The organism is Diaphorobacter sp. MNS-0, assembly GCF_019602835.1.
Classification (GTDB): domain Bacteria; phylum Pseudomonadota; class Gammaproteobacteria; order Burkholderiales; family Burkholderiaceae_C; genus Diaphorobacter; species Diaphorobacter nitroreducens.
In genome coordinates this window covers 3,061,020-3,116,421 of sequence record NZ_CP080761.1, presented here as the reverse complement: position 1 = coordinate 3,116,421, position 55,402 = coordinate 3,061,020, and the positions used below count along the sequence as shown (strand labels likewise).

Sequence of the window (55,402 nt, the reverse complement as noted above, 5' to 3'; positions counted from 1 at the left end):
GCGGCAAGATGGACAAGTGCACCTTCTGTGCCGGTGGTCCCGAGGAGCACGGCAGCCAGGCCGAGTTCGAGAAGTACGGACGCAACCGTCTGGCCGAGGGCAAGCTGCCCGCCTGTGCCGAAATGTGCTCCACCAAGGCGCTGCTGGCCGGTGACGGCGACGTGGTCGCCGACATCTTCCGCACCCGCGTGGTCCAGCGCGGCAAGGGCGCCGAGGTCTGGGGCTGGGGCACGGCCTATGGTTCCAAGCAGGCCGGCCAGCCGCCGGCGGGAGCAAAGTCATGAAGACGCGTGCATGGCATGTTCTGGGCGCCCTGGGCGCAGCCGTGGCCCTGACGGCCTGCGGCGAAAAACCGCAGACCGGCGGCGGTGTGAAGTACGACGCACCGCCCTACGCGGGCACGGGCAGCAACTTCACTTCTCCCGACTGGAAGGCGGGCGATGCGGGCAGCTGGGAGCAAAAGCTCAAGACCCGCATGCAGTACGGCCAAAACGAATACAACCGCGTGCGGTGATGCGAGGTCTGCCATGAAACACCTCTTGTGTGCATTGCTGCTCGCCAGCGGTGCCGCGTGGGCGCAGGCCCCGGCGGCGCCCGCCAGCGACGCGGCAGCGCCCGCGGCGGCAGACGCTGCCCCTGTGCCGGCGGCGGTTGGTGCCGTCAAAAGCCAGAACATCTTCGACGTGAAGCCCGATGCCAGTGAGGAGCCGGGCTACGCCCAGCAGACCAACGGTGAGCGTGCCAAGGTTCAGCCGGGCAACAACGCGCCCATGTGGCGGCAGGTGCGAGATGGGGTGACGGGCTACAGCAGCCTGCCGGCGAGCCAGGCCCCTGAGGCCGGCAACCTGATCCAGCCGTTCGCGCAATACCCCGGCTCGCGCTACACCACGGCAGGCCAGGCGTGGCGCGAGGTGCGCAATAACTGGATCATTCCCTACGGCGCGGCCTTGCTGGGCATCACCGTGCTGGCGCTGGCCATCTTCTTTGTGACCAAGGGCACCCTGGGCCACGCGGATGCCGAGGCTGGCGGTCGCCGGATCGAGCGCTTCACGCCCTTCGAGCGCGCGGCGCACTGGTCCAATGCGATCGCCTTCGTCACGCTGGCCATCACGGGCATCCTGATGGCGTTCGGCAAGTTCTTCCTGCTGCCCGTGCTGGGTGCACAGCTCTTCGGCTGGTTGGCGTACGCGGCGAAGAACGTGCACAACTTCATGGGCCCGCTGTTCGCCGTGTCGCTCACGGTGATCATCATCACTTTCATCAAGGACAACATCGCCAACCGCGCGGACTTCGTCTGGCTGTCCAAGGCAGGTGGCATGTTCACCAACAAGGAAGTGCCGTCGCACCGCTTCAACGCAGGCGAGAAGGGCATGTTCTGGTGGGGCATCACTATTCCCGGTGTGTTCGTCGTGCTGTCGGGCCTGGTGCTCGACAAGTTGATCCCCGGCTGGGGCCTGCTGCGCGGAGAGATGCAGATCGCCCACATGGTGCACGCCACGCTGGCCCTCTGGATGATGGCGCTGCTGCTGGGTCACATCTACTTGGGCACGATCGGCATGCGCGGGGCCTACAAGGCCATGAAGACCGGTTACGTGAGCGAGGCCTGGGCGCGCGAGCACCATGAGCTGTGGGCCGATGATGTCCGCAGCGGCAAGATTCCCGCACAGCGCAGTGGTGCGGCTCCCGCCGCGCAAACCACGCCTTCCCACCCCGCCGTAGGAGGAACCTCATGATTTTTGCAGCAACTCTCGTGCGCCGCTGCACAGCGGGTCTGGCGCTGGCGTCGTTGGCCGGCGTGGCAGCCGCCAAGCTGCCGCCCCTGTCGCCCGAGGCACAGGCCAAGGCGGCAGAGACCGCCTCCAAGGCCGCATGGTCCGGCAAGGTGGACGCCTATAAGCTGTGTCAGGCACAAGACCGCGTGGTGGCGCACTACCGCCGCACCGCGCCGAACGCCGCGCCTGCGGTTTCTGCCCCCGCGTGCCTTGATCCGGGTCCTTTCAGCTACACGCCGCCGGAGGCCAAGCCGCTAGAGGCCGCGGGTGCTCACTCGCCTGCGGGCACTGCCACCAGCCCCCCCAACACGGCCGTGCCGGCCGCCGCCGCGTCGGCCCCCAAGAGCTGACCGAGCCGCCAGTCCGCGGTGCCTGGAGGCCCGTGGGCCGGTGACCGTGGCCTCTGTCCTGCACGCCCCGCCGCGCTCTGCGCGCCGGGGCGTCGTTACGTGTACGCTGCTCCCATGACGCCAACGTCCCAACCACAGACCCTCTCTCGCCATGCCAGTGTGCCGCGGCTCACGCAGGCGGTTGCGCCGCTCACCCATGCGGTGCAAGCCATCAATGAAAGAGGCGAGCGCGAAGAGCTGCACATTCCCGCCGAACGCCCGCTCACGGTGTACGTGGATCGGCGCGAGCTGGTCACGCTGATGACGCTGGGCGCACACCCTGAGCTGCTGGTGTTGGGATACCTGCGCAACCAGCGGTTGGTGGATTCCGTGGAGGAGATCGAGTCCATCACCGTGGACTGGGAGGTCAACGCCGCCGCCGTCGCCACGCGCCGCGGCATCGCACGCATCGAAGAGCGCACCGCGCGCAAGGTCGTCACCACCGGCTGTGGCCAGGGCAGCGTGTTCGGCGGCTTGATGGACGAGGTGGCCGGCATACACCTGCCTCCCGCGCAACTGACGCAGGCCGAGCTGTACGGTATCGTCAACGCCATCCGACTTCAGGAATCCACCTACAAGTCCGCTGGCTCGGTGCACGGCTGCGCCCTGTTCCAGGGGCCGCAGATGCTCGTCTTTGTGGAGGACGTGGGACGCCACAATGCCATTGACACCATTGCGGGCTGGATGTGGATGCAGCAGCCTGCCGAGGCCATGCAGGGCAGCGACAAAGTGTTCTACACCACGGGTCGCCTCACGAGCGAGATGGTCATCAAATCCGCCCAGATGGGGGTGCCCATCGTGGTGTCGCGCAGCGGCATGACACAAATGGGGCATGCGGTGGCCAGCCAGCTGGGGCTGTGCGCCATCGGACGTGCGACCAATCGGCGCTTTCTCTGCTACAGCGGGGCGGATCGGCTGGTGCTGCAGCCAGAGTTGGCACAGGCACCGCCTGTACCCGCTGCGTAGCGGCGCAAGGGGCCCTATGTGGCCAATGGCGGGCACTGAGGTACACATAGTGCGGTGGCATGATGCACGCCATGCCCGCATCCCCAGCCTCCGCATCTTCGCAAGACTCGGCAACCGGCCGCATCGCTGTGCCATGGGCTCGCCTGGGCTGGCGCACGCTCTGGCGTGATCTGCGCGCGGGCGAGTTGCGCCTGCTCATGGTCGCCGTGACGCTGGCCGTGGCAGCGCTCACCTCGGTGGGTTTCTTTGCGGATCGACTTCAGGGTGGCCTGGCGCGCGACGCACTGCAACTGCTGGGCGGCGACGCAGTGGTGGCCAGCGACAACCCCACGCCCGTCGCGTTTGTGGAGCAGGCACGGGCGCTGGGTTTGACGGGCGTGACCACCCTGAGCTTTCCCACCATGGGGCGCGCGCCCGACCTGCAGGGCGGCGCCAGCCGGCTGGTGGCGCTCAAGAGCGTGGAGCCGGGCTACCCGTTGCGCGGCCGCCTGCAGGTGGCGGACGCCCCTCAGCGCCCCGGCATTCCCACACAGAGCATTCCGGCGCAGGGCGAGGTCTGGGTGGACGCTCCGCTATTGGAGTCGTTGGCGCTCCAGTTGGGTGACTTCCTGCTGCTGGGGGACACGCAACTGCGCATCACGCGCATCATCACGGTGGAGCCCGACCGCGGGGCGGGCTTCATGAACTTTGCCCCGCGCGTGATGCTCAATGCGATGGATCTGCCCGCTACCGGGCTGGTGCAGCCCGCCAGCCGCATCACTTACCGCTTTGCGGTGGCCGGCACACCGGACGCCGTCAAGCGCTTCACCGCCTGGGCCAGTGCGGCGGCGGCCGAGCCGGGCATGCGCGGCGTGCGTGTGGAGTCGCTGGACAGCGGCAGGCCTGAGATGCGCCAGACGCTGGACCGCGCGCAGAAGTTCCTCAACCTCGTGGCGTTGCTGGCGGCGTTGCTCTCGGCCGTGGCCGTGGCGCTGGCCGCCCGCGGCTTCGCCAACGAGCATCTGGACGCCGCCGCGCTGCTGCGCGTGCTGGGCCAGAGCCAGCGCACGATCGCCGGCGCCTACGTGATGGAGTTTGCGCTGGTCGGCCTGTTCGCCAGCGCGCTGGGTGTGCTGCTGGGCTTTGCGGTGCACCATGTGTTCGTGCTGCTGCTTGCGGGGCTGGTGGAATCGGCACTGCCTGCGGCCAGCCTCTGGCCCGTGGCCTTCGGCGTGGGCGTGGGCCTCACGCTGATGTGCGCCTTCGGCCTGCCGCCGGTGCTGCAGCTGGCGCAGGTGCCGCCGCTGCGCGTGATCCGGCGTGACCTGGGGAATGTGCGGCCCACGTCCCTGGCTGTGCTGGGCCTGGGCGTGGCGGGGTTTGCGGCGCTGCTGCTGGTGGTCAGCCGCGACTGGAAGCTGGGCGCGATCGCCGTGGGTGGTTTTGCCGCAGCCGCGCTGCTGTTTGCCGCGCTGGCCTGGGCGGCCGTGGGGCTGCTGCGCAAGAGTGTGCGCGAGACCACGGCGCCGCGCTGGCTGGTGCTGGCCACGCGCCAGATCGCCGCGCGCCCCGCCTATGCCGTGGTGCAGGTCAGCAGTCTGGCGGTGGGGCTGCTGGCGCTGGTGCTGCTGGTGCTGCTGCGCACGGACCTCATCGCCAGCTGGCAGCGTGCCACGCCGGCCACGGCGCCCAACCGTTTCGTGATCAACATCCTGCCGGACCAGGCCGAGGCCTTTCGCCAGATGCTGCAGCGGGCGGGCGTGGCGCAGTACGACTGGTACCCCATGTTCCGCGGCCGGCTGGTGGCCATCAACGACCGCCCGGTGGGCATGGACGACTACGAGGACGACCGCGCCAAGCGCCTGGTGGACCGTGAGTTCAACCTCTCCAACGCCCACGACGCGCCGGAGCACAACCCCATCGTGGGCGGGCGCTGGACCCCTGACGAGCACGGCGCCGTGAGCGTGGAGGAGGGTATCGCCAAGACGCTGGGCCTCCAGCTGGGCGATCGACTGCGCTTTGACATCGCCGGCGTGCAGAGCGAGGCGCGCATCACCAGCCTGCGTCAGGTGGACTGGAGTTCCATGCGTGCCAATTTCTTCGTGATGTACCCGGTGGCGCAGATGCCCGACGTGCCCTACACCTACCTGGCCGCCTACCGCGCACCGCAGCAGCCGGGCTTTGACAACGCGCTGGTGCATGCCTTCCCCAACATCACCAACGTGGACATGAGCGCCACGCTGGCCCAGGTGCAAGGGGTGCTGGCGCAGGTGATCCGCGCAGTGGAGTTTCTGTTTGCCTTCACGCTGGCGGCAGGGCTGGTGGTGCTGTTCGCGGCCGTCACCGCCACGCGCGAGGAGCGCGCACGCGAATTCGCCATCATGCGTGCCGTGGGCGCGCGTGCCAGCCTGCTGCGACAGGTGCAGCGTGCCGAATTGGCCGGCGTGGGCCTGCTGGCGGGCTTCCTGGCCAGCTGTGTGGCCGTGGCCGTGGGCTGGGCGCTGGCGCGCTATGTGTTCGACTTCAGCTGGACGGCCCAGTTCTGGGTGCCGATCGCCGGTGCGCTGGCGGGTGCGCTGCTGGCGCTGGCGGCGGGTTGGTGGGGTTTGCGCGAGGTGCTGCGCCGCCCCGTGGTACAGACGTTGCGCAGCGCAGCGCAGGAGTGAGGAGGGCCATGCCGCAACACGACACGCCGCATTGGGAACCCGACTGGTCGCAGGCGCCCGAGGGCTGGGATTGGCTGGCGCAGGACGAAGACGGGCGCTGGTACTGGTACCGCACGCAGCCGCAGGTGGGCGTGGGCGGCGGCGTGTGGCGCTCCAACTCGCGCAACCAGCAGTACGCCGGCCAGGGCCTGCCCAACCCGGCCTGGGACGCCTCGCTGCGCCATCGTCAACAATGATTTTGATAGCTGCCAGCGCTTGCTGGTATTGCGCTGGAGGCCAATTTGCTTATTGACGCAGACGAGAGTGCCGATCTGGCTGCCGCGCTGTGTCGGGCCCTGGGCGTGGCCGAGGGGGGGCCGGTGGAGCATGTGCAGACGCACCTATCGCATCTGCTGCTGACCCCCACGCATGCCTACAAGCTCAAGAAGCCGCTGCACCTGCCCTTTGCCGATCTCCGCACGCTGCAGGCGCGGCGCCATTTCTGCGGCGAGGAACTGCGTCTTAACCAGCGCCTGGCGCCCATGCTCTACCGGGACATGCTGCCGGTGGTGGGCAGCGCCAAGGCGCCGCGCCTGGGGAGCGTGGAGGAAGCCGGCAACGCTATCGACTGGGTGCTGCGCATGCGCCGCTTTCCCGCGGGCAGCGAGGCCGACGCCCTGGTGCGCGCCGGCGCGTTGCTGCCCGCGCAGGTGGACGCGTTTGCCGCGCATCTCGCGCGCTTTCACGACGGCGCACCGGTGGCACCGCCGGATGGCGGCTGGGGCACGGCCGTGCAGGTGGAGCAGGCCATCACCGGCGTGCTGGACACGCTGGCGCCGTTGCTCGGCGAAGCCGAGAGCGCGCGGCTGGCGGCGCTGCGCATGTGGTTCAGCGAGCGCCAGCCCACGCTGGCCCAGTGCTGGGCCGTGCGCCACGCCACGGGCCATGTGCGCGAAGGCCATGGGGACCTGCACCTGGGCAACGTGGTGCTTTTGGAGGGTGCGCTCACCGCCTTCGACTGCATCGAGTTCAGCCCGCCGCTGCGCTGGATCGACACGCTGGCCGATGCGGGTTTCTTCAGCATGGACCTGCATGCCCATGGCCGGTCGGACCTGGCCTGGCGCTTCCTGGACGGCTACCTGGCGGTCACGGGCGACTATGCCGGCCTGGCCGTGCTGCGCCCCTACGAGGTCTACCGCGCGCTGGTGCGGGCCATGGCCGCGCGCCTGCGTGCTGCGCAGGGTCTGGCGGGGACATCGGGGCCGGACTATCTGGCTTGCGCTGAACGCCTGGCCGCGCCGCTGGCCCCCCGCATGCTGATCACCTACGGACTGTCGGGGTCTGGCAAGTCCACCGTCGCCGCCGCGCTGCTGGAGCAAGGCGCCGTGCGCCTGCGCTCGGATGTAGAGCGCAAGCGCCTGTATGGCCTGGCGGCGCTGGACAGCTCCGCCGCGCGGGGTGTGGACATCTATACCCCCGAGGCCTCGCGGCGCACCTTCGCGCACCTGCGCCAGCAGGCGCGCGCCGTGCTGCAGGCAGGCTACCCGGTGATCGTGGACGCGGCCTTCCTGCACCGGCGCGAGCGCGACGCCTTTCGCGCGCTGGCAAGCGAATTGGGCGTTCCGTTCACCATCCTGCATTGCCATGCGGACCCACAGCAACTGCGCGAGCGCGTGCTGCGCCGCAGCGCGGCCGGCACCGACCCGTCGGAGGCCAGCCTGGCCGTGCTCGCGCGCCAGCAGGACAGCGCCGAGCCACTGGCGCCCGACGAGCAGGCACAGGTGCTGGATGTGGCCACCGACCGGGCATGGGATGCGGTGGCGCTGTGCGGCCGTTGGCAGGCGGCGGGTCGTGGCGCGGAGGGCGGTGCTTGATGTGTGTCAACATGCCCCGTATCGCCAGTGGCATGCTGAAACCATGAACACCACCCCTCTCTCCGATTCCCAACGCGAACAGCTGCGCGGTGCGCTGGAGCAGCGCAAGCAGCAATTGCTGGCCGAACTGGGCGAGGCCCAGCGCGACACGCTGGCCGTGGCCACCAACCGCGCCGATGCCGAGCGGCTGGACGACCGCAAGGACCAGGCCGACCGCATGGCGCAAGCCACCGTGCGCGACGCCGAGGCCACGCGCGACCACGACGAACTGGTGGCGGTGCGCGCGGCCCTGGCACGCCTGGCCGACGGCAGCTATGGCGAGTGCACTGACTGCGGCCAGCCCGTGGGCGTGGCCCGCCTGCTGGCCCAGCCCGCGGCGGCGCGCTGCATTGCCTGCCAGTCCAAGGCCGAGGCGCGCGGCGAGCGTTGACAGCCCTGAGGAAGCGGCGCCGGCGCCGGCCCGCTTTCTACAATGGCGCGTATGTCAGCACCTGATCCCGCGCCGTCCGCCCCCACGCCTGCCACACCGTTCGAGCGGATCGGCGGCGAGCCGCGCATCCGCCAACTGGTGGACCGTTTCTACGACCTCATGGACCTGGAGCCCGGCTACGCCGAGCTGCGTGCCAGCCACGGCACTACGCTGGATGACGCGCGCGACAAGCTGTTCTGGTTCCTCTGCGGTTGGCTGGGCGGGCCCGACCATTACCAGAGCCGCTTCGGCCACCCGCGCCTGCGCGCGCGCCACATGCCGTTTTCCATCGGCATCCTGGAGCGGGACCAGTGGGTCGCCTGCATGGACCAGGCCATGGGGGAAGTGGACGTGCCCGACGATCTGCGCGCGCGCCTGAACGAGAGCTTCATGGGAACGGCCGACTGGATGCGCAACCGCGGCGGTTGAGATAGCTATTGATTCAATAGCTATTGGCGCTTGTGGCAAGCGCGGTGAAGACGGATGCGACATGTGGACCCGCGGCGTCACATGCCTGTCAAACCCGCCCTACAGACTCTGGCGTTTTATCCACCACCAGGGTCTTCCATGCAGGACACTTTCTTGCGCGGCCAGCCATTTGCCGCGCGCCTAGCCTTTGTTTTCCCCCGTCGCCATGCGCTGGGCGCGCTGGCCTGTGCCGCGCTGCTGGCCGCCTGCGGCGGCAACGACGACGATGGCGACAGCTCCGCCGCCACGCCCGCCACGGCCACGCTGGCCGTGCTGGAAACCACCGATCTGCACTTCAACGTGCGCAGCTTCGACTACTTCAAGCTGGCTGAGGACAAGACCTACGGCTTCGAGCGCACGGCCACGCTGGTGCGCGCCGCGCGCAAGGAGTTCGCCAACACCCTGCTGGTGGACAACGGCGACACCATCCAGGGCACGGCCCTGGCCGACTACGAGGCCACGGTCAGCCCCATCCCCTGCACGCAGCAGCTGTCCATGTACAAGGCCATGGGCGCTTTAGGCTTTGACGCGGGCACGCTGGGCAACCATGAGTTCAACTACGGCCTGCCGTTCCTGAACCAGGTGCTGGGCGGCGGCCTGGAGGTGGACGGCGTGGACGCCACCAAGAAATGTGCGGGCAACGGCTATCCCGCCGTGCTGGCCAACGTGTACAGCAGCAAGACCAAGAAGCCCCTGGTGCAGCCCTACACGGTGCTGGAGCGCACGCTGGTGGCCAAGTCCGGCGACGGCAAGGAGGTCCAGCTGCCCATCAAGATCGGCGTGATCGGTTTCACCACGCCGGGCATCATGAACTGGGACAAGCGCTTCCTGGAGGGCAAGGTCTACACCGAAGGCGCCGTGGAGGCCGCGCAGAAGTACGTGCCCGAGCTGCGTGCCAAGGGTGCCCAGCTGGTCGTCGCGCTGCTGCACGGCGGCCTGGACGCCAGCAGCTACTCGCCCACCATGGAGAACCCGGGCCTGCACCTGTCCAAGGTGCCGGGCATCGACGCCATGGTCATGGGCCACCAGCACAGCGTGTTCCCGGACCTGTCGGCCAAGCCCGCCTTCACGCAGGCTGGCGTGGACAACAAGGCCGGCACCATCAATGGCGTGCCTGCCGTGATGGCCAGCTCCTGGGGCAAGGCGTTGGGCGTGATCCAGCTTGCGCTGAAGTGGGACGGCAAGGCCTGGAGCGTGGACAAGGCGGCCAGCAAGAGCGAGCTGCGCAACATCCAGACCAAGGACGCCGCAGGCGCCAACGTATTCGTGGCCGCCGACCCCGCCGTGGCACCGCTGGTCGAGAGCCAGCACCAGGCCGCCATCAACTACGTGAAGACGCCGATCGGCAACACCGACTTCCGCATGAGCACGCTGTTTGCCGACGTGGGCGACCCCGGCGCGATCCAGATCGTGAACCAGGCGCAGCAGGCCTACGTGGCGGCCTACATCCAGGCCAACCTGCCGCAGTACGCGCAATTGCCCGTGCTGTCGGTGAGCGCGCCGTTCAAGTCGGGCTTCCAGGGCGGCAAGGACTTCACCGACGTCGCGGCCGGCCCGCTGGCCATCTACAACGCGGCCGACCTGTACCTGTACCCCAACACCGTGTACGCAGTGAAGGTGAACGGCGCCGACATCAAGGACTGGCTGGAGGCCGCCGCCAAGCGCTTCAACCAGATCGACCCCGCCAAGGCCGGCGAGCAGGCGCTCATCAGCACCTTTCCCGGCTACAACTTCGACATGTTCACCACCGCGGACGTGCAGTACGAGATCGACGTGACGCAGCCCGTGGGCAGCCGCATCAAGGCCCTGACCTACAAGGGCCAGCCCATCGATCCGGCGCAGGAGTTCGTGATCGCCACCAACAACTACCGCGCCACCAGCGGCAAGAGCTTCATCCCGAAGCTGGACGGCTCGGCCACCATCTGGGCCTCGCCGGATGCCAACCGTGACGTGGTCATCGAGTACGTGCGCAAGAACCCGCAGGTCACGCGCGTGGCGAACGGAGCGGCCAAGAGCTGGCGCTTCACCCAGGTGACGACCGCGGGCGACGTGGTGTTCAGCTCCGGCGCGGACGCGCTGCCCGTGGCCCAGGCCGCGGGGCTGGCCGGCGTGTCGCTGCTCGCGGCCGATGACGGCTCGGGCAAGGGCATGGCCAAGTACAAGATCGACCTGTCCAAGTAAGCGCTGCGCGTCCCCCCGCACGGGGGCTGGCCCACGGTGGTGCACGCCCCTGTGGGCCTTTTGCTTCTAAAACAATAGCTGATGGCGCTTGATGGATAAGCGCTGGAGGCTGTTTTGGCTTGAAGTGCTGGTCGTCAGCCGCCCGGCCTGCGCCGCCCGGGCTGCAGCAGCACCACCAGCGCGCCCGCGCCGCCGTCCAGCGGCCGCGCCTGCACGAAGGCCAGCACCTCTTTCTTTTGCACCAGCCAGCGTTGCACCCGGCCCTTGAGCACCGGTGTGCGGCCGGGCGACCCCAACCCCTTGCCATGTACCACGCGCACGCAGCGCAGGCCCGTGCGATGGGCCAGTCGGATGAACTCGCCCAGCGCCTCGCGCGCCTCGTCGGTGCGCAGGCCGTGCAGGTCCAACTGGCGCTGGATGCTCCAATGCCCTCCGCGCAGCTTGCGCGTCACGTCCAGCCCGATGCCCGGGCGGCGAAAGCTGAGCTGGTCGTCCACGTCCAGCAGCGTGGTCACGTCGAACTCGTCGCTCAGCGACTCGCGCAGCACGCGCTCTTCATCCAGCGCGCGCTGCACGGGCAGGGGCTCGGGCGGCTCGGGCGTGGACCAGCGCCGCTCGTGTCCCCGCTTGAGCGGCTGCACGGGGCCCACCGCATCGGCGAACAGGTGGCGCTCGGCGCGGGCGCGCCGCTCGGCCTCGCGGCGCAGGCGCTCGCGCTCGGCCCGCTGCTGCGCGGCCTCCTGCAACGCACGGCGCAGGGGCTTGAGGTCGGCGAAGGAACGGGCGGTGAGGGCGGCGTTCATGGGCTGGCGGTGGTTGTACCGCATCGTCCATGCCCGCCCTGGGGGTCCAGGTATTCGGCGGCAATGAACTGCGTGACCTGCGCGGGGTTGAAGTTGTCGTCGCTCACGAAGACCAGCACGCAGCTGCCCGCCGTGCTGCCGCCTGCGCCACCGCCGGGCAGGGACGGGCCCCAGGTCATGCCCTCCAGGTTGTCCACATCCAGGCCCAGGGCGGCGAAGTCGGCCACCAGGGTCTTGGGGGGGCTGTGGTGGTTGGCGGGGGTGAGCGCATCCAGCGCCAGCGTGTCGCTGCCCGCGCGCGTGTCGATGCGGTACAGCCGCGCGGCAAAGCCGGCGCCGGCGCTGTAAGCGCGCTCCAGCACCAGCAGGTGGTGCGCACCGTCGGCCAGGATCTCGCTCACGCCGTTCATCTGCGGTCCCCAGGGCAGGCGGCGGGCCTGCGGCACGGCGTCGGGCGGGTAGGCGATCTGGCGCAGCGCTTGGCCGCTGACCAGGTCGATGGCCGTGATGCGCACCGGCGCACCGCCCGATGCGGGCGTGGCCGGGGGGCCGTCCTGGCGCCAGGGCAGTTCCATGGACAGCCATGCGGTGCGGCCATCGGGCGCCAGGGCGAGGCCCTCCAGCGTGCCGTTGCTGCGCGGTCCGCTGCCGGCCTGGGGCGTGAAGCGGGCGGGCAGGGCGACATCGCGCACGGCCGCGCCGTCGGCGCGGCTTACGCGCAGTTGCGGGCCGAAGCCGCGGCTGAAGTCGCCCTCGCTGGTCCACACGAACTGCGCGCCGCCAGGCAGCCAGCGCACGGCTTCCGCGTCGGGCACGTCCATGCCGGGGTGCGCCCTCAGCCACGGCGCGTAGGGCCGGCCGCCGGCATGCAGCAGCGTATGCACGCCGGTGAATTCGGGCGGGGCGAGGGCGGTGGCGTCGTAGCGCAGCCGGGCGGTGTAGATGCGCGCCGGGTCATGGCTGGAGCGGTCGTCGCTGATGAGCAGGTAGGTGTCTTGCGCGGCGTTGTAGTCGATGCCGGAGAGGCCGCCCACCGTGGTGCCGCCATAGCGGGTGAGCGGCGGCACGGTGGCAGTGCCGATGAGCCGCAGCAGCGGGGCCTGGGCCGGCGGCTGCGGGGGCGGCAGGCGCGTGGCCAGCGGGGCGCAACCCGCCATGGCCAGCAGCAGCGCCTGGGCCAGTACGCGCCGCGCGCGCCCCGGTGCGCTCACACCAGCCCTTGCTCGGCCATGGACAGGGCCGCGCCTGGCGCCACGATCACATGGTCGAGCACGCGCACGTCCACCAGCGCCAGCGCGGCCTTCAAGGTCTGGGTCAGCGCCTCGTCGGCGCGGCTGGGCTGCACGCTGCCGCTGGGGTGGTTGTGCGCCAGCACCACGGCGGCGGCATGGTGGTGCAGGGCGCGCAGCACCACTTCACGAGGGTAGACCGAGGTCTGCGTGAGCGTGCCCCGGAACAGCTCTTCCATGGCGATCAGGCGGTTGCCGCTGTCCAGGAACAGCACGGCGAACACCTCGTGCGTGCGCCCCGCCAGGTGCAGCTGCAGGTAGTGCTGGACGGCCTGCGGGGAGTCGAACACCTCGCGCTCGCGCAGCTGCTGGGCCATGGCGCGGCGGGCGAGTTCCAGCACGGCCATCAGCTCGGCGCGCTTGGCGGGGCCCAGGCCCTTGATGCGCTGCAGGTCCTGGCTGCTGGCGTGCAGCAGCCCGGCAATGCCGCCAAAGCCGCCGCCGGCGCTGCGGCCCGTGGCGGGGTCGCGCACGGGATCATCCAGCAGCTCCTGGGCCAGCTGCAGCACGCCCTTGCCCGCCAGGCCCGTGCGCAGCAGGATGGCCAGCAGCTCGGCGTCGGACAGTGCTGCGGGGCCGCGTGCGAGCAGCTTTTCGCGGGGCTGGGCATCCAGCGGCAGGTCTTTGAGGGGCATGGCGCGGTGGGCGCCGCCCCGGCATACGGCCGTGGGGGCTTGCCCGGTTTTCTACAATGCCGGCAGTTTATCGAGAGCTTTCATGACCGCAGACGCCTTCGCATCCTCGTCCTCCGTGCCCACTGTGCAACAGGGCTCGTTCCTCACGCTGCACTACCGCCTGGCCGGCCCGGCGGGTGACGTGATCAATACCTTCGAGGACAAGCCCGCCACGCTGTCGGTCGGCACGGGCGAGCTCTCGCCCGCGCTGGAGCAGCGCCTGATCGACCTGCCCGAGGGCGCGCGCGCCACGTTCGAGCTGGCCGCGGGCGAGGCTTTCGGCGAGCGCAACCCCGACATGCAGCAATGGGTGGCCAAGAAGCTGCTGAACGAGCTGGGCGACCCCCACGAGGAATACACCGTGGGCGACGTGGTGCAGTTCCCCACGCCCGACGGCACGGGCCAGTACGCCGGCGTGGTGCTGGAGGTGCGCGAAGACGGCGCCGTGCGCTTTGACTTCAACCACCCGCTGGCGGGCGTGCCCGTCACCTTCGAAGTGCTGCTCATCGGCGTGCTCTGAACGGGACGCCGCCATGCAAAAACCCCAGGAAATCGTTCTGGCCGAGCCGCGCGGCTTTTGCGCGGGGGTGGACCGGGCCATCGAGATCGTCGAGCGCGCCATTGCCAAGTTCGGCGCGCCCATCTACGTGCGCCACGAGATCGTGCACAACACCTACGTGGTGAACGACCTGAAGGCCAAGGGCGCGATCTTCATCGAGGACCTGGACGAGGTGCCGCCCGGCGCCACGCTGATCTTCTCGGCCCACGGCGTGAGCCGCGCTGTTCAGGACGAGGCGCGCGCGCGGGGTTTCACCATCTTCGACGCCACCTGTCCGCTGGTGACCAAGGTGCATGTCGAGGTGGCCAAGCTGGCCAAGGAAGGCTACGAGTTCATCATGATCGGCCACAAGGGGCACCCCGAGGTCGAGGGCACCATGGGCCAGTTGGACCATGGCATCCACCTGGTGGAAGACGTGGCCGACGTGGCCCGCGTGCAGCCCGCGCAGACCGAGAAGCTGGCCGTGGTCACGCAGACCACGCTCAGCGTGGACGACGCGGCCGAGATCACCGCCGCCGTGCGCGCGCGCTTTCCCTCCATCCGCGAGCCCAAGCAGCAGGACATCTGCTACGCCACGCAGAACCGCCAGGACGCGGTGAAGCTGCTCAGCCCGCAGGTGGACCTGGTGATCGTGGTGGGCAGCCCCACCAGCTCCAACAGCAACCGCCTGCGCGAGCTGGCAGCGCGCCTGGGCACGCCGGCCTACATGATCGACAGCGTGGACGAGCTGCGCCACGAGTGGTTTGACGGCATCTCCCGCGTGGGCCTCACGGCCGGTGCGTCGGCACCCGAGGTGCTGGTGCAGGCCGTGATCACGCGGATCAAGGAACTGGGTGCGGTGGCCGTGCGCAAGCTGGACGGCATCGAGGAAACCGTGAAATTCCCGCTGCCCAAGGGCCTGAAGCTGGACACCGCGACGGGCCTGGAGATCACCGAGCGCCCGCCCGAAACCGGACCGGGCGGACACTGAACGCACTTCTTCGCCCGCTAAAGCCGGGCGTCGCGGGGCTGCGCGAACCCTGTGTGCGACATTGTTGCTTCAATGTTTATAGCTACTCGCGCTTGATGGATAAGCGCTGGAGGCATATTTGGCATCTATGTGGCAATGCCTGCGCGTGGGTGGGGCATGTGGCACCGGATGGCCAATCCCCCGCAGAATGTGGGCCTCTTTACAATTTCCGCTTCTTCACACCGTGGGGGCACGCTGGGCCCCCTGCATATGGAAATAGCAATACTGTTCGCCCTCATCCTGCTCAATGGCGTGTTCGCCATGTCCGAGCTGGCTTTGGTCTCCGCGCGCAAGACGCGCCTGCAGAAGCTGATCGATGAGGGCGATAGCGGGGCGATCGCCGCGGCCAAGCTGGGCGAGAACCCCACGCGCTTTCTCTCCACCATCCAGATCGGCATCACTTCGATCGGCGTGCTCAACGGCATCGTGGGCGAGGCGGCCCTGGCCAAGCCGCTGGGCGAGTGGCTGCTGGGCCTGGGGGTGGAGCCGCAACTGGCCGGCTACCTGGCCACGGGCCTGGTGGTGGTGCTGATCACCTACTTCTCGATCGTTGTGGGCGAGCTGGTACCCAAGCGGCTGGGCCAGAGCTACCCCGAGACGGTGGCGCGCGTCGTGGCGCGCCCCATCAACTGGCTGGCGCTCGCCACCAAGCCCTTCGTGCGCCTGCTGTCGATCTCCACCGAGGGGCTGCTGCGCGCCCTGGGGGTGAAGGAGTATTCCGCCAGTGCCGTGACGGAGGACGAGATCCACGCCGTGCTGGCCGAGGGCACGAGTGCCGGCGTGATCGAGTCCCACGAGCACCAGATGGTGCGCAACGTGTTCCGCCTGGACGACCGGCAGATCGGCTCGCTCATGGTGCCGCGCGCGGACGTGGTGTTCCTCGATGTGGAGGAGCCCTTCGAGGAGAACCTGCGGCGCATCGAGGAGTCCGACCATGCACGCTTTCCGGTGGTGCGCGGCGGCATGGAGAACATCCTGGGCGTGCTCAACGCGCGCCAGTGGCTGTCGCGCACGGTGCGCGACGCCCAGGCGCGCGACCTGACGACCCAGCCGCTGCAGACGGCGCTGTACGTGCCCGAGACCATCAATGCCATGGAACTGCTGGACAACTTCCGGCAGTCCGACGTACAGATGGCCTTCGTCATTGACGAGTACGGCGAGGTGCAGGGCATCGTGACCGTGCAGGACATCATCGAGGCCATCACGGGCGAGTTCCAGCCGCGCGACCCTGAAACCTCTTGGGCCGTGGAGCGCGAGGACGGCAGCTGGCTGCTGGATGGCCACATTCCCGTGCCCGAACTCAAGGACCGCCTGCAACTGTCCACCGTTCCCGAAGAGGACCGCGGCCGCTACCAGACCCTGAGCGGCATGGTCATGTTGCTGACCGGCAAGCTGCCCAAGGTCACCGACACGGTGCAATGGGAGCGCTGGCGCTTCGAGGTGGTGGACATGGATGGCAAGACCATCGACAAGGTGCTGGCCTCCCGCCTGCCCGATGAGGAAGTCAGCGCCGATCCTGCGAGCGGCGACTGAGGCTCAACTCCACAGGTCCAGCGGCGGGTCCGCCGCCACCGCGCGCAGGATGTCGGTGCGCGAGATGAAACCCGCGAGCAACCCGCGCTCATCCGTCACCGGCAGGCCGGGCAGGCCGGTGTCCAGCAGCACGCCCGCCACGCGGCGCAGTTCCGTGTCCGCAGCCACCGTGGGCACGGGACTCACCATCACTTCGGAGACCGGCCGGCGCGCGAGCTCAATGGCCTGCTTGACCGCGCCGGGCTCGGGCAGCAGGTCCAGGGGCGCCATGTCGGCGCGCAGCAGCAGGCCCACCACTTGGCCCTGATCATTCACCACGGGGGCCTGTGCGATTTCGTGCTCGGCCAGCGTCTGCCATGCATCGTTCACGCGCTGATCGGGGGCCACCGTGAGCGCGCCCCTGGTCATCACGTCGCCCACGCGCGACAGCGGCTGACGCGGCTGGGCGGGCCCCTGCTCGGTCTGCACATAGGCCGATACGGCCTCCAGCAGGCGCAGGGGCTTGGGCGTCGCCGTCTGCGCCGTGGCGTGAGGTGCTGCGGTCGCAACAGGTGCCGCGTCGCTGTCCAGGGCGCGCGTGCGCAGGGCCTGGGGGCGGTGCACGCGCCGCACAGGCGCCACCTGCGCCAGCTTGTCCGGTCCACCCCGGTAGATTTGCCCCGAAGGGCCGAACACGAAAAACATGGCTTTGCCTCCTGACCCCTGGCCAATGCACCCGCATTGATGGTGCATTGCCATGTTATCGGCGCGAAACGCCGCGGCTTTCGCCCCAGTACGCTCTTAGCATGCCGGGCTGCGCCACTAAAATCGCCGCCTATGCTAGACATCCTCCTCCTTCGCAAAGACCTCGCATCGGCCGTCGCACGGCTGGAAACCCGCAAGAAGCCCCAGGCCTTCCTGAATGTGGAGGCGTTCCAGGCCCTGGAGTCCGAGCGCAAGACCATCCAGATGCGCACCGAGGAGTTGCAGTCGCAGCGCAACCAGCTGTCCAAGCAGATCGGCATGCTCATGGGCAAGGGTGAGAAGGACGCCGCCGAGGCTGCGAAAGCCCAGGTGGCCGCGATCAAGGCGGAACTGGACGGTTCTGCCACCCGGCTAGATCAGATCCAGGGCGAACTGCAAACGATGCTGGCCGCCGTCCCGAATCTGCCGCACGAGAGCGTGCCCGTGGGCTCGGACGAGAGCGCCAACGTGGAGGTGCGCCGCTGGAGCCCCGATGGCCAACAGCCGCGCAGCCTGGGCTTCACCCCCAAGGACCATGTGGACCTGGGCGAGCCGCTGGGCCTGGACTTCGACATGGGCGTGAAGCTCTCGGGATCGCGCTTCACGGTGATGAAGGGGGGCATCGCGCGCCTGCACCGGGCCCTGGCGCAGTTCATGCTGGACGTGCAGACCCAGGAGCACGGCTACACCGAGTGCTACGTGCCCTACGTCGTCAATGCAGACTCGCTCAAGGGCACGGGCCAATTGCCCAAGTTCGAGGGCGACCTCTTCGCGGCCCAGAAGGGCGGTCAGGACGCTGAGCCCGTACCCGACAACGCGCAGCTGTACCTCATCCCCACGAGCGAGGTGCCCCTGACCAACTTCGTGCGCGACGAAGTCTTGGCCGAGGCCCAGCTGCCGCTCAAGCTCACGGCCCATACGCCCTGCTTTCGGTCGGAAGCCGGCAGCTACGGCCGGGACACGCGCGGCATGATCCGCCAGCATCAGTTCGACAAGGTCGAGATGGTGCAGATCGTGCATCCCGACAAGAGCTACGAGGCGCTGGAGGAAATGACCCGCCATGCTGAGGCTGTACTGCAGAAGCTGGGCCTGCCCTACCGCGTGATGAGCCTGTGTACGGGCGACATGGGCTTTGGCGCCGCCAAGACCTACGACCTGGAAGTGTGGCTGCCCGCCCAGAACACCTACCGTGAGATCAGTTCGGTGAGCAACTGCGAAGCCTTCCAGGCCCGCCGCCTGCAGGCGCGTTTCAAGAACGCGCAGGGCAAGAACGAGCTGGTGCACACCCTCAACGGCTCGGGCCTGGCCGTGGGCCGCACGCTGGTGGCGGTGCTGGAGAACTACCAGAACGAGGACGGCAGCGTGACCATTCCCGAGGTGCTGCGCCCCTACATGGGCGGCCAAGCCACGCTGCCGGTCTGAAATTTCCTGCTAGAATCGCGGGCTTCGACACACAGGAGAGGTGGCAGAGTGGTCGAATGTACCTGACTCGAAATCAGGCGTGGTGGCAACATCACCGAGGGTTCGAATCCCTCCCTCTCCGCCAAACTAAAAAGCCTTGCAAGCCAGTCGCCTGCAAGGCTTTTTTCTTGGTGCGTCCCTTCTGGGGCCAGCTCTTGTGACCAAATTTCGAGCGATTTTGCCCCCGGGGCCTTGCTGAGCTAGCGCCAGTAGCTATTTAAATAATAGCAACGGGCGCCGGGATTCATTCCTGCGCAGCTGCCAGAGCCAGCAGCGCTGCCTCCACCTCTGATGCTGGCACGCCGTCCACCGGCGTCAACAGGGGGGCCAGGGCCTGCAATGCGCCGGCTTCCTTTTGCAGCCGAGCGATGGACTGGCCGGCGTCGCGCGGGCCGTCGAAACCCGTGCTTTGCAGCAGCAAGCGGCCGTCGGCAGCCACCAGCTTGAAGTAAAACTTGCCGTCGGCCTCGCGGTATTGCTTGAACGCGGGCAGGGTGGCCTTGCTGGTCTTCTGCGTGGCCGGTGCAGGGTGTGCGACGGCGCTCAGGCTGCGCAGGCCTACGGCGGCGCGCAGGCGCTGCAGGAAGGGGGCGGCGATGGCGCGGGCGCGCTTGGCGCCGATTTGCAGGGCAGCCTCCACCTTCTCGGGATGGGCCATCAGGTCGTCATAGCGCGCGCGCATGGGCGCGATTTCGCGGTCGATCCGCTCGAACAGCATCTGCTTGGCGTCGCCCCAGGCAATGCCGTCCGCATAGGCGCGCCGCATGGCGGCGGTCTCTTCGGGTGTGGCGAAGGCCTGGTAGATCTGGAACAGGGCCGAGCCCTCCACCTGCTTGGGCTCGCCAGGAGCGCGCGAGTCGGTGACGATGGAGCCGATGAGCTTCCTCAACTGTTCGCGCGTCGAGAACAGCGGAATGGTGTTGTCGTAGCTCTTGCTCATCTTGCGCCCGTCCAGGCCCAGCAGCAACGCCACGTTGTCCTCGACGGCCGCCTCGGGCAGCGTGAAGTGTTCGCCGTAGAGGTGGTTGAAGCTGGCCGCCATGTCGCGGGCCATCTCGATGTGCTGGATCTGGTCGCGGCCCACGGGCACCTTGTGGGCGTTGAACATCAGGATGTCGGCCGCCATCAGCACGGGGTACATGAACAGCCCTGCGCTCACGCCGTCGTCCAGGTCGCGGCCGGCTTCCTGGTTCTTGTCCTGTGCGGCCTTGTAGGCGTGGGCGCGGTTGAGCAACCCCTTGCCGGTCACGCAGGTCAGCAACCAGTGCAGCTCAGGAATTTCAGGGATGTCGGACTGACGGTAGAAGGTGACCTGCTGCGGGTCCAGTCCAGCGGCGAGCCAGCTGGCGGCGATCTCCAGCGTGGAGCGGTGTACGCGCTCGGGCTCCTGGCACTTGATGAGGGCGTGGTAGTCGGCCAGGAAGTAAAAACTCTCTACGCCTGCGTTGCGACTGGCGGCCACGGAGGGGCGGATGGAGCCCACGAAGTTGCCCAGGTGCGGCGTGCCCGAGGGGGTGATGCCGGTGAGGAAGCGGATGGTCTTTGGCATGAGGGGGATCAGAGAAGGAGCCGGTCAGCGCAGCAGCGCGACCAGTGGCGACAGCATGAGGTTGATGGCGCTGTAGCCCAGCGCCATCAGGGGGCGCAGCCACAGCGCGCCCACGACGCCCGCCACCACCAGTGCAAGCACGATGAAGAAGCCGTAGGGTTCGATGCGCGAGAGAAAATGGGCTTGCTTCCACGGCAGCAGGCCGACGAGGATGCGCCCCCCGTCCAGGGGTGGCAGCGGAAACAGGTTGAACGCCCACATTACGAGGTTGACGGCAATGCCGGCGCGCGCCATCTCCAGGAAGAAGCGCTCCTGTGTGCCGGTGGCGACCAGCGCGACCAACAGCAGCGCCCAGCCGATGGCCTGGATGAAGTTGGATGCCGGACCCGCCAGCGCCACCCAGATCATGTCGCGCTTGGGGTGGCGCAATTGGCTGAAGTTCACCGGCACGGGCTTGGCATAGCCAAACAGAAACGCCCCCGAGGTGGCGAAATACAGCAGCAGCGGCATGAGCACGGTGCCCACCGGGTCGATGTGCTTGAGAGGGTTGAGCGTGATACGGCCCATCATCAGCGCGGTGTTGTCGCCAAAGTGGCGGGCGGCATAGCCGTGCGCGGCTTCGTGCACGGTGATGGCAAACAGCACCGGCAGGGCGTAGATGAGGACGGTCTGGATAAGGTCGGTCATGGGCACCCGCCGATTGTCGCCCATGCGCGCTGCGGCTTCCTGTCTGACAGCGCACGGGCAGTTGTCCGACACTCGCATGCTGGACAGGCGGTCACTATGCACGGCAGTGGCGCGCGTTCCCACGGCGCGTCGGCCAAACAACAAGCTAGAGGAGGCCACCCCATGCATGCCTGGTATCTGCCTGTGAAGGTGTTTGCGCTCGTTGTGGTGCTGCTGATGGTCGTGGCCATGGCCTACGCCGGCACCATGGCCGTTATGTACTGGTCTGGCATCGGCGTGTGAAAGGGAGGGCCCCATGAACAAGCGCCAGACGCGTCTTTTCGCCATCGTCGCCACGGGCATCTCGGCGGCGGTGTTCCTCCTCCTCACTTTTGACAGCCACCGCAAGTTCGATGCGCTGACCAATGCCGAGTCCATCACTCCGGCGGTCGTGCACGGCAAGGATGTCTGGCACAAGAACAACTGCATCAACTGCCACACCATCTTTGGCGAAGGCGCCTACTACGCGCCCGATCTGACCAAGATCACCAAGCTGCGCGGCGAGGCTTATCTGAAGGCTTACCTGAAGGATCCTTCCAAGTTCTACGACGAGCAGCGCCACCGTCGCCTGATGCCCAAGCAAGACCTGAGCGACGAAGACATTGCCGGGCTCATCGCCTTCTTCGACTGGGTCAGCAACGTGGACAACCAGGGATGGCCGCCGCGGCCCATCCTCGTGACGGGCTCCACACTGCCGGGGGCTGACCGCAGCGCCGCGCAGCAGGCGGACGACGCGAAGATCGAACGGGGCGGCATCGCTGCGCCCCCCGGTGCGCGCCCGCTGTCGGGCAACGAGGACCCGATTGCCCTGGGCGAGCGGGTATTCCGCACGGCCACGCCCGCCTGCACCGCCTGCCACTCCACCGCGCCCGGCGTGAACATGGCCGGGCCGTCCCTCGCAGGTGTGAAGGGCCGCACCGAGGCACTGCTGGGCTCGTCCGACTACAAAGGCCAGGCCAAGGATGTGGCGGCCTACTTGCATGAGTCCATCGTTTCGCCCAGCGCGCACCTGGTGCCCGGGCCCATGTACTCGGCTGATGGGACCTCTTTCATGCCCACGACCTACGCCAAGGACCTCACGGCCGAGCAGATCGACCAGCTCGTGGCCTACCTGATGTCCATGAAGTAAGCACGCCCGCAGCCATCGCCGGAGTCCGCCATGAGATACAAGTCCCAATCCGTCGCCTACTGGTACTTCGCCGTGGCCGTGGCCCTGTTCGGGCTGCAGCTGGTGTTCGGCCTGCTGTCGGCCACCAAGTACCTGGGGCCGGATCCGCTGCTGTACATCCTGCCGTTCGACGTGACCAAGATGATCCATACCAACATCCTGATCGTCTGGGTGTTGTGCGGCTTCATGGGGGCCACGTACTGGATGGTGCCCGACGAGTCGCGCACCGAACTGCACAGCACACGGCTGGCCTACATCCAGCTCGTGCTGTGGACGGTGATGGGCGTGGCCACGGTGGTGGGTTACCTGTTTCGCTGGGGCACGGGCAACAAGCTGCTGGAGCAGCCGCTGCCCTCCAAGATCGTGATCGTGATCGTGATGCTCATGTTCCTCTACAACGTCGGCATGACGATCCGCAAGTCCGGCCGTTTCACGACACCGGAGGGTGTGCTGCTGGGCGGCCTGGGCCTGGCGGCGGTGCTGTACCTGCCGGCGTTGCTGGAGTTTCACAACTACACCGTGGCCATCTTCTACCGGTGGTGGACCATCCACCTGTGGGTGGAGGGCGTGTGGGAGATGATCCAGGGCGGCTTCCTCGCGTACCTGCTGATCCGCCTGTCGGGTGCCGACCGCGAGGTGATGGAAAAGTGGCTCTATGTCATCGTGGGGCTGGTGTTCATTGCCGGCATCCTGGGTACGGCGCACCACTATTACTGGGTGGGCGTGCCGCAGTACTGGCTGCCCATCGGGGGCTTCTTCAGCGCACTGGAGCCCGTGGCCCTGGTGGGCATGGCCATGTATGCCTACTTCGCCATGCGCCGCTCGGGCATGGCCCACCCCAACAAGCTGGCGCTGCACTGGACGGTGGGCAGCGCCGTGTTCACGCTGTTCGGTGCCGGCCTGCTGGGCCTGGCCCACACTTTCCCCAGCGTGAACAAGTGGACGCACGGCACCCTCATTACCGCCATGCACGGGCACGCGGCGTTCTACGGAGCCTACGCGATGATCGTGATGGCCATGATCAGCTATGCGCAGCCGGCCCTCACACGCAGGCCCGAGGAAGGCACCGCCATGGGCTACCTGTCGTTCTGGATGCAGCTGGCGGGCATGTTCGGCATGACGCTGTCGTTCGCCACCGCGGGCATTGGGCAGGTGTACCTGGAGCGCATCATGGGCATGGGCTACCTGGATGCGCAACTCAAGATCCAGGTGCACTTTGTCATGCTGGTCATCACCGCGTCCATCTTCGCGATTGGCGTTGCGTTGTTCATCATCGATTTCTTCCGCCACCCGCTGCGGCTGGAGGTCAGCGCCAGCGATCCGGTGGACCGTCCCCTCGATACGCACCGTGCTGCAGCGATTTGATCTACAGGGCGGGGCGGGGATGGCCCGCCCGGCAACGTCCCCTGCGCCGGAGCCCCCCTATTACCTGCCCAGCGGCGACGAGATCGAGGTCTTCGCGCAGTGCCACGCGCAGCGCCTGGCCGTCATGCTCAAGGGGCCCACAGGTTGCGGCAAGACGCGCTTCGTAGAGCACATGGCCTGGCGCCTGAAGCGCCCGCTCATCACCATCGCCTGCCATGACGACCTGAGCGCCAGCGACCTGATCGGCCGCTTCCTCATCCAGGGCAGCGGCACCGTGTGGCACGACGGGCCGCTGACCCGCGCTGTGCGCGAGGGCGCGCTGTGCTACCTGGACGAAGTGGTGGAGGCGCGGCAGGACACGGTGGTCGTATTGCACCCGCTCACCGACCACCGGCGCATCCTGCCCATCGACAAGACGGGCGAGGTGGTCGAGGCCGCGCCCGGCTTCGGGCTCATCGTGTCGTACAACCCCGGCTACCAGCGCATGCTCAAGGACCTGAAACCCAGCACGCGCCAGCGCTTCGTGGCACTGGACTTCGGCTTTCCCGCGCCTGAGGTAGAGGCGCGCATCGTCGCGCAGGAAAGCGGCATTGCCGAGCCCGAGGCGCGCGCGCTGGTGCAGCTTGCCACGCGGCTGCGCGCACTGCAGGATCGTGGCTTGGCCGAGGTGCCCAGTACGCGGCTGTTGGTGGCGGCCGCGCAGTTGGCGGTGCGCGGCGTGGACCTGCGCCGCGCCTGCCTGCACGCCATCGTGGCGCCGTTGTCGGACGAGGCATCGCTGGTGGGCGCCATGCGCGACCTTGTCGACGCCACCTTCGTCTGACCATGGCCGAGGCCGAGGACGTCATCACCGACGCGGCGCGACATGCCACGATCTATGCCCAGGCGCTGTGGCGCCGCCACCGCCCCCCGCCGGCCGGCCCACCCCGGCTGCATCTGGCCGATGTGGCGCCGCGCCTGGACCTGCTGGTAAGCGCCGCGCTGGGCATCCGCCTGCAGCTGCGCGCGGCGCAACCGCCTGCGCCGCCTACCTTCCTCTCGCGCTGGATGCAGCGTGCAGAGGCCCCCAGCCAGCGCGACGCCGTGCCCGCCACCGACGGCGCCAACCTGTGGCTGCCCCCCGCGCTGACGGATATACCCGGCGCGCAAGCGGGGAGGGACGGGGCGCTCACCGCCGACGAGCGCTACCGCACGCTGGCGCTGATGCACGGTATGCGCGCAGTGCGGGGGGCGCCGGCATACGCTGCCCAGGCGGTGGACGGTTTCGAGCGGGCGTTGTTTGCACTGCTTGAAGCCCATGCCGCCGACCACGCGCTGGCCCTGCGCCTGCCGGGCATGGCCGCGCCACTGGCGCGCCTGCGGCAGGCCATGCTGGCAGCGCGCCCGGCCGTGGCGGCGCTGCCGCCGCACCTGCAACCGCTGGAGTCGCTGGCGCACGCCCTGCTGGCCGGCCCACCCGCGGGCGCCGGGCCTCCCGGCCTGATGCCATCGCTGCCGGCCCCGGCGCCACAGGTGCTGGCGCATGCACGTGCCCTCGCTTCGCGCCTGCGCCCGGCCGCGGCCCCCGCGCGCCAGCAGCGCTGGTGCATGGTCGACGAGTGGCTGGGCGAGCTGCGCACGCCGGCTACCCCCGCGCCTGCGCACGCCACGGCGGACGGCGCAGAGGATGCCTCTGGCACGACCCATGCTGCCCGTCTGGCGCGCCGTCCGCAGGTGCGCCAGGCGCTTCCCGATGAGGACGACGCGAACGGTCCCGGTGCATGGATGGTGCAGACCGCCCAGCCGCACGAGCAGGCCGCGGACCCCATGGGCATGCAGCGCCCGAGCGACCGCGACGCCAGCACGGCGGCGGAGGAGTTCGCCGATGCGCTGTCCGAACTGCCCGAGGCGCGCCTCGTGGCCACGCCCGGCCGTCCGAAGGAGGTGCTGCTGTCCGATGACCCGCCGGAGCATCTGGCGCGCCAGGCGCGGGCGGGCGGTGGTGCGGCCGCCGCGCCGGGCGTCGACGTTCTGTACTACCCCGAGTGGGACGGCGCCAGCGGCAGCTACCGCCGCCCCGGCGCCGCCGTGTGGTTGCACGACGCAGCCCCGGGCGCGCCCGATTGGTTGGAAGCCACGCTGCATGAGCGCCGGGCCATGCTGCACGCCGTGCGCAGGCGGTTCGAGCTATTGCGCAGCCGCCGCGTGGCCGTGCGCCGCCAGCTCGACGGCGACGAGATCGATCTGGAGGCTTGCATCGAGGCGCGCGCAGACTTTGCCGCGGGCCTGCCGCTGCCCCAGCGCCTGTACCGCAGCGAGCGCCGCCTGCACCGCGACCTGGCGGTGCTGGTGCTCATGGATGTGAGCGGCTCTACCGACGGCTGGGTGGCGCCGGGCCGGCGGGTGGTTGACGTAGCGCGTGAGGCGCTGCTGCTGGTGAGCATGGCGCTGGACGGCATGGGCGCGCCGTTTGCGGTGCAGGCGTTCTCCGGTGAGGGGCCGCAGGGGGTGGTGGTGCGCAACGTCAAGCGTTTTGACCAGCCCTACGGGCGAGACGCTGCGCTGCGCATCGCCGGTCTGGAGCCCGAGCACTACACGCGCGCCGGCGCCGCGCTGCGCCATGCCGCCAGCACGCTGATGCGCCAGCCGGCCGCGCACCGCCTGCTGTTGCTGCTGTCCGATGGCAAGCCCAACGACATCGACGCCTATGAAGGCCGCTATGGACTGGAGGACATGCGCCAGGCCGTGACCGAGGCGCGGCTGCAAGGCATTGCGCCGTTTTGCCTGACCATCGATCGCCAGGCGGCCCGCTATCTGCCCATGGTGTTCGGTGCCCATCACTACGCGCTGCTGCCCCGGCCCGAGGAACTGCCGCAGGTGCTGCTGCAATGGCTGCGCCGGCTGGTGGTGGTGTGATTGATTGCTACAATTTTGGTAGCTATTGGCGCTTGCTGGACGGGCGCTAGAGGCCTGAAACGTTCTGATTCTTCCGTCGGCGCATTGCGCCACTGTGACAGGCACCAAGCCCGGGCGCGCGCCCTTAAAGCCCCAGCTTGGCCAGGCTGCCGCCACCTTCGCGCACCACGATGGGGTCGCCGCCGGTATTCATGGGCGTGAGGTCCAGCACCGTAGTGGGCTCCAGCGGGCAGCCGCCCGCGTCGAGGATGCCATCGAGCTGCTTTTCAAAGCGCTCGCGGATCTCCTGCGGGTCGTTCAGCGGCTCGCTTTCGCCCGCTGGGATCAGTGTGGTGGCCAGCAGCGGCGCGCCGTGCAGCTCCAGCAGCATCTGCAGGCCCTTGCGGTCGGGCACGCGCAGACCGATGGTCTTGCGCTGCGGATGGCTCACGCGGCGCGGCACTTCCTTGGTGGCGTCCAGGATGAAGGTGTAAGGCCCCGGCGTGGCCAACTTCAGCAGGCGATATTGGCGGTTGTCCACATGCGCGTAATTGGCCAGTTCCGACAGGTCGCGGCACAGCAGGGTGAGGTGGTGCTTGTCGTTGATCTGCCGAATACGACGAATCCGGTCCACGGCGTCCTTGTCGTCCAGGCGGCAGACCAGCGCGTAGCTGGAGTCGGTGGGCACGGCCAGGATGCCGCCGCTCGATAGCAGCGTGGCGGCCTGCTTGAGCAGGCGCGGCTGCGGGTTGTCGGCGTAGATCTCGAAATATTGGGCCATGGAGGGGCGCGGCGGTCAGCCGGCAGTGGTGCGGGGGGCGCGCAGGATGCGATCGGACAACAGCTCCCACACGGGGGTGAGCTGGCCTGGCAAATCCGGCAGGGCGCCCAGATCGGTGTGTGATTCGTTCGGGCTGTGGAAGTCGCTGCCGCGCGAGGCGGCCATGCCGAACTCCTGCGCCATGGCGGCGTACACGGGATATTCGGATGGCGTATGGCTGCCGGTCACCACTTCCACGCCCTGGCCGCCGTGCTGCTTGAACTCGGAAAACAAGGCGTATTCCTCATTCGCCGTGAATCGGTAGCGTGCAGGATGGGCGATCACGGCCATGCCGCCGGCCTCGCGGATCCAGCGCACCGCATTGCCCAGCGTGGCCCAGCGGTGGGGTACGTAGCCGGGGTTGCCCTCGGTGAGAAAGCGCCGGAACACTTCGGAGGTGTCGTGGCACACGCCGGTCTCCACGAGGAAGCGGGCAAAGTGCGTGCGCGAGACCAGTTCAGGGTTGCCCGCGTAGCGCAACGCCCCTTCGAATGCGCCGCGGATACCCACGTGCGCGAGTTGCTGCGCCATCTCCTGTGCCCGTTCGCTGCGCCCGCCGCGCGTGGCCGCGAGGCCCTGGGCGAGTTGTGCATTGTCCGGGTCGAACCCCAGTCCCACGATATGCACCGTGGTGTCGGCGAAGGTGACCGAGATCTCTGTGCCCGTGAGGTAGTCCATGCCCAGCGCGTGCGCGGCGGCGGCGGCGCGGTGCTGGCCGCCAATCTCGTCATGGTCCGTCAGCGCCCACAGCGCTACACCGTTGGCATGCGCACGGGCTGCCAGCGCTTCGGGGGTGAGGGTGCCGTCAGACACCACGGAGTGGCAGTGAAGGTCGGCATTGAGGAGGATGGACACGATTTCATTTTAGGGGGAGCTCGCAGGGCATGTTGTCGTGGTGGTTACAACACAGTGACAAACGGGTCGGACTGCAGGCAGTGACGAATATTTGTAATCAAATGTGCATAAATGCGACAATATGAGCCTCTTTTTGTCCAGGCTGCCGGGTTGTTGCGCCCGTGTGCCTCCTCCGTGTGCCTCCTTCCACCGCTATGGCGCCACGACGCCCCTGATTGCGTAGAACATGAACTTCAACCATTTCCCCGTCGCCCGCAAACTGTGGGGACTCGTCCTGGGGCTGCTGGTCTCCATGCTGCTTTTGCTGGCGGGCCTGTTGGCCTACACCGCCCAGCTCAATGATGAGGCGGCGCGCATCGTGCAGGCCAACGAAGACCGCATCAGCCTGGCCCTGCGCTGGAAAGGGCTGACCACGCTGGCCGTGGACCAGTCCGTGAGCGCGCTGGCCTCGGCCGACGAGACCCTGGCGTCGGGCCTGCAGAAGAAAGCCAAGCAGGGGATCGAGGCCATCAATGCCCTGCAAAAACAGGTGGAGGCTGTGGCCTTCTCTGCGGAGGACAAGGCCCAGATGGAACGCGTGGCCGCCGCCCGCAAGGTGGTGCTGGACGCGCTGGCGGAGGCCACCAAGGCCCGGGCCGAAGGCGACTTCGCCCGCACGCTGACCCTGGTGGACAGCAAACTGCTGCCCGCCGTGGAGCGCTATGTGGGCGAACAGGACGCCTTCGTCCAACTGCAAGAACGCCAGCGCGACGCCGCCAAGCAAGAGGCCCAGGCCTTGCACCAGCGCGCCATGTGGATGGGCGCGGGCATCGCCGCGGTGGTGGTGGTCTTGGGCCTGGTGCTGGCGAATCTGCTCGTGCGCTCCATCACGCATCCCCTGGAGCGGGCCGTGGGGCTGGCTAACGCGATTGCCGGTGGCGACTTGACGCAAGACGTGCACGATGACCGTCGTGACGAACTGGGCCACTTGCTGCGCTCGCTGTCGGCCATGGGAGCACGTCTGCGCGGCGTGGTGGGCGAAGTGCGCTCGGGCGTGGAATCGGTCTCGGCGGCGTCCAGCCAGATCGCCACGGGCAACCACGACCTGTCTGCGCGAACCGAGCAGACCGCGGCCAACCTCGAAGAGACGGCCGCCAGCATGGAAGAGCTCACCGCCACCGTCACCCAGTCGGCCGACACCGCGCGCCAGGCCAACCAACTCGCCGCCAACGCCGCGCAGGCCGCAGAGCGTGGCGGCGAAGTGGTGGGCCAGGTGGTCACCAGCATGCAGCAGATCACCGAATCCAGCCGCAAGATCGCCGACATCATCGGTGTGATCGATGGCATTGCCTTCCAGACCAACATCCTGGCGCTGAACGCCGCCGTGGAAGCCGCACGCGCGGGCGAGCAGGGCCGCGGCTTTGCCGTGGTGGCGGGCGAAGTGCGCAGCCTGGCGCAGCGCAGCGCCGAGGCCGCCAAGGAGATCAAGCAGCTCATCACCACCAGCGTGGACAACGTGCAATCGGGCTCAGCCCAGGTGGAGCAGGCCGGCCAGAGCATGCAGGACATCGTGCACAGCGTGCGCCGCGTGAGCGACCTGATCGGCGAGATCACCGCTTCGTCCACCGAGCAGCGCGACGGCATCGGCCAGGTGAACCAGGCCGTGGCGAACCTGGACCAGATGACGCAGCAAAATGCCGCGCTGGTGGAAGAGTCCAGCGCCGCCGCCGCCGCCCTGCATGAACAGGCGCAGCGCCTGGCGCAGGTAGTGGCCGTGTTCAATGTGGGCAATGGCGCCGTCGCGGCGCCCCGCAGCCCGGCCCGCGTGGCGCCGCCAGCGGTAGCGCCCGCCCCAGTCAAGACACCGGCCGCAACGCCGGCGCGCGCGACGCTGGCCAAGCCCACACCGACAAAGGCTGCCGCCAAGGTGTCCACCCCCCAGATCGCGCCGGCCAAGACGCCTGCGGCATCGGATGCGGATGGCGAATGGGAGAGCTTCTAAGCTCTAAAAAATAGCGTCATTGGTACGTCCCGTCCCCAGTCGGGACAAAAAAAGCGCGGCCTGTGCCGCGCCTTTCGCCATCTATATGCCGCTTTGGACGTTACGTGGTCATGGCTTGCTGTCTGCTCCGTACTTGGGAGAGCGAGGCCCATGCAATAGTCCTCCCGGACGGCCGGCATACAGCAGTCGGCCGTTTGCGACCTCGGCGATCTGCACACTGCGGTCTGACAAGGTTTCCACAATCTGGTCAATGAGCGCAGACACCAGCATGCCCACCAAGCCACCGCTTGAACTCTTGTTTTCTGCACTCGAGGCTGTTGCCTCCCCGGACCACAGTTGCTCGCCCGTTCACATTGCAGGCGACTCCAGTCCCTCCACCAGAAACTGCACCCGCCGCTCGCCCCGCCACTCGTTCACGTCCAGCCGGAAGGCCAGCAACGCCCGTTCGGGCAGCGGGTCGGTGTGGCCGAACCAGATGGCGTCCACGGGCTGGCCCTGGTGCAGCAGCTTGATAGACAGGTGGTTGCGCGCCTCGCCCACCAGGCGCTGGCTCAGCACCTGCACTTCCTCGCTGAAGGTAGGCGGCGCAAAGCCCTGGCCCCAGACCTCCCGGTGCAGCGTGTCCACCAGTTCCGCACGACAGTATTCCGGGGCCAGCGGGCCGTCGGTTTCCAGCCGGCGCGTGAGCGTCGCGGCATCCAGCCATTCCTGTGCGACCTGGGCGAAGGCCTGCTCGAAGAGGTCGAAATGCTCCTCGGCCACGGTGCAGCCGGCCGCCATGGCGTGGCCGCCGAACTTCAGGATCACGCCGGGGTGGCGCTTGGCCACCAGGTCCAGCGCGTCGCGCAGATGAAAGCCGGGGATGGACCGCCCCGAACCCTTCAGCTCATGCTCCTTGCCCGGCGCGCTGCTGGCAGCGAACACGAAGGTGGGGCGGTGCAGCTTGTCCTTGAGGCGCGAGGCCACGATGCCCACCACGCCCTCGTGAAAGTCCGGGTCGAACACGCTGATGGCGGGCGGCGGCTCCTCGCCTTCGTCGAACAGGCTCTCCGCCAGCAGCAGGGCCTGCTCGCGCATGCCGCCCTCTAGTTCGCGCCGCTCGCGGTTGATGGCATCCAGTTGCCGGGCCAGGTCGGCGGCGCGTGCCGGGTCGTCGGTCAGCAGGCATTCGATGCCCAGCGTCATGTCGGCCAGGCGCCCCGCGGCATTGATGCGGGGCCCAAGGGCAAAGCCGAAGTCGAAGGTGGTGGCGACGGGGGCCTTGCGCCCGGCGGCGTCGAACAGGGCCTGGATGCCGGCCTGCATCTGGCCGGCGCGGATGCGCTTCAAGCCCTGCGCGACCAGGCGGCGGTTGTTGTTGTCCAGGCGCACCACATCGGCCACGGTGCCCAGGGCCACCAGCGGCAGCAGCGGCTCCAGCTTGGGTTGCGTGGCCTTGTCGAATACGCCGCGCGCGCGCAGCTCGGCGCGCAGCGCCATCAGTACATAGAACATCACGCCCACGCCGGCGATGGACTTGCTCTCGAAGCCGCAGCCGGGCTGGTTGGGGTTGACGATGGCGTCGGCCGCGGGCAGTTCGGGGCCGGGCAGGTGGTGGTCGGTGATGAGCACCGTCAGCCCCAGCGCCTTGGCGCGCGCCACGCCCTCGATGCTGGCGATGCCGTTGTCCACGGTGATGAGCACGTCGGCGCCGCGCTCGTGCACGCGCTGCGCGATGGAGGCGGTGAGGCCGTAGCCGTCCACCACGCGGTCGGGCACCAAATACTGAACATGGCGTGCGCCCAGCAGGCGCAGGCCGCGCACCCCCACTGCGCACGCAGTGGCGCCGTCGCAGTCGTAGTCGGCGACGATGAGCAGGCGCCGGTCCTGGCTGATGGCATCGGCCAGCAGCGCCGCGGCCTGCCGCACGCCCATGAGGGTGTCCGGCGGCAGCAGGCGGGCGAGGGCGTCGTCCAGCTCCTCCTTGGCGCGGATGCCGCGCGCCGCGTACAGGCGTGCCAGCAGCGGGTGCACGCCGGCCTGCTCCAGCGCCCAGACCACGCGCGGTGGGATGTCTCTGGCTACTATTTTCATAGCTGCTCGCGCACGCTGGAAAAGCGCTGGGGCTTAAAAAGACTCTGAATGCGCTGGCCCAGGCTGCGCGGCGCCGTATGCCAGGACTGTGCGCCGCGTTCGCCGCACAGCGTGAGGCGCGCCGCGCCGCCGCCCGCCACATGCGCGGCCAGGCGCGCCACGGGGCCGGCGTCCAGCGCGGCCCAGGCCTGGCGCCAGGCGTGCCAGTCCTCGCGCAGCGCAGCGTCCAGCAGGGTGGTGGGCATCTCGGGCGCCGGCACGGGGGCGGGCGGCTGGAGCAGGGCGCCTGCGCCGTGCACCCAGAAGGCATTGACCGGCGGCAGGCCCTGGGCCGCGCGCGCGTCGTTGAAGGGGTGGGTGTACAGCAGCATCTGCATCTCGCTGTGCAGGCGGTGCAGCAGGCGCGCGCGGGCGGGGTCGGGCATCCAGGCGCGCACGTCGCGCTGGATCACGCGGTCCAGCGACGCGGTGGGCAGGTTGTCGAACACTGCACCTTGCGCGACCCAGCGCGTCGGCTGGTCATAGGCGAGCGTGATGCCGTCCTCGGCAAACCAGGGCGCCACAATGGCGAGCAGCGCGCGCGAGGCGGCCTCGTCCAGCTGCAGCCGCGCCGGGTCGCCCAGCGTGACATGGTCGGCACCGACCTGCCAGTGGCAAGGGGTGATGAAGGCCCAGGCGCTGGTGGTTGTGCCGGGCGCACTGAACTGCTGGTGCTGGTGCCACGCGGCCCAGGGCGTGGTGCCCTCGCTGGTGGCGGGCAGGCCGTGGTGGCGGGCCAGGGCGCGTTCGTGGGGCGGGGCGAAGTCCGTCTCGGCGCCGGCGTCCAGGCCGGTGCTGGACAGGCGGGCCAACAGCCGGTCCAACTGGGGCAGTTCCAGGCCTTCAAGCGCCTGCTGGCATCCCTGGGCCGGGCTGGCGGCCAGCGGGATGAGTAAATGGGGCATGTCCGACATAGGGGTGTATTGTCCCGGATGCACCCGATGACGGTGGGCGCAAAACCCACAGCGTCATGCAAGCGTCACAAGTGCAACAGAGACTGGATCGCTCACTTTTACGGCCAAGGATGCCCATGTCTTCTCACCGTCTTCCCCTGATCATTGCGATGAGTGCCTCCCTGCTGGCGACCGCCTGTGGCGGCGGCGACGACCCCGCACCGCTGCCGACGCTGAGCGGCCAGGCTCCGCTCGTGGTGGGGCACCGCGGCGCCTCGGGCTACCGCCCGGACCACACGCTGGAGAGCTATGCGCTGGCCATCCAGATGGGGGCGGACTTCATCGAGCCCGATTTGGTGGCCACCAAGGACGGCCACCTGGTGGCGCGCCATGAACCCAACATTACCAGCACCACCGATGTGGCCAGCCGCCCCGAGTTCGCCAGCCGCAAGACCAAGCGCATGGTCGACGGCGTGGAGGAAGAAGGCTGGTTCGCCACCGACTTCACGCTGGCGGAACTGAAGACCCTGCGCGCCATCCAGCCGCTGGCCGAGCGCGACCAGTCCTATAACGGCAAGTTCCAGATCCCCACGCTGCGCGAGGTGCTGGACCTGGCCAAGACCGAGGGCGGCAAGGTGGGCCGCGTGATCGGCGTCTATCCCGAGACCAAGCACCCCACCTACCATGAAGATGCGGGCCTCAAGCTCGAAGACCGCCTGCTGGCCATCCTGGCCGAGTACGGCTACACCAAGAAGGATTCGCCGGTCATCCTGCAGTCGTTCGAGACGGCCAACCTCAAGTACCTGCGCACCAAGACGCAGGTGCGCCTCATCCAGCTGGTGGATGGCAACGACTACGACTTCAAGACCGGCGCGGTCACCTTCGAGGCGCCATATGACCGCCCCTACGACTGGACACGCGCGGGCCGCAAGGACCTGTTCGCTTCCATGGTCACGCCGGCGGGCCTGGCCGAGATCGCCAAGTACGCCGACGGCGTGGGCCCCTGGAAGCCCTACATCGTGCCGGTCAAGGGCACCTTTGGCACCGACGGCAAGATGGTCGACGTGAACAAGGATGGCGCGGTCAACTACGCCGACGCTTCCAGCAGCACCCCCACCAGCCTGGTGGCCGACGCACACAAGCTGGGCCTGATGGTCCACACCTGGACCATGCGCAACGAAAACCGCCGCCTGGCCTTCGACTACAAGGGCGACCCCCAGGCCGAGTACCTGCAGTTCTACCGCCTGGGCGTGGATGGTGTGTTCTCCGACTTTGCCGACACCGCGGTGGCTGCGCGCAAGGCCTATCTGACGGAAACGGGCCGCTGAGCCGCGGGCCGGCGCCGCGCAGGGCAGGCGGCCTTGGCGCGTCAGCCCCTGCTGCACCCGGCTTGCGCTGAGGCCGCCGCGCGTTGCTGCCCTGGGCCCGCGCCGCGGGCCCGGGTCGATGACACAATCGCGCTTCCATGCAAATTCCCTACGAACTGGCCCTGGGCTGGCGCTACACCCGGGCAGGCCGGGCCACGCGGCGCAACGGCTTCATCTCCTTCATCTCGGGCGTGTCCATGCTGGGCATCTCGCTGGGGGTGGCGGCACTCATCATCGTTCTGTCCGTGATGAACGGCTTTCAGAAAGAGGTGCGCGACCGCATGCTCAGCGTGGTCTCGCACATCGAGATCTTCGCGCCGGGCGGTGCAGCGCTGCCCGACATGCCGCGCACGCTGGCCGAGGCGCGGGCCAATCCGAACGTGGTGGGCGCCGCGCCCTTCGTCGCCGCCCAGGCGCTGCTGGCGCGTGGCGAGGACATGAAGGGCGCGCTGGTGCGCGGCATCGACCCCGCGCACGAGGCCGAGGTGACCGACCTGGCCGCCGAGAATCTGGAGGGCCTGAAGGCCCTGGTGCCGGGCGAGTTCCGCGTGATCCTGGGCAGCGAACTGGCGCGCCAGCTGGGCGTGCGCGCGGGTGATGCGGTCACGCTGATCGCACCGGCCGGCCAGGTCACGCCTGCGGGCGTGGTGCCGCGCCTCAAGCAGATGACGGTGGCGGGCACCTTCAATTCGGGCCACTATGAATACGACTCTGCGCTGGTGATGCTGCACCACGAGGATGCCGAGCGCATCTTCCGCCTGGAAGGGCCGACCGGCGTGCGCCTGAAGCTCAAGAACCTGCACGACGCACCCGAAGTCACGCAGCAGCTGGCGCACAGCCTCTCGGGCAACCTGTTGATCCGCGACTGGACGCAGCAGAACCGCACCTGGTTCGCGGCCGTGCAGCTGGAAAAGCGCATGATGTTCATCATCCTCACGCTGATCGTCGCGGTGGCGGCATTCAACCTGGTGTCCACGCTGGTGATGACCGTGACCGACAAGCGCGCGGACATCGCCATCCTGCGCACGCTGGGCGCCAGCCCCGCCAGCATCATGGGCGTGTTCATGGTGCAGGGCGCCATGGTGGGCGTGATCGGCACGCTGGCCGGCCTGCTGCTGGGCTTGGGCGTGGCCTTCAACATCGACGTGATCGTGCCCGCCATCGAGCGGGCGCTGAACGCCAGCTTCCTGCCCAAGGACATCTACCTCATCAGCAAGATGCCCAGCGACCCGCAAAGCAGCGACATCGCGCCCATTGCCGTCATTTCCCTGATCCTGGCCTTCGTGGCCACCCTGTACCCGAGCTGGCGCGCCAGCCGCGTGAACCCCGCGGAGGCGCTGCGCTATGAGTAATGGGCAAGTGGTGCTGCAGGCGCAAGGCCTGACCAAGCGCTTTACCGAGGGCCGGCTGGACGTCACCGTGCTCAAGGGCGTGGACCTGGCAGTGCACGCCGGCGAGACGCTGGCCATCGTGGGGGCGTCGGGCTCGGGCAAGAGCACGCTGCTGCATCTGCTGGGGGGGCTGGACGCGCCCAGCGCCGGCACCGTCACGCTCCAGGGGCAGGCGCTGCAGGCGCTACCGCCCGCGCAACAGGGGCGCCTGCGCAATGCGCACCTGGGCTTCATCTACCAGTTCCACCACCTGTTGCCCGAGTTCAGCGCCCAGGACAACGTGGCCATGCCGCTGCGCATCCGCCGCGAGCCGTACGCGCAGTGCATCGAGCGGGCGGTGCGCATGCTCCAGGCCGTGGGCCTGGGCGAGCGTGTGCACCATCGCCCGGCGGAACTGTCGGGTGGCGAGCGCCAGCGCGTGGCCATTGCCCGGGCGCTGGTCACGCAGCCGGCCTGCGTGCTGGCCGACGAGCCCACCGGCAACCTGGACCGCGCGACCGCCGATGCCGTGTTCGCCCTCATGCTGCAGCTTGCGCGCGAGCAGGGCACCGCCTTCGTGATGGTCACGCACGATGAATCGCTGGCCGCGCGGTGCGACCGCGTCGTGCGCTTGGTCTCCGGGGTTTTGAGCTAAAACGGCCTCCAGCGCTTGCTGGACAAGCGCTGACAGCTATATTTTCAATAGTAAATCAGGCCGTCGCGGCGGGCGCCTGCGCGGGTGCGCACTCGTCGAACGCGGCCACGGCATTGGCTGCGTACATCAGCGCGGGGCCGCCGCCCATGTACACCGCAATGCCCAGCACCTCGTGCACCTCGGCGCGCGTGGCGCCCAGGCGTGCCAGCGCTTGGGTGTGAAAGCCGATGTAGCCATCGCAGCGCGCGGCCACGCCAATGCCCAGCGCGATCAGCTCCTTGGTCTTGGCGTCGATGGCGCCGCCCGCGAGAGCCGCCTTGCCCAGCGCGTTGAAACCTTGCATCACCTGCGGAACGCTGTTGCGCAGCTCGCTGACGTTGCTAGAGATTTCGCGCGTGAGGGCCTTGTAGTCGGTGGACGAGGTCATGGTGGAACTCCTGGTGGTGAAAGGAATGCGCCTGCTCGGCGCTGTTGACACGTTTATTAGTATCTACTAAATTAGCATAGGTTAATTTAGATATTTATCAACAAGGAGCGCAGGTGGCCACTACCGCCGACCTGGAATTCATGCAGCAGGGCGCCGCGCGCGCCGCTGCGCTGCTGCGCGCGGTGGGCAACGAGCACCGGTTGCTCGTGCTGTGCCTGCTGATCGAGCAGGGCGAGGCCTCCGTGGGTACGCTGCTGGAGCAGGTGCGCCTGAGCCAGTCCGCACTGTCGCAGCACCTGGCGCGCATGCGCGACGAGGGGCTGGTGACCTTCCGCCGCGACGCGCAGACTCTGTACTACCGCATTGCCGACCCGGCGGCGGAAAAGCTCGTGGCTGCGCTCAAGGACATCTTCTGCCCCTGAGCGGCCGCGTCGCTGCGCAGAGGTACCGTTTTTTTCGTCAACTAGGAGAAGTGTCATGAAACACAACGTTGGGGGTTGGGACCGCGGGCTGCGCATCGCGGTGGGTCTGGTGCTCATCGGCCTGGCGGCCACGGGCACCGTGGGCTGGTGGGGCTGGCTGGGCGTGGTGCCGCTGCTGACCGGCCTGGCGGGCACCTGCCCTGCGTACTCGCTGCTGGGCATGAACACCTGCCCGCTGAGCAAGAAGGGCTGATGGGCACAGCAGCTCCTGCGGTGCCGATGCGCCGCCGACCGATCCGCAGAGTATTGGCGCTGAAACGCACTGAGACACTGCGGACCGGCGCTGGGGGCGTGCGGTGGCATGATCCGGCGCATGGACGTCTGGATCGACACCCATTGCCACCTGGATGAATTTGCAGATCACGGCGGCGCAGCGCTCGCAGATGCCGAGCGTGCACGCGCCGCGCAGGCCGGCGTGGCCCACTGCGTGCTGCCCGCGGTGGAACTCGCCAATCTGCAGGCCGTGCGGGACCTGGCGCACCGCCACGGCGACAGCTATGCGCTGGGCATCCATCCCCTGTTCACTCCCGTCGCCGGCGACGAAGACTTGCCCGCCCTGGCGCGCGCGCTGGAGCAGCACCAGGACGACCCGCGCCTGGTGGCCGTCGGCGAAATCGGGTTGGACCTCTTCGTGCCCCATCTGGACAGGGGACGCCAGCAGCACTTCTACCGGGCGCAGCTGCAGTTGGCGCGCCGGTTCGACCTGCCCGTGATCCTGCATGTGCGCCGCTCGGCGGACCAGTTGCTCAAGGCGCTGCGCGAGCTGCCGGTGCGCGGCGGCATCGCCCATGCCTTCAACGGCAGCCTGCAGCAGGCGCAGGCCTTCATCGATCTGGGCTTCAAGCTGGGCTTTGGCGGCGCGGTCACCTTCGACCGTGCGCTGCAGTTGCGCCGCCTGGCCACCGAACTGCCGCTGGACGCGCTGGTGGTGGAGACCGATGCGCCCGACATTCCGCCGCACTGGCTCTACGTGACCGCGGCCGAGCGCGCCGCTGGCCGCCCGCCCGCACGCAACACGCCTGCACAGTTACCGCGCATCGGTGCGGTGGTGGCGCAGCTGCGCGGCATCTCCAGCACAGAACTGGCCCATGCCACGCGCGCCAACGCTTGCGCAGCGTTGCCACGGCTGGCTGAACTGTTGGCATAGGTTTGAGTGCTTTCGGGCTCAAAGGCTTATGCAGCAAGCGCTAGCAGCTATACAAACAATAGTAATGGAGGGCCGGTGGCTGCGCAGAAAAAAACGGTTGTGCTGTCTGCCGGTCGTCTGGTCGGCCTGCCGCCCGTGGTGGGCTCCGGCACGCGGGTGCTGGTGCTGGGCAGCTTCCCCGGTGTGGCGTCGCTCGCCGCGCAGCAGTATTACGGCCATCCGCAGAACCACTTCTGGCGCATCCTGGCGGCGCTGTGGCCGCAGCATCCGCTGCCGGGCCGCGACCAGTACGCCGCGCGCTGCGACTGGCTGCTGGCCCGCGGCCTGGGCCTGTGGGACGTGTATGCCGCCTGCGAGCGCGAGGGCAGCCTGGATACCAGCATCCGCAACGCGCAGGTCAACGACTTCGCCGGCCTGCATGCCCGCGCGCCGGGGCTGGCCGCCATCGCCCACAATGGCGGGGAAAGCTTCCGCCACGCCAAGGCCGTGCGCGCCAGCCTGGGGCTGAAGGCAGATGCGCCGATGCCATCGCTGCGCCTGCCATCCACCAGCCCGGCCAACGCGTCGTGGAGCTTCGAGAAAAAACTGCACGCCTGGGGCGAGGCCCTGGCGACTTTTGGATTGGTATAACGATTTGACCCGCAAGAAAACCGCCGCCACCGAACTGCCCGAGGTGAGCGTCTCCGATGATGGTGAAGTGCGCCACCTGCACCTGGGCACGCCGTGGATCCAGGGCTCCATGCGCATCGCGCAGCCGTTCGAGATCGAGCTGGAATACGTGCAACGCATGATGGCCTGGCTGCTGTTCGTGGAGCCCGCCAGCGTGGCCAAGCGCCACGCGATGCAATTGGGCCTGGGGGCCGGTGCCATCACCAAGTTCTGCCGCAAGAAGCTGCGCATGTGCTGCACCGTGGTCGAGCTGAACCCGCGCGTGGAGGCCGTCTGCCGCGCCTGGTTCAAGCTGCCGCCCGACGGCCCCATGCAGCGTGTGGTGCTGGCCGATGCGGCCCAGGAAATCAAGAAGCCCGAATGGCATGGCACGGTGGACGCGCTGGCGGTGGACCTGTACGACCATGAGGCCGCCGCGCCGGTGCTGGACAGCGCGGAGTTCTATGCCGACTGCCGCGCGCTGCTGACGCTGGACGGCTGCCTCACGGTGAACCTGTTCGGCCGCGCCTCCAGCTACGAGCGCAGCCTGGACAAGCTCGCCGAGGCCTTTGGCGCCGACGCGCTCTGGGCCTTCAAGCCCACGCGCGAGGGCAATACCGTGGTGCTGGCCCAGCGCACGCCCACGCGGCCTAAACGTGCCGAGCTGCTGGCCCGCGCCGAAAGCGTGCAGGCCCGCTGGGACCTGCCGGCCACCAAGTGGCTGCGCGTATTCAAACCGGTTGCCTGACCTCTGCCGCCTCCCGCACCATGACTGCCGAAGCATTGCCCGCATCCCCCCCCACGGCCGCCGGCGGGGCCACCGGCCCGTTGCAGTGGCGGCTCATCGTCGATTGGCTGCGTGCCGATGGCGTGATCACCGCCGAGCAGGCGCAGCGCACCATCGCACGCTGCTCGCAGGCCGAAAGCAGCCAGCACCCGCTGGTGCGGCTGGGCAACGTGGCCATGCTGCGCGCCAGCGACGGCAAGCCGCTGGACGTGGACATCCTCACCGAATACGTGGCCCAGCGCTGCGGCCTGGCGTTTCTGCGCATCGACCCGCTGAAGGTGGACGTGGGCCGTGTGGCCGACGCCATGAGCGCCAGCTACGCCGAGCGCCACAAGGTGCTGCCGGTGCAGGTGACCTCCAAGGAGGTGGTGGTGGCCACGGCCGAGCCCTTCCTGCATGACTGGGTGGCCGAGGTGGAGCGCCAGTCCCGGCGCACGGTGCGGCGCGTGCTGGCCAACCCCCAGCACATCACGCGCTACACGGCGGAGTTCTACGCGCTGGCCAAGTCGGTGCGCGAGGCGCAGAAGGCCGGCGGCGGCGCCGCGGGCAGCAGCTTCGAGCAGCTTGTGGAGCTGGGCAAGACCAACAAGCAGCTGGACGCCAACGACCAGGGGGTGGTGCGCGTGGTGGACTGGCTGTGGCAATACGCCTTCGACCAGCGCGCGAGCGACATCCACCTGGAGCCGCGCCGCGAGCAGGGCGTGATCCGCTTTCGCATCGACGGCGTGTTGCATGCCGTCTACCAGATGCCCATGGGCGTGCTCAATGCCATGGTGGCGCGCGTGAAGCTGCTGGGCCGCATGGACGTGGTGGAAAAGCGCCGCCCGCAGGACGGCCGCATCAAGACGCGCAACCCGCGTGGCGACGAGGTGGAAATGCGCCTGTCCACGCTGCCCACCGCTTTCGGCGAGAAGATGGTGATGCGCATCTTCGACCCCGACAACGCCGTGAAGGATCTGGACGCGCTGGGTTTCACCGCGCACGATGCGCAGCGCTGGGAGCAGCTCGTCAAGCGCCCGCACGGCATCATCCTGGTGACCGGGCCCACGGGTTCGGGCAAGACCACCACGCTGTACTCCACCCTTAAGCGCGTGGCCACCGAGGAGGTGAACGTGAGCACGGTGGAGGACCCGATCGAGATGATCGAGCCCAGCTTCAACCAGACGCAGGTGCAGCCGCAGCTGGACTTCACCTTCGCCGAAGGGCTGCGTGCCCTCATGCGCCAGGACCCGGATGTGATCATGGTGGGCGAGATCCGTGACCTGGCCACCGCCGACATGGCCGTGCAGGCCGCGCTCACCGGCCACCTGGTGTTCTCCACCCTGCACACCAACGACGCGCCCAGCGCCGTCACGCGCCTCATGGAGCTGGGCGTGCCGCCGTACCTCATCAACGCCACGCTGCTGGGGGTGCTGGCGCAGCGCCTGGTGCGCACGCTGTGCCGGCACTGCCGGCAGGTGGACGAGGCGGCCGACCCCGAGGCACTGGCCGACATGATCCGCCCCTGGAAGATCAACGGGGGCTATCGCGCCTACAAGCCCGTGGGGTGCGTGGAGTGCCGCATGACGGGCTTTCGCGGCCGCATGGGGCTTTATGAACTGCTCACCGTGAGCGAGGCGCTCAAGACCCAGGTGAACCAATCGCCCTCCATCGACGCGCTGCGCCGCCAGGCCGTGCAGGACGGCATGCGCCCGCTGCGCCTGGCGGGCGCGCTGCGCGCGGCCGAAGGCGTGACCACGTTCGAGGAAGTCATCGCCGCCACCCCGCCGCTCGAGTAGCACCCACACCTCTGCCATCGCGGCGCAGCAGATGCGCCTTTCCGCCGCATGCATCAGGCGCGCGCCCATCCTTCACAACGCGGTGGAAGGCGGTATGTCCGCGCTCCTGCGGCGCAGGCCCGGCCTGACCAGGGCCCTCGCGCCACCTTCGACGCCGCGCAGCGGTCGGTGCCGTGCTAAGGGCAGTTCCGGGGGTGTTGCCTCTAGGGAAAACTTGTATCTACCGGTAGGTGGAATCCACATCGAGAAACGCTGCCCGACACTCCACAATCGCCCGTCGCGTTCCTTTTGGGAGACATTCGTGAAAATCAAGAGTCAGAAAGATTTCTTTTCCGGCCTCATGTTCCTCGTCGTCGGCGGTGGTTTTGCCTGGGGCGCCACCACCTACAGCGTAGGAACCGGCGCCCGCATGGGCCCGGGCTACTTCCCCCTGCTGCTGGGCATTCTGCTGGGCATCATCGGCGCCGTCATCATGTTCAAGGCCACCGTGGTTGAGACGGTGGACGGCGACAAGATCGGCAAGTGGGCGTGGAAGCAGATCTTCTTCATCATTTCCGCCAACCTGTTGTTCGGCGTGCTGCTGGCGGGCCTGCCCAGCTTCGGCGTGCCGGCCATGGGCCTGATCGTTGCCATCTACGGCCTGACTTTCGTGGCCAGCCTGGCGGGCAACCAGTTCCACTTCAAGGAAGTGTTCATCCTGGCCACCATTCTGGCCGTGGGCAGCTACGTGGCATTCATCTGGGGGCTGGCTCTGCAGTTCCCCGTCTGGCCTAGCTTCATCGTGGGTTGATTCGGAGATCTAGACCATGGAATTGTTTGAACACCTCTCGATGGGTTTTGGCGTCGCGTTTACGTTCCAGAACCTGATCTACTGCTTTATCGGCTGTCTGCTGGGCACGCTGATCGGCGTGCTGCCCGGCGTGGGCCCCGTGGCCACCATCGCCATGCTGCTGCCCGCCACCTATGCGCTGCCGCCCGTGGCCGCGCTGATCATGCTCGCTGGCATCTATTACGGCGCGCAGTACGGCGGCTCCACCACCGCCATCCTGGTGAACCTGCCGGGCGAGTCGTCCTCCGTGGTGACCGTGATCGACGGCTACCAGATGGCGCGCGCGGGCCGTGCAGGCCCGGCACTGGCGGCTGCCGGCATTGGCTCGTTCTTCGCGGGCTGCGTGGGTACGTTGATCCTGGCGGCCTTTGCGCCCCCGCTGACGGAAGTGGCCTTCAAGTTCGGCCCCGCCGAGTACTTCTCGCTGATGGTGCTGGGCCTGATCGGTGCCGTGGTGCTGGCTTCGGGCTCGCTGCTCAAGGCCGTCGCCATGATCGTGCTGGGCCTGTTGATGGGCCTGGTGGGCACGGACGTGAACTCCGGCGTGGCCCGCTACAGCTTTGACATCCCCGAGCTGACCGACGGCATCAGTTTCACCGTGATCGCCATGGGCGTGTTCGGCTACGGCGAAATCATCGCCAACCTGTCCAAGCCCGACGACGAGCGCGAAGTGTTTGCCGCCAAGGTGCACGGCCTGTTCCCCACGGCACAGGACTTCAAGCGCATGCTCCCCGCCATGCTGCGCGGCACGGCCCTGGGGTCGTCCCTGGGCATCCTGCCCGGCGGCGGCGCGCTGCTGTCGGCCTTCGCGGCCTACACGATCGAGAAGAAGACCAAGCTCCATCCCGGTGAGGTTCCGTTCGGCAAGGGCAACATCCGCGGCGTGGCGGCTCCCGAGTCGGCCAACAACGCGGGTTCGCAGACCTCTTTCATCCCGCTGCTGACGCTGGGCATTCCGCCCAACGCCGTGATGGCGCTGATGGTGGGTGCCATGACCATCCACAACATCCAGCCCGGCCCGCAGGTGATGACCAGCAACCCCGAGCTGTTCTGGGGCCTGATCGCCTCGATGTGGATCGGCAACGCCATGCTGGTGATCCTGAACCTGCCGCTGATCGGCATGTGGATCAAGCTGCTCTCCGTGCCTTATCGCTGGCTGTTCCCGTCCATCGTGCTGTTCTGCGCGGTGGGGGTGTACTCCACCAACAACAACACGTTCGACGTGTGGATGGTGGGCGGATTCGGTGTCATCGGCTACCTGTTCTACAAGCTGGGGGTGGAACCCGCTCCCTTGCTGCTGGGCTTCATCCTGGGCCCGATGATGGAAGAAAACCTGCGCCGTGCGCTGCTGCTGTCGCGTGGCGACTGGAGCGTGTTCGTCTCGCGCCCCATCTCTGCCGGCCTGCTGGCGGCCGCGGCCCTGCTGCTGGTCATCGTGCTGCTGCCCGCGGTGAGCAAGAAGCGCGAGGAAGCGTTCGTCGAGGACTGACGCAGATGGCCGCCCTGGCATGTGCCAGGGCACCCCTTGCAAGGCGCCCCTTTCCGGGGCGCTTTTTTTATGCGTGGCGGCGACGGGGTAATGGCGCAGATGCTCCTGAAAGGGGCGCTGGTGGCGCTTGGACGACAAGCGTTGAAAGGGTGAGGGATGCTTTGGTGGGAGGCGCGTTCCGGCCTGCCTCCAACGTAGCTGCCGGCTACGCAGCCGCGTGTCGCGCCGACAACCGCCGCGCGGTGCCCGCCCGCTGCGATGCCGCGGTCGCCGGTCTTCCTGGCGGGCGGTGCGGTGTATCTCGTCTACAGTGGCGGGCTGGTGCGGCGACGCATCGGGTGAACGCGCTGAAGGAGCAGGTACTGGACGCCAGCGCCGGCTGCCTGGGCGGCACCCGACGGCGCTGCAGCCGCTGCTCAGGCGCACCGCAGAGAATCGCCTTCCAGCACACGGGCCCTGGCATGGCGGCACACAGGAGCATGATCGGTGCAACACCCGTCATGGCCGCGCGCGTCTGACGGTTCGGTTGATGGTCATTCCCTGGGACGGAGGACGGGTTTTCGTGCCCCGCGCGGTGTTCGACGCGGGCGGTGGTCCTGATGCGGGTGTGGGCAGTGTCCACTATGATCGTTTCAAATTGTTTTGCAGGAACCGCCTCCGGCGGCGATGGAGCACGGTATGGATCTGGGTATCGCGGGTAAATGGGCGCTGGTCTGCGGGGCCAGCAAGGGGTTGGGCCGCGGCTGCGCCGAAGCGCTGGTGCGCGAGGGCGTGAACGTGGTGATCAACGCCCGCAATGCCGGCGAATTGCAGCGCACCGCTTCTGATTTGATAGCTATTGGCGCAGATGCATCGGGCGTTGGAGGCCAAAATGGCAGCCAACCCACGGTGCTGGCTGCGGCGGCCGACATCACCACCCCAGAGGGGCGCGCAGCCGTTTTTTCCATAGCTGGCGGGCCGGGCCGGGACTTCGACATCGTGGTCACCAACGCCGGCGGCCCCCCGCCCGGCGATTTCCGCGAGTGGGACCGCGATGCCTGGATGCGCGCGGTGGATGCCAACATGCTCACGCCCATCGAACTGATCCGCGCCACGGTGGACGGCATGGCGCAGCGGGGCTTTGGCCGCATCGTCAACATCACCTCCAGCGCAGTGAAGGCCCCCATCGACATCCTGGGCCTGTCCAATGGCGCGCGCAGCGGCTTGACCGGCTTTGTGGCCGGCGCGGCGCGCAGCGCCATTGCCGCGCAGGGCGTCACCATCAACAACCTGCTGCCGGGCAAGTTCGATACCGACCGGCTCGCGGGCACCCTCCAGGCCGCGGCCGGCAAGACCGGCAAGAGCCTCGATGAAGTGCGCCGCGCCCAGCAAGGCGCCATCCCGGCGCGCCGTTTTGGTACGCCGCAGGAGTTCGGCGCCATCTGCGCCTTCCTGTGCAGCGTGCACGCGGGCTATATGACGGGGCAGAACGTATTGGCTGACGGCGGTGCCTATCCCGGCACCTTCTGAGGAACGCGCCAGACCACAACGGGCGAGAACGCGCCGACCGACCGCCATGCCCCGCGCCGCGATGGGGGCGGGCGGGTGCAGGGTTCAGGTGCCGAAAGGGTGTTGCATGCAACTGCTGGGACGACCGATGCGCTGCCCCGCACTGCGCGGGCGGCTGGCCTTGTGGGGCGCGGCGCTGCTGTGCGCGGCCGCGCACGCTGGCGCGCCGGACACGCCCGCGGCCGATGCCGCGCAGTTGCGCCTGCGCGTGGTGGGAGGGCTGGCCGGCGTCACGCAGTACACGCAACTGGAGGCGCCCTTCTGGACGCGCGATTTGCCGCGCCTGAGCGAGGGCCGCTACCGCGCCGATATCGTGCCCTTCGACCGTGCCGGCGTTCCGGGCATGGAGATGCTGCGCCTCTTGCAACTGGGCGTGGTGCCCTTCGGCACGGTGCTCATGAGCTCCCTGTCGGCACAGTACCCCCAGTACACCGCCGTGGACCTGCCGGGGCTGAATCCGGACCTGGCGACGCTGCGCGCTTCGCTCGCGGCCTTCCGTCCGTACCTGGAGAAAGCCCTGCGCGAGGAGCATGGCGTGGAGCTGCTGGCGGTTTACGTTTACCCGGCGCAGGTGCTGTTCTGCAAGGACCCGCTGCTGGGCCTGGATGACCTGCGCGGGCGGCATGTGCGGGTGTCCTCGGCCGCGCAGGGCGATTTTTTTGCGGCGCTGGGCGCCAAGCCCCAGCGCGTGCCCTTCGCGCAAGTGGTCAAGAGCATGGAGACGGGCGCCAGCGAATGCGCCGTCACCGCCAGCATGTCGGGCAACATCCTCGGTCTGCACGCACATGCGGCCTATCTCTATCCCATGCCCATCAGCTGGGGCATGGCGGTGTTTGCGGCCAATCGCGCGGCCTGGCAGGCGCTGCCCGCCGATCTGCGCCAGCTGCTGCAGGCCGAGCTGCCCAAGCTGGAGACGGCCGTGTGGCTCAGTGCCCAGGGCGAGACCGAGCAGGGCCTGGCCTGCAATGTCGGGAGCCCCAGCTGCACCACCGGGCGCCAGGGCGCAATGGCGCTGGTGCCGGTGCGCGCGCAGGACGAGGCGCGGCGCGAGACCATCTTCAACACCGTGGTGCTGCCGCGCTGGGTCCGGCGCTGCGGAGCCCGCTGCCGTGATATCTGGGATCGCACCATCGGTCCTGCGCGCCGCATGAGTGCGCCGGTGCAGCCATGAAGCCCATGCCCGGCAGGCGCCTGCACCTGATCACCTGGGGGGTGGTGGCTGCGCTGCTCGCAGGGCTGGCGGCGGCGGTGGCCGTGCTGCTGTGGCATACGCGCGCGGACGCGCTGGACGTTGCCGAGGCGCGCGTCACCCGTTTCGCCGCGGGGGCGGAGGCGGGCATGAACCGCACGCTGCTCTCTTTCGACGTGCTGTTGGCGCATACGGAAGAGCTGCTGGACCTGCGCGCACGCGACCGTGCAGGCCTTGACGTGGCGGCGGCCGACACGCTGCTGAGCGGCGTGGCGCGGCAGAACCTCCTGCTGCGCTACGTGGCGCTGCTCGATGCGCGGGGCGCCGTGCTGGCATCTTCGGCGTCCACCGGCGAACTGGGCGGCGTGGAGCTGCCCGAAGGCTTCCTGGCGGCCGCCCTCGCGCCCGCGGTGGCCACGCTGTCCGTCAGCCAACCCGTGGTGAGTCCTACCAGTTCCGAGCGGGTGCTGTACATGGCGCGCCAGTTGCGCATGGGCGACGGCACGCCGCTGCTGGTCGTCGCGCAGGTGCCGACGGAAGCACTGGTGGCGGTGCTGATGCAGGGGCTGGAGGTTCCCGACATGGAATTGACGCTGGAGCGCACGCAAGGCGTGCTGCTGCTGGGCGTGGAGGCGCCACAGGGGACCGTGGAGCGCCAGGAGCGCGCAGCGCCGGCCCTGCAGGAAGGCGGCGCGGACGATGGCGTGCACGCATGGCAGGCCAGCGCACGGCTGTCGGGCAAGCCGGCCATGGTGGTGGCGCGTCCGCTCATCTACCCCGATCTGTGGGCCACCGTCAGCCTGCCGCGCGACGCGGCGCTGGCGGGCTGGCGGCAGGAGGCGCTGACGGTGCTGTTCGGCGCGCTGCTGTTTGCGGCCACGGTGGTGGCCGCGGGAAGCGTGGTCGCCCTGTACCTGCGGCGCATGCACAGTGCGCGGCGGGTGGTGGCGCGCTCCAAGGCCACGCTGGACCAGGCGCTCGAAGCCATGGTGAGCGGCTTCGTGTTGCTGGACGCACAGCGCTGCGTGGTGCAGTGGAACCTGCGCTTCGAGGAGATGTTCCCCTGGCTCGTCAGCACCATCGGGGAGGGCGTGCCGTTTCGCCGCGTACTGGAGACGACTGTGCACTACCACCTGCCCGGCGCGAGCGCGGAGGAAAAGCGCGCTTGGGTGGAGGAGCGCCTGCAGCAGCAGTGCACGCCGCGAGGCGGGGTGGAGCAGCTTTTGCCCAACGGCCATTACGTGCAGATCACCGAGCGCGCCACGGCTGATGGCGGCGTGGTCATCATCTACCACGACGTGACCGATCTGCGGCTGGCCACGGCCGAAGTGGAACACCTGGCGTTCTACGACCAGCTCACCGGCCTGCCCAACCGGCGCCTGCTGCTGGATCAGCTGGGCGACGCCAGCGCATCGGCGGTGCGTACGGGCACGCATGGCGCGGTGCTGTTCATCGACCTGGACCATTTCAAGACCCTTAACGACACCCTGGGCCACGAGATCGGGGACTACCTGTTGCAGCAGGTGGCCCGCCGCCTGGAAAGCGGCGTGCGCGTGGGCGACATCGTGGCGCGCCTGGGCGGGGACGAATTCGTGGTGCTGCTGGCCGGCCTGGCGACCGAGGCGGAACGCGCCCGCGAGCAGGTGCGCGCCGTGGCCGAGAAGGTCGTGCAACTGCTGGCGCAGCCCTATCCGATCGCGGGACAGAGCTACCACGGCAGCTGCAGCGTGGGCGCCGCGCTGTTCGGCAGCGTACTGCAGACTGCGGCCGAAGTACTCAAGCAGGCGGACATCGCCATGTACCAGGTCAAGGCGCAGCGCGGCAACGCGGTGTGCTTCTTCGACCCTCGCATGCAGGTGGCGCTGAGCGCGCGTGCGCGGCTGGAGTCGGACCTGCAGGATGCGCTGCGCGAAGGGCAGTTCCTGCTGCACCTGCAGCCCCAGTTCACGCGCGACGGCGCCGTGGTGGGGGTTGAGGCGCTGCTGCGCTGGCAGCACCCGGAGCGCGGCCTGGTGCTGCCTGCGGAATTCATCGGCGTGGCGGAGGACAGCGAGCTCATCGTGCCCCTGGGCCGCTGGGTGCTGGCCAGCGCCTGCGAGCTGCTGGCGCGCTGGCAGGCATCGCCGCGGCTGCGCGAGCTGTCGCTGAGCGTGAATGTGAGCGCGCGCCAGTTCCGCAGCCTCGACTTCGTGGAGCAGCTGTCGCAACTCTTGCTGCGCAGCGGCGCACCGGCGCACCGGCTGGAGTTGGAACTTACCGAATCCCTGGTGCTGGAGGACGTGGAAGACTCCATCGCCAAAATGCACCAGCTGCGCACCAAGGGTGTGCGTTTCGCCGTGGACGATTTCGGCACGGGCTACTCTTCACTGGCCTACCTCACGCGGCTGCCCTTGCATCGGCTGAAGATCGACCGCACTTTCGTGCACCACCTGGGCGAGAGCCGCAGCGACGATGTGGTGGTGCAGACCATCCTGGGCATGGCGCGCAACCTGGATCTGGAAGTGGTGGCCGAGGGGGTAGAGACAGAGGAACAGCGCAGCTTTCTCGCGCTGCATGGCTGCGACGTGTACCAGGGCTACCTGCTGGCGCACCCCATGCCGGTGGAGGTGCTGCAGGCCCGCTACGGCGACGCGCCGCAGGCGCAGCCCGCAGCAGCGCACTGACGCCTGTGCGCGCGCCGGCCTAGGCCCTGCGCGACGACACCACGATGCCACCCACGATCAGCGCGAACGCCAGGGCGTGGTACAGGTGCGGCGCTTCTCCGAGGAAGACCGTGGACAGCACCGCCGCGAACAGCGGTGTGAGGTTGATGAAGAATCCCCCCACCACCGGCCCCGCGCGCTGCGCCGCCACGCCCCAAAAGCGATAGGCCAGGATGGCCGGGCCCACGGCGATGAAGGCCAGGCCAGCGGCCAGCGGCCAGCCCCAGGTGATCTGCGTGGCGCCCAGTGACCATTCCACGCCCGCAAAGGCGCCCGACCAGCCCAGTCCAAAGATCATCTGCGCCATGAGGAAGGCCGCCCAGTCGCCGCGCAGTTCGCGCGGCTCGCTGGTGCGCACCAGCAGCCAGCTGTAGAACGACCAGGAGATGGTGGCCGCCACCATGTACAGGTCGCCCGGCACCAGGCGCAGCGCCAGCAACTGCTCCCAGCTGCCGCGGCTGAGCACCAGCACCACGCCGGCCACCGACAGCAGCACTCCCGCTATTTGCCTGCGCGAGGTCGGCACGCCGAAGCACAGCGCGCCGATGATGAGCATCCATACCGGCATGCCCGAGCCCACCAGCGTCACGTTCAGCGGCGTGGAGGTCTGCAGCGCCAGGTACTGCAGCGCGTTGTAGCTGCCGATGCCCAGCAGGCCCAGCAGCGCATAGCGGCGCCAGTGCGGCCACAGCGGGCTGCCGGGGCGCAGCACCTGCCAGGCCAGCGGCAGCAGCAACGCAAACGCCAGCAGCCAGCGCACGAAGTTCAGGGTGATGGGCGGGATCAGCGTGTTCAGCGCGCGGCCAACCACGGCATTGCCGGCCCATAGCAGCGGCGCGGCCATGAGCATCGCAATCGTGCCCGGTGAGAGTCGTTGGGTCATAGGGGCAGCAACTGTAAGCGAAAGACGTGACAGTCGGCGTCCTCCCGTGTGTGTCCCGCGCACGGCAAGGGCTGGCAAATCATGGCAGCATCTGCGGCGTTCGCTTGCAATCATTCCAGGAGACCCATTCCCATGACCCTCGCCGTTCAGATCCGCCAGCACGGTGGCCCCGAAGAACTCCAGATCGTTGACGTGCAGGTCGGCGAGCCCGGCCCGGGCGAGGTGCGCATCCGCCACCGCGCGTTGGGCCTGAACTTCATCGACGTGTACCACCGCACCGGCCTGTACCCCTTGAACATGCCGGCCAGCATCGGCATGGAGGGCGCGGGTGTGATCGAGGCGGTGGGCGAGGGCGTCACGCACCTGCGCGTGGGCGACCGCGCGGCCTACGCCAGCCAGCCGCCCGGCAGCTACTGCGAAGTGCGCGTGATGCCCGCCAAGTGCGTGTGCAAGCTGCCCGATGCGATCAGCTTCGAGACCGGTGCGGCCATGATGCTCAAGGGCCTGACCGCCCAGTACCTGCTGAAGAAAACCCGCCCCGTCGAAGGGCTGGAGCCCGGCGACTTCGTGCTGTTCCACGCGGCCGCGGGGGGCGTGGGCCTGATCGCCTGCCAGTGGGCCAAGGCCCTGGGCCTGCAGCTCATCGGCACCGCAGGATCGGACGCCAAGTGCCAGCTGGCGCTGGACAACGGCGCGGCCTATGCCATCAACTATGCCAAGGAAGACTTCGCCGCCCGGGTCAAGGAGATCACCGGCGGGCGCGGCGTGAAGGTGGTGTACGACTCCGTGGGCAAGGACACCTGGGACAAGTCGCTGGATTGCCTGCGTCCCTTCGGGTTGATGGCCAGCTTCGGCAACGCGTCGGGCCCCGTGGCGCCGTTCGCACCCGGCATGCTGGGCGCCAAGGGCTCGCTGTACGTCACGCGCCAGACGCTGTTCAGCCACATCACCACGCGCGAGGCCACGCAGGCCATGGCGGACGACCTGTTCGCCGTGGTGGCCAGCGGCCAGGTGAAGATCCACATTGCCCAGCGCTATGCGCTGCGCGACGTGCAGCAGGCGCACCGCGACCTGGAGGCGCGCAAGACCACGGGCTCCACCATCCTCACGCTGGAATGACGGCGCCCAGCCAGCCGGCGCCCGCCTGGGTGGCCGCCGCACGCCGGCAGGCGCATTGCCCGCCAGTGGCACCGCGCGTGCCGCTGCTGTTGGGGCGCGAGTGCGTGGGGTCGGTGGATGCCGCGGTTTTTGACCAGATTGGCATCCAGAGGTTACTGGACAAGCGCTGGCAGCTATCACAAGTAGAGCATCAAGGGCAACCCGCCTGGGCCCTGCCGGCGCAGGAGGCCACGGCGGCGCTGAATGCGCTGGCCCATGCGCTGCGCACGGCGGGCTGCTGCGGCCCCTGGCGCGACGAGCAATTGGCCGTGTGCACGCCCGATGGCCGGCGCCTGGCGACCGTGGAGCGCGGGGCCGTGCGCGTGCTGGGCCTGGCCACGCAGGCCGTGCACCTGGTGGGCCGCACGGCGGGGGGCGCCCTGTGGGTGCAGCAGCGCTCCTTCACCAAGCCCAACAACCCCGGCCAGTGGGACACGCTGATGGGCGGAATGGTGTCCGCGGCCGACAGCCTGCATGAAGCCCTGGCGCGCGAGACATGGGAGGAGGCCGGGCTGCGCCTGGAGCAACTGCAGGCCCTGGCAGCCGGCGGCCATGTGCAGTTTGCGCAGCCCAGCAGCGAGGCGGGTGGCACCGGCTACATGGTGGAGCGCATCGACTGGTTCCACGCCACCGTGCCCGAGGGCGTGGTGCCGGTGAACCAGGATGGCGAAGTGGCGCACTTCGAATGCCTGCCCCATGGCGAGGTGCACGAGCGCCTGGCTCAAGGGGCGTTCACGCCGGAGGCGGCGCTGGTGCTGGCCGGTTTTTACGGATGGTGATTTGCTATCAAAACAATAGCTGTTACCGCATAATGGACAAGCGTTAGACAGCGATCTCATTCGTTAGTGGAGCGCCGCCGCGGCGGTTGCCTGTGCAGCGGACTGGAGAACATGCGGCGCGCCGACGCCATAGGGGCACATGCCCGACAATCCAGGCCTCATGCCTGCGCCGGCAGGCTCGCCGCACTACGGCACGCTTTCTCCACCGCTCTTCGCACACCATGGCCCGTTCCCGTCTGCTGCCCGACAACTTCACCCTTGCCCTCGTGGCCACCGTCACGCTGGCCAGCCTGCTGCCTGCATCCGGCGCCGTGGGCGCGTTTTTCGAGAAGGCCACCGTGGGCGTGGTGGCGCTGCTGTTCTTCATGCACGGCGCCAAGCTGTCGCGCGAGGCCGTGATCGCGGGCATCGGCCACTGGCGGTTGCATCTGCTGGTGGTGGCCAGCACCTTCATGCTGTTTCCGGTGCTGGGCCTGGTGCTGCGGCCGGTGCTGCAGCCGCTGGTGACGCCCGAGCTGTACACCGGCGTGCTGTTCCTGTGTGTGCTGCCGGCCACGGTGCAGTCGGCCATCGCCTTCACGGCAGTGGCGCGCGGCAACATGGCGGCGGCCATCTGCAGCGCCTCGGCCTCCACCCTGCTGGGTATCGTGATCACGCCGCTGTTGGTGGGCGTGGTGCTGCCGCAGGCCTCGGGCACGGTGCAGCAGGACGTGCTGGGCAGCATCGGTCGCATCATGCTGCAGCTGATGCTGCCCTTCGTTGCGGGGCACCTGCTGCGGCCGTGGATCGGCGGTTTCATTGGCCGCCACGCGGCGACGCTCAAGTACGTGGACCAGGGCTCGGTGCTGCTGGTGGTCTACACCGCATTCAGCGCAGCCGTGGTGGGCGGCCTGTGGCGCGAGTTGCCGCTGCCCGCGCTGGCCGGCCTGCTGGTGGTGTGCGCGGTGATCTTGGGCCTAGCGCTCACCGCCACCACTTGGCTGGCGCGGCGCCTGGGTTTTTCCAAGGAGGATGAGATCACCATCGTGTTCTGTGGCTCCAAGAAGAGCCTGGTGAGCGGCGTACCCATGGCCAAGGTGCTGTTCCCCTCGGAGGCCGCGGGCGCCATCGTGCTGCCGCTGATGGTGTTCCACCAGATGCAGCTCATGGTGTGCGCGGTGCTGGCGCAGCGCTACGCCCGGCGCGCCTGACTACAGCCGCTCGTCGGGCATCGCCGGGGCGCCTGCCGCCTTCGCATGCAGCGGGCGGATGGCGGCATTGGCTTCCAGCACCGGATAGGCCACCGAGCACAGCAGCGAGTTGATGCGCTTGAGGTCGCTGATGATGTCGATGTGCAGCGAGCTGGTTTCTATGCTCTGGATGGTGTTTTCCGCCAGCCGGTTCAGGTGGGTTGCGGCGTAGGCCAGTTCCAGCTCGCGGAAACGGTTTTTTTCCTCCAGCAGCTTTTGCGCGTCGCGCACATTGCTGGTCAGGAACACGCTCATGGCCAGGCGCAGGTTGGCCACCAAGTGGTCGTGCATTTCATTGATTTCCTGCAGGCCGGCGTGCGAGAACTGGCGCCCCTTCTTGATCTTCTTGTCCTCCACGTCCTGCAGCACGCGCTCCACCAGATCGCCGATCTGCTCCATGTTGATGGTGAAGCTGATGATTTCGGTCCAGCGCCGCCCCTCGCCTTCGTCCAGCTCGGAGCGCGAGATCTTGGTCATGTAGTACTTGATGGCCGAGTACAGGCTGTCCACCTGGTCGTCCAGGGCGCGCAGCTCCTGGCCCAGCTTCTGGTCGTCGGTCTGCCACACGGTCTTCAGGCCGCCCAGCATGGTCTCCACCAGGTCGGCCAGGTGCAGGGCTTCGCGCGCGGCGCAGGAGATGGCCAGCGAGGGCGTGGACAGGGCCGAGGCGTCGAGATGGTGCGGGCGCGACAGCGCGGCCGACACCTCCTCCTTGGGGGTGATTTTCTTCACCGCGGTGGCGATGTGGCCGGCGATGGGCAGGCACAAGAGCGCCACCATGAAGTTGAAGGCCAGGTGAAACAGCACCACCTGGCCGGCCTTGTCGGGCACCAGGGCCTGGATATGGGTATGCCACAGGCCGATGAGCGGAATCATGACCAGCGCCCCCACCATCTTGAACAGCAGGTTGCCGATCGGCACCTGGCGCATCTGCAGGCTGGAGCGCAGCGTGGTGAGCACGGCCAGCACGCCGCTGCCCAGGTTGGCGCCCACCACCAGGCCCAGTGCCACCTCGGTGGGAATGCCGCCCGAGCCTGCCAGCGTGGCCACCAGCAGCACCGTGGCCAGGCTGGAGTAAGAGATCACGGCCAAAATGGCGCCGGTTAGCACCTCCAGCGTGATGTCGCTGGTCAGCGTCATGAGCAGGGCGCGCACCACCTCTGACTGCGTCAGCACCAGTGTGGACTCGGTGATCAGGCGCAGCGCCAGCAGCATCAGGCCCAGGCCGATGAGCACGCGCCCCACGCGCCCCGGCTTGGCGTCCTGGCGTGCGACGAACAGCACGACGCCGACAAAAATGCACAGCGGCGAGAGCCAGGACAGGTCCAGGGAAAACACCACCGCCATCAGCGCCGAGCCCACGTCGGCGCCCAGCATCACGGTCAGCGCCGCCATCAGCGAAATCATGCCCTGGCCCACGAAGGCCGACACGATCAGCGCCGTGGCGGTGCTGGACTGCACCACCGCCGTCACCCCTATGCCCGAGAGCACGGCCAGCAGCCGCGTGCGCACGCCGCGCGCGATCAGCTGGCGCAAATTGGCGCCGAAAACGCGCAGGATGCCGGTGCGCACCATCTGGATGCCCCACACCAGCAGGGCAATGGCGGCCAGCAGATTCAGCAGGTGCTTCATGGGCGGGCTCAGAACTCCTTAAAACGGTCCCGTGGAACCGTGAAACAGTGCAGCATACCCGTGATCGGGCGCCGCCACGGCGCCCAGGGGGATGCCTTCAGCCGGCGCGGCGCACGCGCAGCAGTTCGTCCAGGATCAGGCAGGCCGCGCCCACGGTGATGGCGCA

The 55,402-nt window shown here is 68.4% G+C and carries 52 protein-coding genes and 1 tRNA gene (2 of these 53 only partly in view); 38 read left to right on the top strand and 15 right to left on the bottom strand.

The features are described from left to right. The 11 genes from fdh3B to K2L43_RS14840 all read left to right on the top strand — a co-directional run. A protein-coding gene (gene fdh3B, locus K2L43_RS14890) for a formate dehydrogenase FDH3 subunit beta (RefSeq protein WP_011806563.1) crosses the window boundary here: on the top strand, nucleotides 1-284 show its final stretch. Its footprint begins 337 nt before the window's first position; 284 of the gene's 621 nt are visible here — the last part of the coding sequence; the start codon falls outside the window, past its left edge; the stop codon is at nucleotides 282-284. After that, complete coding sequence (locus K2L43_RS14885) at nucleotides 281-514, top strand: lipoprotein (RefSeq protein WP_047349804.1); 234 nt, start codon at nucleotides 281-283, stop codon at nucleotides 512-514. Before fdh3B ends, K2L43_RS14885 begins: the two co-directional genes overlap by 4 nt. 13 nt (nucleotides 515-527) lie before the next feature. Continuing rightward, nucleotides 528-1,733, top strand: coding sequence for a formate dehydrogenase subunit gamma (locus K2L43_RS14880; RefSeq protein ID WP_220637870.1), 1,206 nt, complete (start codon nucleotides 528-530; stop codon nucleotides 1,731-1,733). After that, nucleotides 1,730-2,122, top strand: a complete 393-nt coding sequence (locus tag K2L43_RS14875) for a hypothetical protein (RefSeq protein ID WP_047349805.1) — start codon at nucleotides 1,730-1,732, stop codon at nucleotides 2,120-2,122. Before K2L43_RS14880 ends, K2L43_RS14875 begins: the two co-directional genes overlap by 4 nt. A 114-nt stretch (nucleotides 2,123-2,236) precedes the next feature. Next, nucleotides 2,237-3,127 (top strand): formate dehydrogenase accessory sulfurtransferase FdhD, encoded by an 891-nt coding sequence (locus tag K2L43_RS14870; RefSeq protein ID WP_011806559.1) that lies wholly within the window; start codon nucleotides 2,237-2,239, stop codon nucleotides 3,125-3,127. 71 nt (nucleotides 3,128-3,198) lie between these two features. Continuing rightward, nucleotides 3,199-5,772: an ABC transporter permease gene (locus tag K2L43_RS14865; protein WP_255580460.1), complete on the top strand. Its 2,574-nt coding sequence runs from the start codon at nucleotides 3,199-3,201 to the stop codon at nucleotides 5,770-5,772. An 8-nt stretch (nucleotides 5,773-5,780) separates the two neighbouring features. Then, the gene (locus K2L43_RS14860; protein WP_015914103.1) at nucleotides 5,781-6,008 is read left to right on the top strand and encodes a hypothetical protein; all 228 of its coding nucleotides are present in this window, start codon (nucleotides 5,781-5,783) and stop codon (nucleotides 6,006-6,008) included. A gap of 45 nt (nucleotides 6,009-6,053) precedes the next feature. Then, complete coding sequence (locus tag K2L43_RS14855) at nucleotides 6,054-7,625, top strand: bifunctional aminoglycoside phosphotransferase/ATP-binding protein (RefSeq protein WP_220637869.1); 1,572 nt, start codon at nucleotides 6,054-6,056, stop codon at nucleotides 7,623-7,625. Nucleotides 7,626-7,668: 43 nt separating this feature from the next. Next, nucleotides 7,669-8,055 carry a TraR/DksA family transcriptional regulator gene (locus tag K2L43_RS14850; protein ID WP_015914101.1) on the top strand — a complete coding sequence of 129 codons (387 nt, stop codon included), beginning with the start codon at nucleotides 7,669-7,671 and terminating at the stop codon, nucleotides 8,053-8,055. 42 nt (nucleotides 8,056-8,097) lie between these two features. Beyond that, nucleotides 8,098-8,523 (top strand): group II truncated hemoglobin, encoded by a 426-nt coding sequence (locus K2L43_RS14845; protein ID WP_103737089.1) that lies wholly within the window; start codon nucleotides 8,098-8,100, stop codon nucleotides 8,521-8,523. 138 nt (nucleotides 8,524-8,661) lie between these two features. Further along, the gene (locus K2L43_RS14840; RefSeq protein ID WP_220637868.1) at nucleotides 8,662-10,743 is read left to right on the top strand and encodes a bifunctional 2',3'-cyclic-nucleotide 2'-phosphodiesterase/3'-nucleotidase; all 2,082 of its coding nucleotides are present in this window, start codon (nucleotides 8,662-8,664) and stop codon (nucleotides 10,741-10,743) included. Between the two features lie 134 nt (nucleotides 10,744-10,877). Here the strand turns inward: K2L43_RS14840 and K2L43_RS14835 are convergent, their stop codons facing one another. Genes K2L43_RS14835 through radC form a run of 3 tightly spaced genes read right to left on the bottom strand, consistent with a single transcriptional unit; the run spans nucleotide 10,878 to nucleotide 13,470 of the window. Further along, nucleotides 10,878-11,546 carry a Smr/MutS family protein gene (locus tag K2L43_RS14835; protein WP_041838884.1) on the bottom strand — a complete coding sequence of 223 codons (669 nt, stop codon included), beginning with the start codon at nucleotides 11,544-11,546 and terminating at the stop codon, nucleotides 10,878-10,880. Beyond that, complete coding sequence (locus K2L43_RS14830) at nucleotides 11,543-12,757, bottom strand: esterase-like activity of phytase family protein (protein ID WP_047349810.1); 1,215 nt, start codon at nucleotides 12,755-12,757, stop codon at nucleotides 11,543-11,545. The genes K2L43_RS14835 and K2L43_RS14830 overlap by 4 nt, the downstream gene beginning before the upstream one ends. Next, the gene (gene radC, locus K2L43_RS14825) at nucleotides 12,754-13,470 is read right to left on the bottom strand and encodes a DNA repair protein RadC (RefSeq protein ID WP_015914096.1); all 717 of its coding nucleotides are present in this window, start codon (nucleotides 13,468-13,470) and stop codon (nucleotides 12,754-12,756) included. The genes K2L43_RS14830 and radC overlap by 4 nt, the downstream gene beginning before the upstream one ends. Nucleotides 13,471-13,552: 82 nt before the next feature. Here radC and K2L43_RS14820 point away from each other — a divergent pair, with 82 nt between their 5' ends. The 3 genes from K2L43_RS14820 to K2L43_RS14810 all read left to right on the top strand — a co-directional run bounded on the left by K2L43_RS14820 (nucleotide 13,553) and on the right by K2L43_RS14810 (nucleotide 16,610). Further along, complete coding sequence (locus tag K2L43_RS14820) at nucleotides 13,553-14,029, top strand: peptidylprolyl isomerase (RefSeq protein WP_015914095.1); 477 nt, start codon at nucleotides 13,553-13,555, stop codon at nucleotides 14,027-14,029. A gap of 13 nt (nucleotides 14,030-14,042) precedes the next feature. Further along, a complete protein-coding gene (gene ispH / locus K2L43_RS14815) occupies nucleotides 14,043-15,038 on the top strand; it encodes a 4-hydroxy-3-methylbut-2-enyl diphosphate reductase (RefSeq protein ID WP_103737086.1) in 996 nt (331 codons plus the stop codon). 249 nt (nucleotides 15,039-15,287) lie between these two features. Continuing rightward, a complete protein-coding gene (locus K2L43_RS14810; RefSeq protein ID WP_135148163.1) occupies nucleotides 15,288-16,610 on the top strand; it encodes a hemolysin family protein in 1,323 nt (440 codons plus the stop codon). Nucleotides 16,611-16,613: 3 nt separating this feature from the next. On the opposite strand, the gene K2L43_RS14805 is transcribed toward K2L43_RS14810, so the two are convergent. Beyond that, nucleotides 16,614-17,294 carry an HPP family protein gene (locus K2L43_RS14805; protein WP_220637867.1) on the bottom strand — a complete coding sequence of 227 codons (681 nt, stop codon included), beginning with the start codon at nucleotides 17,292-17,294 and terminating at the stop codon, nucleotides 16,614-16,616. A gap of 132 nt (nucleotides 17,295-17,426) precedes the next feature. Here K2L43_RS14805 and serS point away from each other — a divergent pair, with 132 nt between their 5' ends. Together serS and K2L43_RS14795 are read left to right on the top strand one after the other, a co-directional pair. Then, on the top strand, nucleotides 17,427-18,755 hold the full coding sequence (gene serS / locus K2L43_RS14800) for a serine--tRNA ligase (protein WP_088888457.1): 1,329 nt from the start codon (nucleotides 17,427-17,429) through the stop codon (nucleotides 18,753-18,755). 34 nt (nucleotides 18,756-18,789) lie between these two features. Further along, nucleotides 18,790-18,879, top strand: a tRNA-Ser gene (locus K2L43_RS14795). 159 nt (nucleotides 18,880-19,038) lie between these two features. Here the strand turns inward: K2L43_RS14795 and K2L43_RS14790 are convergent. Continuing rightward, nucleotides 19,039-20,343: a tryptophan--tRNA ligase gene (locus K2L43_RS14790; RefSeq protein WP_220637866.1), complete on the bottom strand. Its 1,305-nt coding sequence runs from the start codon at nucleotides 20,341-20,343 to the stop codon at nucleotides 19,039-19,041. 24 nt (nucleotides 20,344-20,367) lie between these two features. After that, nucleotides 20,368-21,054: a site-2 protease family protein gene (locus K2L43_RS14785; RefSeq protein ID WP_015914089.1), complete on the bottom strand. Its 687-nt coding sequence runs from the start codon at nucleotides 21,052-21,054 to the stop codon at nucleotides 20,368-20,370. Nucleotides 21,055-21,325: 271 nt separating this feature from the next. Here K2L43_RS14785 and K2L43_RS14780 point away from each other — a divergent pair, with 271 nt between their 5' ends. From K2L43_RS14780 to K2L43_RS14765, 4 genes are read left to right on the top strand one after another with little or no spacing between them, the layout of a single operon-like run. Further along, nucleotides 21,326-22,198, top strand: coding sequence for a c-type cytochrome (locus tag K2L43_RS14780; RefSeq protein ID WP_011806539.1), 873 nt, complete (start codon nucleotides 21,326-21,328; stop codon nucleotides 22,196-22,198). A gap of 30 nt (nucleotides 22,199-22,228) precedes the next feature. Continuing rightward, nucleotides 22,229-23,602, top strand: a complete 1,374-nt coding sequence (locus tag K2L43_RS14775; RefSeq protein ID WP_088888459.1) for a cbb3-type cytochrome c oxidase subunit I — start codon at nucleotides 22,229-22,231, stop codon at nucleotides 23,600-23,602. A gap of 19 nt (nucleotides 23,603-23,621) precedes the next feature. Beyond that, the gene (locus tag K2L43_RS14770) at nucleotides 23,622-24,425 is read left to right on the top strand and encodes a CbbQ/NirQ/NorQ/GpvN family protein (RefSeq protein ID WP_220637865.1); all 804 of its coding nucleotides are present in this window, start codon (nucleotides 23,622-23,624) and stop codon (nucleotides 24,423-24,425) included. A gap of 2 nt (nucleotides 24,426-24,427) precedes the next feature. Further along, nucleotides 24,428-26,497 (top strand): nitric oxide reductase activation protein NorD, encoded by a 2,070-nt coding sequence (locus K2L43_RS14765; RefSeq protein ID WP_220637864.1) that lies wholly within the window; start codon nucleotides 24,428-24,430, stop codon nucleotides 26,495-26,497. A 124-nt stretch (nucleotides 26,498-26,621) separates the two neighbouring features. Here the strand turns inward: K2L43_RS14765 and K2L43_RS14760 are convergent, their stop codons facing one another. Both K2L43_RS14760 and K2L43_RS14755 read right to left on the bottom strand, forming a co-directional pair. Beyond that, complete coding sequence (locus K2L43_RS14760) at nucleotides 26,622-27,257, bottom strand: L-threonylcarbamoyladenylate synthase (protein WP_015914083.1); 636 nt, start codon at nucleotides 27,255-27,257, stop codon at nucleotides 26,622-26,624. Nucleotides 27,258-27,272: 15 nt separating this feature from the next. Beyond that, on the bottom strand, nucleotides 27,273-28,151 hold the full coding sequence (locus K2L43_RS14755) for a 3',5'-nucleoside bisphosphate phosphatase (protein ID WP_011806534.1): 879 nt from the start codon (nucleotides 28,149-28,151) through the stop codon (nucleotides 27,273-27,275). Nucleotides 28,152-28,377: 226 nt separating this feature from the next. Between K2L43_RS14755 and K2L43_RS14750 the strand changes: the two genes are divergently transcribed. Next, a complete protein-coding gene (locus tag K2L43_RS14750; protein WP_220637863.1) occupies nucleotides 28,378-30,132 on the top strand; it encodes a methyl-accepting chemotaxis protein in 1,755 nt (584 codons plus the stop codon). 108 nt (nucleotides 30,133-30,240) lie between these two features. Here K2L43_RS14750 and K2L43_RS14745 read toward each other — a convergent pair whose 3' ends face one another. From K2L43_RS14745 to K2L43_RS14735, 3 genes are read right to left on the bottom strand one after another with little or no spacing between them, the layout of a single operon-like run. After that, entirely contained in the window at nucleotides 30,241-30,468 is a 228-nt protein-coding gene (locus tag K2L43_RS14745; protein ID WP_228403855.1) for a GNA1162 family protein, read from the bottom strand. A gap of 12 nt (nucleotides 30,469-30,480) precedes the next feature. Next, a complete protein-coding gene (gene recJ, locus K2L43_RS14740; RefSeq protein ID WP_047349875.1) occupies nucleotides 30,481-32,205 on the bottom strand; it encodes a single-stranded-DNA-specific exonuclease RecJ in 1,725 nt (574 codons plus the stop codon). Further along, the gene (locus K2L43_RS14735; RefSeq protein WP_220637862.1) at nucleotides 32,202-33,158 is read right to left on the bottom strand and encodes a phosphoglycerate mutase; all 957 of its coding nucleotides are present in this window, start codon (nucleotides 33,156-33,158) and stop codon (nucleotides 32,202-32,204) included. Before K2L43_RS14735 ends, recJ begins: the two co-directional genes overlap by 4 nt. Nucleotides 33,159-33,274: 116 nt before the next feature. Between K2L43_RS14735 and K2L43_RS14730 the strand changes: the two genes are divergently transcribed. From K2L43_RS14730 to lolD, 3 genes are all read left to right on the top strand, one after another. Beyond that, nucleotides 33,275-34,465: a glycerophosphodiester phosphodiesterase gene (locus tag K2L43_RS14730; protein ID WP_220637861.1), complete on the top strand. Its 1,191-nt coding sequence runs from the start codon at nucleotides 33,275-33,277 to the stop codon at nucleotides 34,463-34,465. Between the two features lie 137 nt (nucleotides 34,466-34,602). Then, a complete protein-coding gene (locus K2L43_RS14725; protein ID WP_011806526.1) occupies nucleotides 34,603-35,856 on the top strand; it encodes a lipoprotein-releasing ABC transporter permease subunit in 1,254 nt (417 codons plus the stop codon). Next, nucleotides 35,849-36,529, top strand: a complete 681-nt coding sequence (gene lolD / locus K2L43_RS14720; RefSeq protein ID WP_220637860.1) for a lipoprotein-releasing ABC transporter ATP-binding protein LolD — start codon at nucleotides 35,849-35,851, stop codon at nucleotides 36,527-36,529. The genes K2L43_RS14725 and lolD overlap by 8 nt, the downstream gene beginning before the upstream one ends. 55 nt (nucleotides 36,530-36,584) lie before the next feature. Here lolD and K2L43_RS14715 read toward each other — a convergent pair whose 3' ends face one another. Then, on the bottom strand, nucleotides 36,585-36,956 hold the full coding sequence (locus K2L43_RS14715; RefSeq protein WP_220637859.1) for a carboxymuconolactone decarboxylase family protein: 372 nt from the start codon (nucleotides 36,954-36,956) through the stop codon (nucleotides 36,585-36,587). A 140-nt stretch (nucleotides 36,957-37,096) separates the two neighbouring features. Here K2L43_RS14715 and K2L43_RS14710 point away from each other — a divergent pair, with 140 nt between their 5' ends. From K2L43_RS14710 to K2L43_RS14660, 11 genes are all read left to right on the top strand, one after another. Then, on the top strand, nucleotides 37,097-37,378 hold the full coding sequence (locus K2L43_RS14710) for a helix-turn-helix transcriptional regulator (protein ID WP_172209352.1): 282 nt from the start codon (nucleotides 37,097-37,099) through the stop codon (nucleotides 37,376-37,378). Between the two features lie 55 nt (nucleotides 37,379-37,433). Then, nucleotides 37,434-37,631, top strand: a complete 198-nt coding sequence (locus tag K2L43_RS14705; RefSeq protein WP_011806522.1) for a DUF2892 domain-containing protein — start codon at nucleotides 37,434-37,436, stop codon at nucleotides 37,629-37,631. A gap of 120 nt (nucleotides 37,632-37,751) precedes the next feature. Beyond that, nucleotides 37,752-38,585: a TatD family hydrolase gene (locus tag K2L43_RS14700; protein WP_199856216.1), complete on the top strand. Its 834-nt coding sequence runs from the start codon at nucleotides 37,752-37,754 to the stop codon at nucleotides 38,583-38,585. Nucleotides 38,586-38,684: 99 nt separating this feature from the next. Then, on the top strand, nucleotides 38,685-39,215 hold the full coding sequence (locus tag K2L43_RS14695; RefSeq protein ID WP_103737203.1) for a DNA-deoxyinosine glycosylase: 531 nt from the start codon (nucleotides 38,685-38,687) through the stop codon (nucleotides 39,213-39,215). A gap of 4 nt (nucleotides 39,216-39,219) precedes the next feature. Continuing rightward, nucleotides 39,220-39,981 carry a hypothetical protein gene (locus K2L43_RS14690; protein WP_011806519.1) on the top strand — a complete coding sequence of 254 codons (762 nt, stop codon included), beginning with the start codon at nucleotides 39,220-39,222 and terminating at the stop codon, nucleotides 39,979-39,981. 20 nt (nucleotides 39,982-40,001) lie between these two features. After that, entirely contained in the window at nucleotides 40,002-41,798 is a 1,797-nt protein-coding gene (locus K2L43_RS14685; protein WP_220637858.1) for a GspE/PulE family protein, read from the top strand. Between the two features lie 301 nt (nucleotides 41,799-42,099). Continuing rightward, complete coding sequence (locus K2L43_RS14680) at nucleotides 42,100-42,588, top strand: tripartite tricarboxylate transporter TctB family protein (protein ID WP_011806517.1); 489 nt, start codon at nucleotides 42,100-42,102, stop codon at nucleotides 42,586-42,588. A 16-nt stretch (nucleotides 42,589-42,604) separates the two neighbouring features. Next, nucleotides 42,605-44,116, top strand: a complete 1,512-nt coding sequence (locus K2L43_RS14675; RefSeq protein ID WP_103737071.1) for a tripartite tricarboxylate transporter permease — start codon at nucleotides 42,605-42,607, stop codon at nucleotides 44,114-44,116. 678 nt (nucleotides 44,117-44,794) lie between these two features. After that, a complete protein-coding gene (locus K2L43_RS14670; RefSeq protein ID WP_220637857.1) occupies nucleotides 44,795-45,625 on the top strand; it encodes an SDR family oxidoreductase in 831 nt (276 codons plus the stop codon). A gap of 127 nt (nucleotides 45,626-45,752) precedes the next feature. Continuing rightward, nucleotides 45,753-46,835 carry a TRAP transporter substrate-binding protein gene (locus tag K2L43_RS14665; RefSeq protein ID WP_220639014.1) on the top strand — a complete coding sequence of 361 codons (1,083 nt, stop codon included), beginning with the start codon at nucleotides 45,753-45,755 and terminating at the stop codon, nucleotides 46,833-46,835. Beyond that, entirely contained in the window at nucleotides 46,832-49,516 is a 2,685-nt protein-coding gene (locus K2L43_RS14660; protein ID WP_220637856.1) for an EAL domain-containing protein, read from the top strand. The genes K2L43_RS14665 and K2L43_RS14660 overlap by 4 nt, the downstream gene beginning before the upstream one ends. A 19-nt stretch (nucleotides 49,517-49,535) precedes the next feature. Here K2L43_RS14660 and K2L43_RS14655 read toward each other — a convergent pair whose 3' ends face one another. After that, nucleotides 49,536-50,438: a DMT family transporter gene (locus K2L43_RS14655; protein ID WP_220637855.1), complete on the bottom strand. Its 903-nt coding sequence runs from the start codon at nucleotides 50,436-50,438 to the stop codon at nucleotides 49,536-49,538. Nucleotides 50,439-50,570: 132 nt separating this feature from the next. Here K2L43_RS14655 and K2L43_RS14650 point away from each other — a divergent pair, with 132 nt between their 5' ends. From K2L43_RS14650 to K2L43_RS14640, 3 genes are all read left to right on the top strand, one after another. Next, nucleotides 50,571-51,557 (top strand): quinone oxidoreductase, encoded by a 987-nt coding sequence (locus K2L43_RS14650; protein WP_220637854.1) that lies wholly within the window; start codon nucleotides 50,571-50,573, stop codon nucleotides 51,555-51,557. Then, a complete protein-coding gene (locus K2L43_RS14645) occupies nucleotides 51,554-52,375 on the top strand; it encodes an NUDIX domain-containing protein (RefSeq protein WP_172208154.1) in 822 nt (273 codons plus the stop codon). The genes K2L43_RS14650 and K2L43_RS14645 overlap by 4 nt, the downstream gene beginning before the upstream one ends. Before the next feature lie 221 nt (nucleotides 52,376-52,596). After that, on the top strand, nucleotides 52,597-53,565 hold the full coding sequence (locus K2L43_RS14640) for a bile acid:sodium symporter family protein (RefSeq protein ID WP_172208152.1): 969 nt from the start codon (nucleotides 52,597-52,599) through the stop codon (nucleotides 53,563-53,565). On the opposite strand, the gene K2L43_RS14635 is transcribed toward K2L43_RS14640, so the two are convergent. Next, a complete protein-coding gene (locus K2L43_RS14635; RefSeq protein WP_135149635.1) occupies nucleotides 53,566-55,236 on the bottom strand; it encodes a Na/Pi cotransporter family protein in 1,671 nt (556 codons plus the stop codon). It abuts the gene before it with no gap. Between the two features lie 97 nt (nucleotides 55,237-55,333). Next, a protein-coding gene (lspA, locus tag K2L43_RS14630; RefSeq protein WP_047349862.1) for a signal peptidase II crosses the window boundary here: on the bottom strand, nucleotides 55,334-55,402 show its 3' end. The gene runs 429 nt beyond the window's last position; 69 of the gene's 498 nt are visible here — the last part of the coding sequence; its start codon lies beyond the right edge, outside the window — the gene reads right to left on this strand; its stop codon occupies nucleotides 55,334-55,336.

What these genes read in the sequence shown, in the direction of transcription:
- K2L43_RS14885 (WP_047349804.1), top strand. Translation starts at nt 281, where the DNA reads ATGAAGACGCGTGCATGGCATGTTCTGGGCGCCCTGGGCGCAGCCGTG.
- K2L43_RS14880 (WP_220637870.1), top strand. Translation starts at nt 528, where the DNA reads ATGAAACACCTCTTGTGTGCATTGCTGCTCGCCAGCGGTGCCGCGTGG.
- K2L43_RS14875 (WP_047349805.1), top strand. Translation starts at nt 1,730, where the DNA reads ATGATTTTTGCAGCAACTCTCGTGCGCCGCTGCACAGCGGGTCTGGCG.
- K2L43_RS14870 (WP_011806559.1), top strand. Translation starts at nt 2,237, where the DNA reads ATGACGCCAACGTCCCAACCACAGACCCTCTCTCGCCATGCCAGTGTG.
- K2L43_RS14865 (WP_255580460.1), top strand. Translation starts at nt 3,199, where the DNA reads ATGCCCGCATCCCCAGCCTCCGCATCTTCGCAAGACTCGGCAACCGGC.
- K2L43_RS14860 (WP_015914103.1), top strand. Translation starts at nt 5,781, where the DNA reads ATGCCGCAACACGACACGCCGCATTGGGAACCCGACTGGTCGCAGGCG.
- K2L43_RS14850 (WP_015914101.1), top strand. Translation starts at nt 7,669, where the DNA reads ATGAACACCACCCCTCTCTCCGATTCCCAACGCGAACAGCTGCGCGGT.
- K2L43_RS14845 (WP_103737089.1), top strand. Translation starts at nt 8,098, where the DNA reads ATGGCGCGTATGTCAGCACCTGATCCCGCGCCGTCCGCCCCCACGCCT.
- K2L43_RS14840 (WP_220637868.1), top strand. Translation starts at nt 8,662, where the DNA reads ATGCAGGACACTTTCTTGCGCGGCCAGCCATTTGCCGCGCGCCTAGCC.
- K2L43_RS14835 (WP_041838884.1), bottom strand. Translation starts at nt 11,546, where the DNA reads ATGAACGCCGCCCTCACCGCCCGTTCCTTCGCCGACCTCAAGCCCCTG.
- radC (WP_015914096.1), bottom strand. Translation starts at nt 13,470, where the DNA reads ATGCCCCTCAAAGACCTGCCGCTGGATGCCCAGCCCCGCGAAAAGCTG.
- K2L43_RS14820 (WP_015914095.1), top strand. Translation starts at nt 13,553, where the DNA reads ATGACCGCAGACGCCTTCGCATCCTCGTCCTCCGTGCCCACTGTGCAA.
- ispH (WP_103737086.1), top strand. Translation starts at nt 14,043, where the DNA reads ATGCAAAAACCCCAGGAAATCGTTCTGGCCGAGCCGCGCGGCTTTTGC.
- K2L43_RS14810 (WP_135148163.1), top strand. Translation starts at nt 15,288, where the DNA reads ATGGAAATAGCAATACTGTTCGCCCTCATCCTGCTCAATGGCGTGTTC.
- K2L43_RS14805 (WP_220637867.1), bottom strand. Translation starts at nt 17,294, where the DNA reads ATGTTTTTCGTGTTCGGCCCTTCGGGGCAAATCTACCGGGGTGGACCG.
- serS (WP_088888457.1), top strand. Translation starts at nt 17,427, where the DNA reads ATGCTAGACATCCTCCTCCTTCGCAAAGACCTCGCATCGGCCGTCGCA.
- K2L43_RS14790 (WP_220637866.1), bottom strand. Translation starts at nt 20,343, where the DNA reads ATGCCAAAGACCATCCGCTTCCTCACCGGCATCACCCCCTCGGGCACG.
- K2L43_RS14785 (WP_015914089.1), bottom strand. Translation starts at nt 21,054, where the DNA reads ATGGGCGACAATCGGCGGGTGCCCATGACCGACCTTATCCAGACCGTC.
- K2L43_RS14780 (WP_011806539.1), top strand. Translation starts at nt 21,326, where the DNA reads ATGAACAAGCGCCAGACGCGTCTTTTCGCCATCGTCGCCACGGGCATC.
- K2L43_RS14775 (WP_088888459.1), top strand. Translation starts at nt 22,229, where the DNA reads ATGAGATACAAGTCCCAATCCGTCGCCTACTGGTACTTCGCCGTGGCC.
- K2L43_RS14770 (WP_220637865.1), top strand. Translation starts at nt 23,622, where the DNA reads ATGGCCCGCCCGGCAACGTCCCCTGCGCCGGAGCCCCCCTATTACCTG.
- K2L43_RS14765 (WP_220637864.1), top strand. Translation starts at nt 24,428, where the DNA reads ATGGCCGAGGCCGAGGACGTCATCACCGACGCGGCGCGACATGCCACG.
- K2L43_RS14760 (WP_015914083.1), bottom strand. Translation starts at nt 27,257, where the DNA reads ATGGCCCAATATTTCGAGATCTACGCCGACAACCCGCAGCCGCGCCTG.
- K2L43_RS14750 (WP_220637863.1), top strand. Translation starts at nt 28,378, where the DNA reads ATGAACTTCAACCATTTCCCCGTCGCCCGCAAACTGTGGGGACTCGTC.
- recJ (WP_047349875.1), bottom strand. Translation starts at nt 32,205, where the DNA reads ATGAAAATAGTAGCCAGAGACATCCCACCGCGCGTGGTCTGGGCGCTG.
- K2L43_RS14735 (WP_220637862.1), bottom strand. Translation starts at nt 33,158, where the DNA reads ATGTCGGACATGCCCCATTTACTCATCCCGCTGGCCGCCAGCCCGGCC.
- K2L43_RS14730 (WP_220637861.1), top strand. Translation starts at nt 33,275, where the DNA reads ATGTCTTCTCACCGTCTTCCCCTGATCATTGCGATGAGTGCCTCCCTG.
- K2L43_RS14725 (WP_011806526.1), top strand. Translation starts at nt 34,603, where the DNA reads ATGCAAATTCCCTACGAACTGGCCCTGGGCTGGCGCTACACCCGGGCA.
- lolD (WP_220637860.1), top strand. Translation starts at nt 35,849, where the DNA reads ATGAGTAATGGGCAAGTGGTGCTGCAGGCGCAAGGCCTGACCAAGCGC.
- K2L43_RS14715 (WP_220637859.1), bottom strand. Translation starts at nt 36,956, where the DNA reads ATGACCTCGTCCACCGACTACAAGGCCCTCACGCGCGAAATCTCTAGC.
- K2L43_RS14710 (WP_172209352.1), top strand. Translation starts at nt 37,097, where the DNA reads ATGCAGCAGGGCGCCGCGCGCGCCGCTGCGCTGCTGCGCGCGGTGGGC.
- K2L43_RS14705 (WP_011806522.1), top strand. Translation starts at nt 37,434, where the DNA reads ATGAAACACAACGTTGGGGGTTGGGACCGCGGGCTGCGCATCGCGGTG.
- K2L43_RS14700 (WP_199856216.1), top strand. Translation starts at nt 37,752, where the DNA reads ATGGACGTCTGGATCGACACCCATTGCCACCTGGATGAATTTGCAGAT.
- K2L43_RS14685 (WP_220637858.1), top strand. Translation starts at nt 40,002, where the DNA reads ATGACTGCCGAAGCATTGCCCGCATCCCCCCCCACGGCCGCCGGCGGG.
- K2L43_RS14675 (WP_103737071.1), top strand. Translation starts at nt 42,605, where the DNA reads ATGGAATTGTTTGAACACCTCTCGATGGGTTTTGGCGTCGCGTTTACG.
- K2L43_RS14670 (WP_220637857.1), top strand. Translation starts at nt 44,795, where the DNA reads ATGGATCTGGGTATCGCGGGTAAATGGGCGCTGGTCTGCGGGGCCAGC.
- K2L43_RS14665 (WP_220639014.1), top strand. Translation starts at nt 45,753, where the DNA reads ATGCGCTGCCCCGCACTGCGCGGGCGGCTGGCCTTGTGGGGCGCGGCG.
- K2L43_RS14660 (WP_220637856.1), top strand. Translation starts at nt 46,832, where the DNA reads ATGAAGCCCATGCCCGGCAGGCGCCTGCACCTGATCACCTGGGGGGTG.
- K2L43_RS14655 (WP_220637855.1), bottom strand. Translation starts at nt 50,438, where the DNA reads ATGACCCAACGACTCTCACCGGGCACGATTGCGATGCTCATGGCCGCG.
- K2L43_RS14650 (WP_220637854.1), top strand. Translation starts at nt 50,571, where the DNA reads ATGACCCTCGCCGTTCAGATCCGCCAGCACGGTGGCCCCGAAGAACTC.
- K2L43_RS14645 (WP_172208154.1), top strand. Translation starts at nt 51,554, where the DNA reads ATGACGGCGCCCAGCCAGCCGGCGCCCGCCTGGGTGGCCGCCGCACGC.
- K2L43_RS14640 (WP_172208152.1), top strand. Translation starts at nt 52,597, where the DNA reads ATGGCCCGTTCCCGTCTGCTGCCCGACAACTTCACCCTTGCCCTCGTG.
- K2L43_RS14635 (WP_135149635.1), bottom strand. Translation starts at nt 55,236, where the DNA reads ATGAAGCACCTGCTGAATCTGCTGGCCGCCATTGCCCTGCTGGTGTGG.